Raw genomic sequence first — 57,671 nt, 5'->3', positions numbered from 1 at the left:
GGGCGTGGATGCCGCCGTTGCGCCGGGAGAAGTCCTGGCCGGCCTCGCCGGGGACGTCGGGGTCGGAGACGGGGACGCCCATGGTGGTCCAGTAGACGGTGCCCCCGTCCACGACGATCCCGTCGGGGGCCGGGCCGGCCCTCTCGACCAGGGTGCGCGCCGCGCCGTCCGACAGGTCGACCCGGAGCACCTCACCGGGTTCCACCTGGAGCGCCAGCAGTTCCTTCCACACGGTGTGGTCCTCCTCGGTCGTGGAGTGCCCCGTTCGCCCGGTCCGTTCACCGCCCCGAGGGGCCGGCGGTCGGCGGCTGAGGCCAGCCCAGCGGTTCGAGGACGGCACGGGTACGACCGTCCCGCAGGTCGGCCAGCCGCTCGTAGGCGTCCTCGCCGGTGCCGTAGGCCGACTCGACGGCGTCCAGGACCTCCTCCGTCCGAGCCGGATCCGGCTCGCCGATCTCGAACGTCATCTGGGACCCGACGTGCGTCACCAGGTGGCGCATGCCCCCGGGACCGCCGCCCAGGGTTCCGCTCTGGAAGGGTCCGATCGTCGCCCACCGGAGTCCCAGCGAGGCGCGTACCAGGTGGTCGAGGTCCGCCACGTCGATCACCCCCTGCTGGACCAGGTAGGTGCACTGGTCGTCGAAGACCTTCTGCAGACGGTTCCCGACGAACCCCGGGATCTCCTTCTTCAGCCGGACCGGGAGTTTGCCCAGCGAACGGTAGACCTCGACCGCCCGCTCGACGGTACGCGGGGATGTGCCGGGCCCGGGCACCACCTCCACGAGCGGCATCAGCTCCGGCGGGTTGAACGGATGGCCGATCACGATCCGGTCCGCCGCCGGGCTCCCCTCCGCGATGGCGGACGGGAGCAGGGAGGAGGAGGACGAGGCCAGCACCACGTCGTCACGGGTGTGTGCGGAGAGGACCGCGAACATCTGCTTCTTCACCTCGATCCGCTCCGGTCCGGCCTCCTGCACGAAGTCCGCTCCGTCGACGGCGGCCGCCAGGTCGTCGCCCAGCACGACCGGCATGCCGCCCAGGTCCCGGTCCGCCACCGCCTTCAGGTCCGGCCTGGGGTCGCTGATCCTCACCTCCCATCCCGCCGCACCGAACAGGCGGGCCCAGGAGACTCCGATCACCCCTGCGCCGATGATTGCCACCACTGCCATGACACGCCACTCCTGCCGAAGTCGAGGACAGTACGGGTACCGCCGGCCCGTGGAAGGGTCAGCGCTCCGCGGAACGCCATGCGGGTTCGTCCGCGCCCATGGGGCTGAGGACCGTGGCGAACCGCCCCTGGACCAGGGACGAGAACTCCACCTGGTCCGTCATCCCCTGGTAGACGCCGAGCGGGGTCCGCGCGGTGAACAGGTCCGGGTCGACCAGGGTGTGCTCGGGCCCGGAGCCGGCCGTGGCCTCGGCGAACTCCCGGTCGAAGACCCCCAGGGACGTCAACCACAGGCAGGTCCTCGTCAGCGAGACCCTGACCCGGTAGGAGCCGCCTTCGGCTGCGCGCCGCCGGAGCGCGGCCAGGGTGCCGATCGTTCCCAGCCAGCCGACGACGTTGTCGACGATGGGGAGCATCGGCGGCTGGCGGGGGTGATCGAGGGTTCCCTCGATCGCGAAGATCCCCGACACGCAGGCACCGATCTCGTCGAATCCGGGCCTCAACCTCCATGGGCCCGACGGGCCGTGCATCAGCACCTCGGTCTGGACCAGCCCGGGATGGCGCTCGCCCAGTTCCTCCGCCGACAGACCCTGCCGGTCCAGATAGCCGGGGTGCCGGTTGGAGAAGAACACGTCCGCGTCCGCGAGGAGCCGGTCGAGGCGCAGCCGGTCCGGGCCGGACTCGTCCAGGTACGCAGAACGCACACCGACCTGCGTGTCCCAGTAGAAGGACTCGATCTCGACGTTGTCGGGGCGCCAGATGTTCAGGACGTCCGCGCCGAAGGAGGCGAGGTCACGCCCGATCCCGGCACCTGCGATGACATGTGCCATGCCCAGGGCGCGGATTCCGTCGAGCGGTTGCCGCGCCCCGGCGCTGAAGGGTTTCGGCGCACTCTCCGCGATCTTCTCGACGTCGATCAGCGGGAGGTCGGCGAGCACCTCGGTGTACTGGGGCTCGGTGAGGAACTCCTCCAGGGACCGCACCATGCCGAGGACGATTCCCGCTTCACCTGCGGCGTCCTCCAGTTCGCGCGCATTCCACCCGGCGATCGCCGCGTTCACCGCCTCGGAGCTGTCGGGGCAGCCCAGCAGGGCCAGCGCCCTGCTCCGCAGGCCGGGGTAGATGTTCAACGGGACGACGCTCCGCCCGTCCTTCGTCCTGCGGAAGAAGGGCATGTCGATGAACGGGTTGCGCTTGTTCCACTTCTGGGCCGGAGGACGCCCGTTGACGAGTTCCCACGTGTTGTCGGCGAAGCCGGCGAAGCGGCGGAACGCCTTCCGGACGTCGACGGTGACGTCCTGCGGATCCCCTCCCCGGTCCTGCCAGACCGCCGACGCCGCGACCCCCTTCCCGGCAAGCGCCAGCGCCGCTGCGCACCCGTACCGCAGCCGGGCCGGGACCAGGGGGTCGACACCGGAGGTGATCGCCACCGACCCTCCGCAGTCGTCCGGGGACAGTCCCACCCCGCCGAGCACGTCCCCGAGGTGTGCTCCGAAATCGAAGTCGTCCGAGGAGATCGGATTGCCCACGGAATGAAGGAGCCGTGCAGTGAGGTCCACCGTCCACCCTCTTCCTAGAAGAAATCCCGACTGCTGCTGACCGGGCGGTCCGCTGCCGGACAGGTGGCATTTCGGCGATTTCTGCTCAACAGGAGGCTGTCATACGCCGTGCCCCGGCGCATGTCGAGACCGGCAAGGGCCGAGGTCCTCCACCCTCGTGCCGAGGCGCCGTGCTCCGTGGCGAGGGCGGCCTTCGGCCTCGCCCCGCCTCAGCACGGGCCTTCCCGGAACTCCTCGGGAGCAGGGGGGCCGGGGTGGCGAAGCGGCGACGCCTCCGGCCGGCGGGCTGTCCACCGGGAGCGGTCGTATCTGCAGCCGAGTGGGCTGTGGAGTCATCGGGCGACGGATCCCGCCACCGGCCGGCGGTGAGGACCGTCGGGGCCGACAGGTCGTCCGGACCCGGGCAGGTGCCGCCCGACCACGGTGATCCGCCCGCCCGCGGCGTCGACGCCGCTCGGGCTCGGCTCCGTGCCCGGGGCCGGGGGCAGGTTCTGCGCCTCCGGGCCGCCCGGCACCGACCTCAGGACGGCCGCCCTGGTCCGGTCCACGCTCCCGCCCGCCGCGACGACGCCCGTCACCGTTCGTTGCCACCGATGACGAGACGGGGCCGAAGACCGTACGGAACCACGTGAGGGTGTTCCGCAGGACGGTCCTCTGCGACATCTTGCTCGGGCGTCCTCCCCGCCGACGCGGGGGTGCTCCATGGCACGGGCCTGCTCCGGACCGTCACTCGCGGCCGCATCGAGGGGGCGGCCCCGCGGGAGAGGCAGTCTGCCGCCTCCGCCGGGCGAGCCGGTGCCCTCGGCCGGGCGGCCGCGCGCCAGGGCGTCGGGAACCCGCCACCGCCACCGTCGCGGCGCGACCCCGCGGACGCCGGGGCCCGCGGTCCGCACGGTCCCCCGCCGCGGTGCGGACAGCGGAGGGGGCCGGGCCGCCTGCCCGGCCCCCTCCGGGTCAGCCGGCGGCCGGGCGGGCAGGGCGGCTCGGGGCGGCCAGTGCCTGGAGCGCGCGCCGGTCGAGCTTGCCGGAGCCGGTGAGCGGGAGCTCGTCGACCACCTGGTAGCGGTCCGGGACCATGTAGCGCGGCAGCACGTTCACCGCGTGCCCGCGGAGCAGCGCGGCGGGCTTGGCCGGGGCGCCGTGGGCCGGCACCACGCAGGCGACGAGGAACTGCGCGCCCGCAGGGGTGGTCACCACGGTCACCGCGGCGTCCTTGACGAGGTCGTGCGTGCGCAGCGCCGCCTCCACCTCGCCCAGCTCGATCCTGAAGCCGCGCAGCTTGACCTGCTGGTCGTTGCGGCCCAGGTACTCGAAGGACCCGTCCGGAAGCCGCCGGGCGAGATCGCCGGTGCGGTAGTAGCGGTGCTGCCCGCCGGGGCCGTCCAGGGTGACGAAGCGTTCGGCGGTGAGCCCGGGGCGTCCGAGGTAGCCCACCGCGACGCCTGGCCCGGCGATCAGGAGCTCGCCCGCCTCCCCGTCGGGGAGCGGCTCCAGCCCCTCCCCGCGGACCTCCAGGGTCAGGTGCGGCAGGCCCGCGCCGATCGGGGAGCGGACCGCGCCGTCGAAGTCGGCCCCGGTCAGGATCCGGTGGGTGGCGTAGACGGTGGTCTCGGTCGGGCCGTACATGTTGACGGCGGTGGGCGCGGTGCCCGGGTACGCCTTCAGGAACGTCGACACCACGTCGAGGTCCACGCTCTCGCCCGCGAAGACGAGGTAGCGCAGGGCGAGTCCGGGGCGGCCCGCCTCCTCGTGTGCCAGCGCCAGCGCCCGGAAGACCGACGGGACCTGCCCGAGGACGGTGACGCGCTCCTCCGCGAGCAGCTCGAGGAAGGCGGCCGGGCTCTGGGCGACGCGCAGCGGCACGGTGACGGCCGTGGCGCCGGAGGCCATGGAGGCCCAGAACTCCCACACCGAGACGTCGAAGCTGAACGAGTGGAACAGCGTGAAGCGGTCCTCGGTGCCGACCTCGAACAGCGGCAGCGCGTGGCGGAGCAGCTCCAGGACGTTCCGGTGGGTGACGACGCAGCCCTTGGGGCTGCCGGTCGAACCGGACGTGTAGATGACATAGGCGGGTTCGTCGCCGCGGAGCGGACGTGCCGGCGGCCGCGCGCCGGCCTCAGCGGCCTCGGCAGTCGCGGCGGCGTCCGTCGCGGCGTCCGCCCCGTCGGCGTACGGGGCGAGCACCCGCACCTCGGCGAGTCCGCGCTCCGCAGCCTGCTCCGGGCGGCCCACCAGGGTGCGGATCCCCGCGTCGGAGACCATGTACCGCAGGCGCTCGCCGGGGTAGGCGGGGTCGAGCGGCACGTACGCGGCTCCGGCCTTCATCACGCCGAGGATGCCGACCGGGATCTCCGCCGACCGCTCCAGCAGCAGCCCGACGAGGTCGCCCGGCCCCACCCCCGCTGCGGACAGGCGGGCCGCCAGCCGGTCCGAGGCGGCGTCCAGTTCGCGGTAGCTCATGGTGGCCCCGTCGTCGCGGACGGCCGGGGCGTCCCCGCGGACGGCGGCGACGCGGCGGAACAGGTCGGCCAGGGTCCCGGCTTCGAGCAGGTGGCGGCGGAGCAGGACGGGGACGGTGGGCTGCATGGTGGCTCTCACAGTCTGTCGGGGGGGCGGAGGCGTCGCGGCGGCGACCGGTCAGCAGGTGGACAGCAGGTCGGCGAAGGTCTTGGCGAGCGCCCGGGCGGTCTCCGGGGCGACCGCCCGGGTCCTGGAGTTGAGGACGAGGCGCAGGCCGCCGTCCGGCACCGGCCAGACCTCGGCCAGGATCTCCGCGGGGATCCCGAGGTAGGGCAGGCGGTGGTGGACACTGCGGCAGCCGGGCAGGTCGAGGTCGGCCGGCCTGTTGTCCTGGTACGCGAGCAGCGTCTGGAAGAAGGGCGCCCGGCCGGAGCGCGGCGGGTTGACCGCCCGGGCCAGCTCGTCGACGCCGACCTCCTGGTGGGCGAACGCCTGACGGGCCAGCCGCGCCGCCTCCGCGGCGGCGGCCGCCGGGTCGGCGCCGACCAGCTCCGGGGTCGTCCGCAGGCAGAGCGTGCCGATGTGGCAGCCGACGAGCCCCTCCAGCCGGGAGTCGATCCGCTGGGCGACCGGCACACCGACGCCGAAGTCGGCCCGGCCCGTGGTCTCGGCGAGCGCCCGCGCGTAGGAGGCGAGCACCACGGCGAACCGGGTCGCCCCTGCGGACGCGGCCAGGCGGTCGATCCGGGCGCCGACGCCGCCGTCGAGCTCGACCTCGGTGCGGAGCACGGGGGCTGCGCCGGCCGCTGCCCTCGGCACGGGCGGCAGGGCCAGGTCCGGCACGCCCCGCAGGAGGGCGGAGAGCCGCGCGAGCTGCGCGGGCCGGTCGGCGAGGCCGCGGTGCGCCTCGCGCAGGGCGTGCACCTCGCCCGGGGAGGGAAGCGGGTCCCACTCCGGTTCCCCGCCGGCCAGGCGCGCGGTGTAGGCGGTGGCGATGTCGGCGGCGAGCACCGCCTCGGACCAGCCGTCGAAGGCGATGTGGTGGACGACGTGCCCGAACACGTGGGTGCCGTCCGCCACCGGGCCGAGTACGGCGCGCCACACCTCGCCCTCGGCCAGGTCCAGCGGGGCGGCCAGTCCGGTCCGGACCGCGGCCAGGGCGTCCTCGGCCGTCGCGGCGGAGGGCAGCACGGTGACGCGCGGCGCCGCCCCCGCGCCGGGGACGCTGTGCGGGCCTCCCCGGCCGAGGCGGTAGGCGGCCGACAGCGCGGCGTGGCGGTGGTGCACGTCCTCCAGGGCGGAGTCCAGCGCCGCCCGGTCGAGCGGCCCCTCGACCAGCCAGGCCGCCAGGCAGTGCCCGGACCGGTCCTCGGGGTCGAGCAGGTGCGCGGTGAGGAACCCGGTCTGCGCCGGTGTCAGCGGCGTCGGGTCGGGCGTCCGGAGGGGCCCGTCCCCTCCCGCGGCTGCCGGTGCGGTTGCGGGCGCCCCCTCCGCGGTGTGCCGGAGCCAGGCCGCGAGGCCGCGGACGGTCGGCCTCTGCAGCAGGGCCGAGACGGGCACCGGCCGTTCGAGCCCGGCGGCCAGCCGGGCGCAGACGCGCCCCGCGTCCAGCGAGCCGCCGCCGAGTTCCGCGAAGCCGGCGTCCAGGGGGACCCCCGGCCGGCCGAGCACGGCCGCCCAGGTCCCGGCGACCAGCGCCTCGAGCGCATCCGGACCGGCGGCGCCGGCGGTGTCCGCGGTGCTCCCGGTGCTCCCGGTGTCCCCGGCCCCGTCCCCGGCGGTGCCGTCGCCGGGTGCGTCCGCCGGGCCGGGCAGGAGGGCCAGCAGCGCGGCCTCGTCGAGCTTTCCGTTCGCCGTCAGGGGGAACTCCGCGACCGGCACCAGGTGTGACGGCAGGTGGTAGTGGACCAGGCGGGACCTCAGCTCGGCCAGTCCCCCGTCGAGGCCGTCGCCGGGACGGACCGTCCGGCAGAAGGCCGCCAGCGACCGGCAGGTCCCGGACGCGTCGCGGACGGCGACGACGGCGCACCGGCCCACCCCCGGCAGCAGCTCCTCGATCTGCCGCTCGACCTCGGCGGGCTCGATGCGGTGGCCGCGGACCTTGACCTGGCGGTCGGCCCGGCCCCGGTAGTGCAGCAGGCCCTCCTCGTCCCAGAAGGCGAGGTCGCCGGTGCGGTAGAGGCGCGTCGGCACCCCGTCCACGGACACCTCCGTGAACTTCTCCGCCGTCAGCTCCGGCCGGCCCAGGTAGCGCAGGGCCAGGCCGTGCCCGCCGATGCAGAGCTCGCCGGTCTCACCCACCCCGCACGGCCGGTCGCCGTCGAGGACGTGCACCTGGGTGTCCGGGACCGGACGGCCGATGGGGATGCCGGTGGGGCGCTCGCAGTCGGCCGCGGTGATGCGGTGGGTGGTGGTGAAGACGGTGCTCTCCACCGGGCCGTAGCAGTTGAGCAGCAGGGTGTCCGGGTACGCGGCCAGGAAGGCGCGGACGTGGGGCACCGACACGCGCTCCCCGCCGATCATCACCTGGCGCAGGCCGCGCAGGCAGCCCGGGTCCTCGTCCACGAGCATGGCGAACAGGCTGCTGGTGAGCCACACCGTGTCGACGCCGTGCCGTTCGACGCCGGACCGCAGCACCTCGGCGGAGAGGTAGGGCTCCTCGACCACCAGTGAGGTGCCGCCGTTGAGCAGCACGGACCACAGCTCCAGCGAGTAGCCGTCCCACGGCACGGGCGCGGCCTGCGGCAGCACCGTGTCTGCGGCGAACCGGGCGAAGGAGCCCGGGCGGAAGAGCCGGACGGTGGCCCGGTGCGGCGTCAGCACGCCCTTGGGCCGCCCGGTGGTGCCCGAGGTGAAGAACACGCACGCGGGATCGTCGCCCGACACCGCGACCGGGGTGAAGCCCGCCGTCCCGGCCTCCGCCACGGCGGCCGGCCCCCCGGGGGGCGGGGACCAGACCGGCACCGAGAGGCCGGACGCGGCCTCGTCGCCCCCGCCGACCAGCACCTTCGCCTCGAGCTGCGCGACGACCTCCTCGACCCGGCTGCGCGGCCAGCCGCCGTCCACGAGCGCGTAGGCGGCGCCCAGTTTGAGTACGGCGAGGACCGCCGTGACCAGTTCCGGGCCGCGCGGCAGCCGGATCGGCACCAGGTCGCCCCGGCCGATCCCGAGCGCGGCCAGCTGCACGGCGTAGGCGTCGGAGGCCCGGTCGACCAGGCCGTAGCCGAGGGGCTCGCCGCGGTGGACGAGACAGGGCGCGGCCGGACGGGCGGCGGCGAGCGCACCGAAGATCCCGTGGAGGGTCTCGCCGTCGGGGTAGGGGGCGGATGTGGCGTTCCAGCTCGGATGGGGCTGCATTCCAGCTCCTGTCCTCGGGGCCGACCGGGCGGTTGGCCGTCGACCGGGGTGTTCGGGTGGTCGGTCGCTCAGTGCACGGGCTCGGGCCGGGCCTCGGGCTGCTCCCCGGACCGGTCCGCGGTGTCCGTGCAGGCCTCCGGCGCGGACACCGCGCGGGCCTGCTCGGCGGCGCGGGCCAGCGGGGGGCAGGCGAGCCCGGCCAGCAGCACGACCAGGGCCAGCACGGCCCAGCCCAGGCGCCCCTGGCCGACGGCGAGGGCCGTCACCAGGTAGGGGCCGGCGGTCTGCTGCAGGCCGCGGCCGAGCGCGAAGACGCCCTGGTACTCGCCCTGCCTCCCGGGCGGCGGCAGGTGCAGCGAGAGCCCCCAGGAGCCGGCCGCCTGGCTGAGCTCGCCGAGGACGAGGACCGCCGTGCCGAGGAGGAGGAGCAGGACGGCCACCGTGACCGGTACTCCCTGCGTCAGCCCGAAGAGCAGGCAGCAGGCGGCGAGCAGCAGCCCTGCCCGGCGCAGCATCCGGGCCGCCCCCGGCGCGGTCTCCGCGCCCCTGCTCGCCGCGACCTGGAAGGCGATCACCAGCACCGTGTCGAGCATCAGCAGGACGGAGGTGAGGGCGCTCGGCGCGGCGGTCCGCCCGATGATCCACAGGGGCAGCGCCACGGTCAGGATCGGCTGGTAGAGCTCGAGGACCCCGCAGAGCAGCGCGAGACCCACGAACCGGACGTCGCGCAGTCCGGACCGGGGCGCGCGTCCGTCGGCCGCCGGAGCGGCCGTGCGCTCGCGCCGCGGCAGCCCCGCGGTCAGCAGCGCGCAGGCGGCGTGGGCCGCCGCGGTCGCCAGCATGGCCGTGGAGAAGGCGAGGCGGGTGCCCACCGCGAGCGCGGCGCCGGCCAGCGCGGCGCCCAGCATGAAGCCGAGGTTGAAGAGGCTGCGCGCCTGTGCGCTGACACGGACCCGCTGCTCGGGGGTGAACACCTCGTGGGTGAGGGCCATCCGCAGCGGGTGCGAGGAGGTCTCGCAGACCGAGATCAGGGAGGCCAGCAGCACGAAGCCGGGGAACCCGCGGACGAGGCACCAGCCGGCGAAGAGGACGGCCAGGCCGCCGTAGCAGCCCAGCAGCGGGAGCCGGGGGCCGAACCGGTCCGCCAGGCGGCCGACGGGCACCGTCATCACCAGGCCGGCCAGGCCCGCCACGGAGAGGCCCAGGCCCACCTGGGCCGCGCTCAGCCCGACCTCGCGCCGGAAGAAGACGGCGCTCGAGCTGAGGAAGATGCCGAACCCGACGGACTGCACCACCGTCAGCACGCACAGCCGGCGGGCCGGGCCGGGGTCCGGTATCAGCCGGCTCGCCCAGGTCTTGACGGCCGCGACGGCCTTGTTGCTGGTCACAGTCTGTGCACCTCGTGGAGTGTCCGCGTGGGGTGTGGGTCGGGTCCGCGGGTCGGACCGGGGGAGCGGGACGCCGGGCCCGGCCCGCCCGCCGGGGGAGCGGGCCCGGCGTCCCGGCCGGGCGTCTCAGCCGGGGAACGCGGCCAGCTTCTTGGCCAGCACCTCGGCGAAGGCGGGGTCGCGCAGCAGCGGCAGCGTGCCGGCGGCCTCGAAGGTGTGCGTCTCCGTGGCACCGGCGACGCGGCCCCAGTCGGCCGACTCCAGCCCGGCGTTCTCCGCCAGCTGGAACACCGTCAGCTCACCGCCGTAGGGGCGCGGCTCGTAGTGCTCCTGGGCGAAGATCCCCGCCGCCCAGACGGCCTGCCGCCAGTGCAGGTCGGCGCCGTCCACGCCGCGGTCCAGCCAGGCGATGTCGGCCATCCCGTCCATCACCCGCTGCTGGTCGCCGACCAGGTCGGCGACCTCGAACCGGCTGCGCAGCGCGGCGAGCCGGAAGTCGTAGAGCTCGCGCAGGCCCCAGGCCGGGTCCATCTCCGTGCTGCCGGGCGGCATGCTGTTGACCACCGCGAGGACGGCCACGGTCTCGCCGTCCTGCTCCAGCTGCCGGGCGATCTCGAACGCGATGCGGCCGCCGGCGCAGGGGCCGACGAAGAGGTACGGGCCGTGCGGCTGGACCTCGCGGATCTCGCGCAGGTAGCGCGCGGCCATCTCGACGATGGACAGGGACGGGCGCTCGCGGCTCCACATGCCGACCATCTCGAGCCCGTAGGCGGGACGGCCGCCCCGGAAGGAGTCGACCAGGTCGCCCATGAAGCGGACGTTGCCGGTGCCCCAGTGGAAGCAGAAGACCGGCGTGCCGGTGCCCTCCGTCACGAACGGGACCAGGGTGCGTGCGGGCTCGGTCTCCAGCGGGCTCAGGCCGGTCTCCCAGACGGAGGTGAAGTCCGGGTCCGCGCCCTGCGGGGCGGGCCCGCCGTCCGCCGCGGCGACCAGCGCGTCGGCGATCGCCGCCGGGGTGCCGTTGACCTGGAGGATCGTCGCCGGCAGCTCGAGCCCGCGCTTGCGCGCCTCGGCGACCACGTTGACCACGAGCAGGGAGTAGCCGCCCAGGTCGAAGAAGTCGTCGTCCGGCTCGACGTCGCAGGCGAGCAGGTCGGACCAGATGTCGCAGAGGATCTCCACGATCTCGTTGCGGTTGGGCGCCATGGGGGCGTCCTCTCTGTGTGCGGGGTTCGGGTGGCTTGTCGTGGGGTGGCGGCCGGGCTCAGCCGAGGGCCGGCGCCATGCCGGGGCGGCGGCTGGTGAGTCCGGTGAGGATCCCGCCCAGCCGGAGGCCCTCGGGCGAGTCCGGCGGGGTGAAGGAGTCGACCAGCTTGGCCAGGACGCTCTGCGGGCGCATCAGGTCGATGCCCGCGCGGGACATCCGCTCCAGGTCGGAGCGGTCCAGGTGGGAGTAGTAGCCGGCCAGCTCGGCCTGCTGCGGCCGGCCGGTCCACCGGCCGAGCGCCGCCGCCTCGTCGACGGCGGCCAGCAGCAGGTCCACGGCGGGGTCGACCTGGGCCCACATGTTCTCCAGCACCGACAGGCCGTAGTCGAGCGGCCGGGTGCAGGTCGCCAGGATCTCGCCCGCGTCCCAGTCCTCGTCGACGCGGTGCAGGGTGAAGCCGGCCTCGGCCTCGCCGTGCAGCATCGAGCGGGCGAAGGTCAGCACGCCGCGGTACTGCGGCAGGATGCCGGGGTGCAGGTTGGCGAAGAGGGGCTCGGCGCCCGCCTCGGGGCTGAAGTGCGCTATCAGGGGCAGCCGGAACTTCTGGTAGCAGCGCACCGAGAAGCCCACGCCCACGCCGTCGGCCGCCAGCGAGGCGACGAACTCGGGACTGTTGACGTCCTCGACCGAGCGGACCACGACCGCGCCGCGGTGGAGCCTGGCAATCCCGGCCGGCGACAGGAACGTCCCGTGGAGCGGGGCCGGCAGGCTGTCCAGGTAGGGGTAGACGCATCCGTCGAGCAGGCCGCGCTCGTAGTGGAACAGCTCGCGCAGCTCCGGTTCGGCCCGCGGGGCGGGGCGCTGCCGGGTGTAGCAGAGGTAGGGGGTGTGGCCGGCCTCCAGGATGCGGGGGAAGGCCTGGTTGACGATCAGGTGGGAGGTGACGTCGTTGCCGACGAAGAACGCTACCCTCACAGGTATCTCCAGGTAGGTGCTGGCGGGCGGATGCTCCGTCTCAGCGGTCGCCGAGCCGTGCCGACACCGCCGCGACGGCGCTGTGCGCGTTGGCGAGGTTGGTCTCGAAGGAGTTGGTGTAGAAGTGCACGCCGCGGGTGAGCGGCCCGATGGACAGCGCGCGGTCGGAGCAGGAGCCGTCGCTCCGGAGCACCCGCATGGTCTCGAAGTCCACGTCGATGCCGCCCAGCGGATGCGGGCGGATGGCGCCGCGCATCAGCATGTTCTGGATCAGCGAGGAGTCGCTGCGGTCCAGTGAGAAACCGGTCCCGGTCGCGTTGACCAGCCAGTCCACCTCACGCGCGTAGGCCTCGCCGCGCTGCCCGCCGTCGAGGCGGAAGACCTCCCGCTCCTCGTCCCACGCGACGGAGCCGAGCCCGGTGAGCACCTCGAAGGCGCCGTCCTCGGCCATCGACAGCAGCCTCCGCGCGTTGTCCAGGGGCATGCAGTGCCGGAACATCGACCAGACCGACAGGTGGTCGCGGACGAAGGTCTCCCGGGCCGAGGGCGACATGGCCCGCCAGACCTGCGGGACCACCTCGGAGGTCGCGTCCAGGATGGAGTACCACAGGGTCTGTCCGTTCTCCGCCAGCCGGACGTCCCTGGCCAGCACGCCGGCGAAGGCGGCGTCGGGCTCGGCGAGCATCCGGGGCCAGTCGACCGCCACGCCGAGGCCCTCCTCCAGCTCACGCCGGAACAGCTCGGCCACCTCGTCCAGTTCCAGGGGCCGGGTGAAGTCCTCCGTCAGCCGCCGCAGTCCGGCGACGGTCACGTGGCGCAGGGTGTGGCCGCGCCGGGGGCCCTGGACCTTGGGCAGCGAACGGCGCCGGGAGAAGCAGGAGATCGCCCCCCGGTGGCCGCTGCTGCGCAGCAGCAGCAGTGCGTCGACCGCCGTCAGGCTGGTGCCGATGATGCCGACCGACGCGTCGGGGTCGACCGCCTCCAGGCCGGTGCCCTGCCACATGGAGTGCACGTAGGACGGGACCTTGGTGAACTCCAGGTACTCGGTGGACGGCAGGTCCCCCAGGCACAGGAACGCGTAGTCGACGAGGAAGTGGTCCACGCCCGCGATCAGGTGCAGTCCGTCCCCGTCCTCGCGGCAGTCGCTGACCACGGCCTGGTGCGTGCGGACCCGGACGCCCGAGCGCCGGGCCTCGCCCAGCGCCTCGGCGAAGTACTCCTGGAGGTAGGAGGCGAAGAGCCGGCGCGGCACGTACTCGCCTCTCAGCGCCTCCTCGGGCACGTCGTCGCGGTCCGCCAGCCAGCGGACGAAGTGGTCCGGGTCGTCGGCGTGGACGCTCATCGTCCCGGCCCGCATGTTCAGCAGGTGGCAGTCGTGCGGCGTGCTGTAGGCGACCCCGGCGCCGAGGCGCTTCCCGGTCTCGAAGAGGTGGACCTCCGCGCCGTCGGCGTGGCCGCCGTCCACGAGGGAGCGCACGAGCGCGACGAACACCCCGACTCCGGTCGCACCCATGCCCACCACCGCCACGGTGGGCGGGCGGCGGCGGGCGGCTGCTGCCGGGGGTGTGGCGGCGTCACTGGCGGCTGGCATGGTGCCGTGGCCCTTCCTCTTCGTCCTCGGTGACCGTGGGCCGACGCCATGCCGGCACCACGCCTGGTCCGTGGGGCGCGGTGGCGGAACCGCTCCCCGGGTACGGTCAGCGGCCCTGCGGGCCGCGGTCGATCAGCTGGTCCCGCTCCGGTCCGACGGAGACGTACCGGACCGGGACGCCCACGAGCTCCTCGATCCGCAGGACGTAGTCCGCCGCCGCCCGCGGGAGGCCGGCGAAGTCGCGGACCCCGGTGAGGTCCTCGCTCCAGCCGGGCAGCTCCTCGTAGACGGGCCGCGCCCGCTCCAGCCGGTGGGTCAGCGGGAAGTCGGCGGTCCGCTCGCCCTCGATCTCGTAGGCGGTGCAGATCCGCAGCCCGCCCGCCCCGCTCAGCGAGTCCAGCTTGGTCAGCGCGATCTCCGTCGCCCCCTGGATCCGGGCGCCGTAGCGGGAGGCGACCGCGTCGAACGGGCCGATCCGGCGCGGACGCCCGGTGTTGACGCCGAACTCGCCCGAGCTCTGCCGCAGCCCGTCGGCCCACGCGCCGAACTCCTCGGTGACGAAGGGGCCCTCGCCGACGCAGGTGGAGAACGCCTTCATCACCCCGGTGACCCGGGTGAGCGAACCGCCGGGCAGCCCGCCGCCGACCGGCGCGTAGCCGGCCAGGGAGCTGGAGGAGGAGGTGAACGGGTAGATCCCCAGCAGGATGTCGCGGAGCGCCCCGAGCTGCGCCTCGAAGATGATGTGCCGTCCGGCCCGGTCCGCCTCGTGCAGGGTCGTCCCGACGTCGCGGATGTGCGGACGCAGCCGCAGTGCGAAGCGGTGGCCCCACTCGACCATGGCGTCCAGGGAGATCGGCGGCTTGCCGGGGTACAGGGCGCTGTTCGCCAGGTTCTTCCACGCCACGACGGGTTCCAGGCGGCGGCGCAGGTGGCCGCGGTCCAGCAGCTCGCCGAGCTGCAGCGCCTTCTTGAGGTAGCGGTCCCCGTAGACGGGCGCGATGCCGCGCCGGGTGCTGCCGAACGGCTGGTCCGCCAGCCGGTCCTCCTCCCAGGCGTCCTGGTCGCGGTGGAAGGGGAAGCAGACCGTGGCGCGCTCGGAGACGAGCAGGCCCGAGACGTCCACCCCGCGTTCCCGCAGCTCCTCCAGCTCCGCGTCGAGCGACTCCAGGTCGAGGACGGTGCCCGGGCCCACCACGTTGACGGTGCCGGGGTTGAAGATGCCCGACGGGACCAGCCGCAGCTTGAAGGTGCCCAGGGGGTTGACGACGGTGTGACCGGCGTTGTTGCCGCCCTGGTAGCGGACGACCAGGTCGGCCTCGCGGGCCAGGTAGTCGATCATCCGGCCCTTCCCCTCGTCGCCCCAGTTGATTCCGACGACCGCGTGCAGTGCCATGGGTGTGCGTGTCCTAGCGTCCTGCCGGGGCCCCGGACGGGCGTTCCGGCGTGTGGGTCTCAGATGCGGGCGACGCCGTCGCGGCGTGCGGCGGCGGCCACGGCTGCGGTGACGGCGGGGGCGACCCGCTCGTCGAAGCAGTCCGGCAGGATCCGGTCGGCGGTGACCTCGCCGGCCACCACGTCGGCGAGGGCGCGGGCGGCGGCCAGCTTCATGCCCTCGGTGATGCGGGAGGCGCGCACCCGGAGCGCGCCCGCGAAGATGCCGGGGAAGGCCAGCACGTTGTTGACCTGGTTGGGGAAGTCGGACCGGCCGGTGCCGACGACGGAGGCGTACCGGCGGGCCGCGTCCGGCAGGATCTCCGGGTCCGGGTTGGACAGCGCGAGGACGACGGCGCCGGGGGCCATGCCGGCGAAGTACTCCTCGGGGACCCGGCTGCCGGAGAGGCCGACGAACACGTCCGCGCCGCGCATCGCCTCCTCCAGGCCGCCCGTGGTCCCGGAGCGGTTGGTGACGGCGGCGAGCTCCCGCTTCTCCGGGTTCAGGTCCGTGCGGCCCCGGTGCAGTGCCCCCCGGCTGTCGCAGACCACCAGGTCGCCGATGCCGGCGCCGAGCAGGATGCGGGCGACGGCGAGACCCGAGGCGCCCGCCCCGGCGACCACCGCGCGCAGCCCGCCCAGCTCGCGTCCGCCGAGGCGGGCCGCGTTCCACAGGGCCGCCAGCACGACCACGGCGGTGCCGTGCTGGTCGTCGTGGAAGACCGGGATGTCCAGGGCCTCCTGGAGGCGGCGCTCGATCTCGAAGCAGCGCGGTGCCGAGATGTCCTCCAGGTTCACCCCGCCGAAGGAGGGCGCGAGGCGGACGACGGTGTCGACGATCTCGTCGACGTCCTTGGTGGCCAGGGCGATCGGCACCGCGTCGACGCCGCCGAACCGCTTGAACAGGATCGCCTTGCCCTCCATCACGGGCAGGGACGCCTCGGGGCCGATGTCCCCGAGGCCCAGCACGGCGGTGCCGTCCGTCACGACGGCGACGGTGGAGGCGCGCCAGGTGTAGTCGAGGGACGCCCCGGGCCGCTCGGCGATGGCCCGGCACACGTCGGCGACGCCGGGCGTGTAGGCCAGTGCGAGGTCCCTGCCGTCGCGGAGCGGCACGGTCGCGCCGACCGCCAGTTTGCCGCCCCGGTGGTACACGAGCGCCGGGTCCGCCTCCGGGTCCCCCTCCGGGGGCCGGGATGCGTGCTCCGTCTGGGTCGTCATGGTCGTCCCTCCTGGTCAGCGCTGTCGTGCCGGAGAGAACCTAGGGATCTTTGCCAAGACCTGTCAACCTTTGCCAAACCTTCCGATCTGGTCTACCGTCCAGATCGCCCCGGGCCGGCCGGCTCGGGCCGCATCGCACAGGGGAGACGAAACAGCCCATGAAGTTCCTCGCCACCGTCCTGTCGGCCACCGCCCTCGCCGCAGCAGCCGTCCTGTCGATCGCGGCATCGGCGCCGGCGCCGGAGCGGGGCGCCGACGCCGCCCACGCCTGGACGGCCGTCGCCGCCGACGCGCCGGCCGCCACGGCCGGCGTTGCCCTGATCGACTGGCCCTGAGGGGCGATCGGGACATCTGTTTGCCCCCACCTCATCCGGGTTTGCCTCGGGCAGGCAAAGGTTGTCATTCTTGACCCTTCAACCCGGACGGACGTCCCCGCCGGGAGCGGGCACAACGACGCAAGGTGGTGCGACTGGTGCTGGAGCAGCCCGAATTCGGTCGGCGCCTGCGGCAGCTGCGGCAGCAGCAAGGAAGATCCCAGGCGGACCTCACCGGCACCGGCATGTCCGCCGCCTACCTCTCCCGCCTGGAGTCGGGGGCCCGGCCGCCGACGGAGCGGGCGGTGGCCTACCTCGCCGCCCGGCTCGACCTGCCGGTCGAGGCCTTCGAGCTTCCCGCCGACTGCGACCTGGCCGACGCCCTGGCCGCCACGATGGGCCGGTCCGTCCCGGAGGGCGACCCGGAGGTCAGGGACATGCTCTCGCACGCCCTGGCGAACGCCGAGGACGCCGACCCGACCACCCGCTGGCAGGCGCTCGCCCAGCTCGCGCGGCTGCACGGCGCCCTCGGCGACCGCGGTCCCGAACGCGACACCCTGCTGGAGCTGACCGCGCTCAGCGACGAGCTGGCGCGGCCGGCCCTCCAGGTCCACGCCCGTCTGCAGCTCGCCCGCTGTGCACGCGGGCTGGGCGACCCGCGTGCCGCCCGGCGCGCCGTCCGCGAGGCCCTCGACCTCGGCGCGCGCCACCACGTGCACGTGCCTGCGGCCGAACTGACCCGCGCCCGGATGCTGCTGGTCTCGACCGAGGCGGAGCTCGGCGACCTGGCCGAGGCCGCCAGGCTGGCCGCCGAGGTCCACGCGGCCGTGGAGTGCGAGCGGGGCCCGCTGGCCGCCGAGGCCCGCTGGACGCTGGCGACGGTCCGCGCACGGCAGGGCGACCACGCGGGCGCGGCCGAGCTGATCCGGCATGCGATCGAGGGCCTGGACAGCCACGCGGACCTGACCCTCTGGATGCGACTGCGGCTGGCCGCCGCCTCGCTCGCCCTCCAGGCCATGCCGCCCGAAGCGGAACGCGCGCGGTCCTTCCTCGACACCCTCGACGCCGTACTGCCGCTGGTGGCGTCACCTCAGCACCTCGCCGAGTTCCTGCTGCTGAAGGGGCAGACGGCCTTCCTCCGCGGCGAACTGGAGCAGGCCCGGGCGGCCTGCCGTCAGGCCGCGGAGGGGCGTCAGCTCCTCTTCTACCGCGACCGGGTGCGCCTCGACGTGCTCGAAGCCCGCATCGCCGTCGCCTCGGGCGAACCGGAGGCCCTGGCCCGCCTGCGGCACCTCGCCGCGGAGGCGCAGGCGGCCGGCAACCCCGATCTCGCGGCCGAGGTCTGGCGCGCGGTGGCCGACACGCTCGCCCCGCCCCTCACCCCGGCCCCGTCCTCGGCCTGACGGCGCGCCGCGCCCTGGTCCGCACCGCTCCGTCCCGCCGGTGCGGGTGCGGACGACAGGGCGGCGCCGCCCGCGGCGATGCGGAGCAGGTGGCGGCGCGGGAGCGGGCGGGCGGTGCGGGGCACGGCGGCCGGGGCGGCGTCGGGGCGGTCTGCCTGGTCCACGGCTGCCTCACCGCGGCCCGACGGTGAACGGCGGCGGCTGCACCGAGGCCGCGCAACCGGTGTCGGGTGCCTCGGGGCGGTCGTAGAAGGAGGTGATCACGTGTGAGCCGCACGGGTTGATGAACGCGCCGTGCGCAACGCCGGCGAGCGTCACCACGGTCGACCTCGGCAGCGTCAGTGCGGCGTAGCGCCCCCAGACCGCGCCGGTCTGCGCGTCGAAGCTCCCGGAGACGGCCAGGGTCGGGACGGCGCTGCGGGTGGCCTCGCGGATGGACGGGTCCGCGGCGGGGACGCCCCAGACCCGGCACGCCTCGCGCAGGAACGCCAGCTGCGGCGCCTGGGCCAGGACCGTGGTGGGGAGGGCCGGGAAGGCCCGCAGGCCGGCGGTCAGCTGCTCGCGCGCGGTCTCGAAGGGGACCCATTCGCTGCACCACACGCTCAGGGAGAGACCGTGGGCGAAGACGCCGTCGCTGCCGGGCGGCCGGGTGGAGGCCCACTGCCCGGCGACCGCGGCCGGGTTGCCGCGGGCCAGCGCGTCCACGGCTGCGGGGAGGCCGGCGGGCGTGTGGCTGGCCCGGACGAGCCAGTTCACCAGTGCTCCGCCGTCCAGGACCACCTTCACCGGCCCCGCGCCCGGCACCGTCACCCGCGTGGTGACCGGACGGGCCTCCAACCGGTCCACCAGGCCGGTGAGGACGGAGGCGAGCTCCGGGTGGCGGCTGCGGCAGGCGGGCTGCGCCGCGCACGCACCGGTCATGGCGTCGAACGACTCCTTGGCGCTGCTCCAGGTCCAGCCGGGCGTCGCCACCGACGGCGGCACCACCCCGTCGAGCACCACCGACCGGATCCCCTGCGGGTGGCGGCGCATGTAGGTCAGCGCCAGCGCGGTCCCGTAGGAGTGGGAGAACACGTTCCACTCCCGGATGCCGAGCGCCGTCCGCAGGTCCGCCAGGTCGGCGGCGCTCTCGGTGGAGTTGTACGCCGCGAGGTCGACGCCCTCGGCGGCCAGCCGGCTGCGGCACGCGGACGCGGCCTGCACGTACAGGCGGCCGGTCGAGGGGGCGTCGTAGCGCAGCCCGATCCGCCGCCGGTAGAACCGGTCGATTTCGGGGCAGGTCAGGGCGGGTGGCGAGGAGAGCGTCCCGCGCTGCGACATGACGACGAGGTCGCGGTCCCGGTTCAGGCCGGCACCGGTGATCTCCGGAATGTCGCTGACGGCGTCCTGCCCCGGCCCCCCGGGCAGGAACACGACCGGGTCGCCGTGCGGCGCCGGGGAGCGGGAGGGGACGACCGCGACGGCCAGCCGGAGCTGCCGCCCGCCGGGAAGGGCCCGGTTCTCGGGCACCACCAGGTGTCCGCAGCGGGCCCTCGCCCCGTGCGGAAGCGTGGGCGGGCACGGGCCCGGTACGAACCGCGGCACCCGGCCCGCCCCCGCCATGGGCCCGTCGGCGACGGCTGCGCCCGGCACGGCGGGCCGGGCCGACAGGGCCGACAGGGCGGCGGCCAGCAGGCAGGCCAGGACGACCGGCTTCGCGGCCCTCATCGCGACGGTCCGGATTCGTTGCGGACGGGCGCCGCGCCGTCCCGTGCGGGCACGGCATCCGCCCGGCACGTCGTCGTCACCACGGTCATCGGGACCTCCTGGGGTTCGCCGGGAGCCGGCCGGTCAGGCGGGGGTGAGGGCGGTGGGACCACGCTGCCGGCGTCCGCACGGCCCGGCGTGCGGCAGTCGTCCGGCCTGCCTGCCACCGGACCGGCCTCGGCGTGCACCGGCTCCGCCGGCGGCCTGACCCTGCAGCCGCAGAGCGCCCCAGGGCGCCCACCCCGGCCCGGCACGCGGCCGCACTCCTCAGCACTGCGGCGCGTCCTCCGGCGGACGACATCCGAACGGGCACGGCTCTCCCCGGACAGGAGGGCGGCGCAGCAGCACCACCGCCGATCATCACGCAAGGTGCCGGTGTGCGCACTCCCGGCGAGAGTTCCGGGCGTCCGGCCCGGGCGCCGGCCGCGGAGCACGGCATGGGCGGAGGACGGCTCCCCGCTTCCCGTCGCAGTGGCCGCCGTTGATCCGACCGGGTGGCCGGAGCCGTGAATGAAGGGGCGGGGCGTCCGCGGGGCGGCTCCGCCGGGGAGGTGCGCGGTGCGCCGTCGACCGGTCACGGCCGGACGGCCGCTGCGTGCGGCACGTCCTCGGCCCGGAGCACGCGGTGCGGTCCTCCCGGCACCGGCGGGTGCGGTGGCACGGGCTCCCGCCGCGGCCGTCGGAGCCGCCGCCGGAGCCGTGGGGGCCCCGCATCCGCGCAGCCCTTCCGAAGCGGTACGGGTGCCGACTCGGCCTGTGCGGCATGTGCCGCACGAGGGCGGCGAGTCCGGCGCATTCCGGCCAGGTCGGCCGTGACGGCACGCCGAGCCGGGGGCGCAGCACTGCGTTCTCGCGGCGCAACGCGAGCAGCTCGACGTCTTCGGCGTCCTGCGAGCGGGAGAGCGGCAGGAGCAGACCGAGGAGCCGCAGGAAGAGGAGGTGGAGCACGAGCAGCGCCGTGCAGTCCGATCTCGAGGGACCGGGCGAGACTGCAGCCTGGCTATCCGGGAGCTGTGCGTGACCACTGGAGCCGGGCAGCCCCTTCGGTGTCAGGCCCTGCCCCAGGTCACCGGGAATCCGGAACGACACCGGCTGCCGGACTCCGGTGTGCCGACCTGGTCCTCCGCACTGTCGCGCGCGGGACGCCAGGTGGCTTCGAACACCACGGTCCCCCCGTCCTCACCGGCGCCGCACCCGCGCCGGCGACCCGGCTCAAGGCCCTTGTCCGCCGTTGTCGGGCCAGGTCGTGTCCTGCCGTTGCCCCAGCCGTTGGCGCTCCCCGTAGGCCGCCTGCCGCACCACCTGATCGTCCTCCAGCCCCGCACCCAGCGCGCCGCCCACCGTCCCCATGGACGTGATGAACCATGCGAGGGACAGGTAGTAGGCCGCGCCGGGTTCGTGCCCGAGCACCGGTCCCAGCGTCCCGGGTGCGAGCAGGAACAGTGCCGTGAGAGCGATGAGCACGTACAGCACGGCGTACAGGAAAGCGATCCCCAGGTAGAGGGTGACGACTGTGGCCAGGTTGTACAGCCGAGCCTGATGCCGGGCCGGTCTGCCCCGGGGCCGCTCCCACAGTTCGTGGTCGATGACGAGCCAGGCCACCACAGCGGTGACGGAGAGAAAGGTGAGCCCGCAGGCCCGGCCTGGACCGAAATGGCGGCTGACGTTCCAGACGTCGCTGCTCAGCAGGCCGAAGGAGGCAGTCGCGAAGACGACAGCGAGGACCCGGGACAAGCCGGTGAACAGCAGCCACGGGCGGTTGGCCCGGACCATTCCGGTGAGCAGGCGCAGTCTCCCGCTGCGGCCCGGCAGCACCAGATACCGCTCGGTCCCGCCCGGCCGCTGCACATCCTCCTGTGCCGACGTGGGTTCGGCCGCCGCTGCGAGGAGTTCGGAGACGGCGTAGAGCGCCGCATCCCGCGCCCTGCGGGTGACGCGGAACCATCCGAGTGACGGCAGAGACACCAGGCCGACACGCTCAGGCCGGCTCACCATCAGCACGACGGGCCGGGCGTTGGCCCGGTAGGGCAGGTCCGTGACGAACAAGGCCAGGTCCCACGTTCTGTCGTGCAGTCGTTCGGTGAGCGCCTGCACCATGCTCGGCGAGTCGCCCTGCGCGGCGAGCGCGAGGGCGCTGGAATTCACCGACACACGCCAGTCCACGTCCACCCGGACTCCGCTGAGGAGGCCGGTGAGCTCGGCCTTCAGGCGGTGCGCGATGTCGGTCGGCCACCCGGGGTCGGACACCAGGACGAGATCGAGCGTCACTCGTCCGGCCGGGTCACCCTGTTCTGGTGCGTTCATCGTTCCGGTGCGTCCATCCATCGCCGTGGACAGTCGGCGCGACTTCGGGTTCAGCCGTGCTCGGGGGGTGGGCGGGTCCTGCGGTGTTCGTCGTCTGTTCCGCCGCCCGGTGGCGCCGGACGGGTGGAGCCGTCGCCCTCCTTCCCGGGGCTCGTCGCCCGCCCTGTGTCATGCGAGCCAGGCGGACTCCTTGTGGCGTATGCGCGGGGAGACGTCCGAGCCGCCCACGGGGGCGGGCGTGCCCATGCTGCCGGGTACGGCCGAATGCCCCAGGTGCCGGTGGACGAAGTGGATGGCCATCGCGCCCTCTCCTGCCGCCGATGCCACCCGCTTCACCGAGCCGCTGCGGACGTCCCCGACCGCGAAGACCCCGGGCAGGCTGGCCTCCAGGGTCATGCAGGAGCGCCCGCGACCGTGCCACACCTCGGGGCGGGCACATGCCTCCAGGGCCTCGGGCCCGGTGAGGACGAAACCGCGGGAGTCGAGGGCGATGGTGCCGGCGAGCCACTCGGTGTGGGGGTCTGCGCCGGTGAAGACGAACAGGCCCCGTACGGCGAGCGGGCGGTGCCGGCCCGTGCGGTTGTCGACCACGTCGAGCTCCTCGAGGACCTGCCGGCCCACGACCTTGGTGACCTCGGTGTGCAGCATGACCTCCACCTGCGGATGGGCGTCGACCTGGTCGATCAGGTAGCGGGACATGTGGGCCTCAAGGCTGGGCCCTCGGACCAGCAGGTACACCTTCGGCGCGTACCCGGCGAGGAACAGCACCGCCTGGCCCGCCGAATTGCCGCCGCCGACCACGGCCACCGGGTCGGTGCGGCACTGCTGGGCCTCGTAGACGTTCGCCGAATAGTGGACGCTTGTTCCCTCCAGACGTTCGATGCCGGGCACCTGCAGCCGGCGGTAGCGGGCGCCCACAGCCAGCACGACGGCGCGGGCGGCGATCCGGCTGCCGTCGGCGAACGCCACCACGTAGTGGTCGTCGTCCTCAGGTCGGAGACCGGTCGCCTCCGCCGGGATGCTGATCCTGGCGCCGAACTTGTCGGCCTGGAGCAGGGCACGCTCGGTGAGCTCGGCGCCGGAGATCCCGGAGGGGAAGCCGAGCAGATTCTCGATGCGGGACGACGTGCCGGCCTGGCCCCCGGTGGCCAACGCCTCCACCACGGTGGTGCTCAGGCCCTCGGACGCGGCGTACACCGCGGCAGCGAGACCGGCGGGTCCGGAGCCGACGATGAGGACATCGCCGTGACAGCCTGCGGCAGGCAGTGCCGGCAGGCCGATGAGCCGGGCCAGTGCCGCGTTGCCGGGGTTGCGCAGCAGGGTGGTGTCCCGCCAGATGACCAGCGGTGTCTCCTCCGGGCCGACGCCGAAGCGGCGCAGCAGTCCCTCGGCCTCCTCATCGGTCTCCAGGTCGATCCACCGGTGCGGGAGCCGGTTGCGGATGGCGAACTCGCGCAGCCGCCTGGTGTCGGGCGAGTAGCGCGAGCCGATGATGCGGAAGCCGGCTCCCTGTCCGACGAGCAGTGCGCGACGGCCCAGACAGGCGCGCAGTACGACGTCTCCGATCGTCGCGTCCCGGGCCACCAGGCGGCGCAGCTCGTCCACGGAGACGACGAGAACCTGGCCCGGCTCCCTGGCGACAGCTGAGTAGAAGGCCACCTGCCCGTGGAGGAGGCCGAGTTCGCCCATGAAGCGGCCGGGGCCGTGCACGCGCAGCACGTGCTCCTCGGGGGTGCCGTAGTCCTCGACGACTGCGACGGAACCGCTGAGGACGACGAAGAACGTCTCGCAGCGCTCGCCCTCCTGGATCAGCACGTCGTTCGGGGCCGTGCTCCGGTGCTGCCCGCGCTCCGTCAGACGCGCTATCTGGTCCTCCGTCAGGCGAGGATAAGCCCCGTTGACATCCGGGGTCTCCCGGCATGCGGCCTCGTCCGTTCCCTCGGGCACCGGTTCTTCGCCCGGCAGCAACTGGTCGCCGGACATCAGACGAACGCCTCGTGGACGTAGCACCAGCGCCATTCCTCGCCGGGCTCGAACGACCGCACGATCGGATGGGCGTCGGCGGCGGCGTGCCTGCGCGCGTGCTTGTTGGGCGAGGAGTCGCAGCAGCCGACGTGCCCGCAGGTCAGGCAGAGCCTCAGATGGACCCACGGGGAGCCGAGCAGCAGGCACTCCTGGCACCCTTGCGGGGTCCGGGGCCGGACCGGCTTGACGAGCGCGAGGTGGGGGTCTGCGTACAGGGTCATCCGGATCACCCTTCCCGGGTCATGATCGACTGCTCCACCCACTGGCGCAGAACGGGGGCCGGTGCCGCTCCTGTCTGCCGGGCGACGGCCCTCCCCTTGTCGAGGACGAGCAGTGTCGGCACCGCCTGCACCTCGAAACGCTGCGACAGCCGCGGGCTTCTGTCGACGTCGACCTTGACGAGTTTGATTCGGCCGGCGAGGTCGGTGGCCACCTGCTCCAGCGCCGGGCTGACCGTGCGGCAGGGACCGCACCAGGTGGCCCACAGGTCGACCACGACGGGGACATCGGCCTGCTCGGCGATCTCGGTGAAGTCGTCGTCACCCGCATCCACCGTCCACGGCAGGGGCTGCTTGCAGTGTCCGCACGTGGGGCGCCCCTTCGCAGCCACGGGTGTCCGGTTCCTGCGCCCGCAGTTCGGACAGCTGACGGTCACCGCCTGGATCGTGTTCATGCCGCCCTCGCTTCCCCCGCCGCCCCGGGCTGCTCGTAGGAGAGCACCAGTTCGCCCGCCTGGGCGTCGACCCGGATCGTGGCGCCGTCCTGCACGTCGCCGCGCAGCAGGGCCCGTCCGATGAGCGTTTCCACCTCGTGGGAGATGTAGCGGCGCAGCGGTCGCGCGCCGTACACCGGGTCGTAGCCCTGCTTCGCGATGAACTCCTCCGCCATGTCGGTGAGTTCGACGGTGATGCGGCGCTCGGCGAGTCGGCGGCGCAGCTCGTCGAACTGCAGCTCCACGATCTGCTCGATCTGTGCCTCGCCGAGCGGCTTGAACAGCACGATGTCGTCGACGCGGTTGAGGAATTCCGGCCGGAAGTGGCCGCGCAGCTCGGCCATGACCAGGGCCCGCGCGTCCGGCTTGATCTCGCCCCCGGCCGTGACGCCGTCGAGGAGGTGCTCGGAGCCGATGTTGGACGTCATGATGATCACGGTGTTGCGGAAGTCGACCGTGCGGCCCTGGGAGTCGGTGATCCGGCCGTCGTCGAGGACCTGCAGCAGGGTGTTGAAGACGTCGGTGTGCGCCTTCTCGACCTCGTCGAACAGCACGACCGAGTACGGCTTGCGGCGCACGGCCTCGGTGAGCTGGCCGCCCTCCTCGTAGCCGACGTATCCGGGCGGTGCGCCGACGAGCCGGCTGACGGTGTGGCGCTCCTGGTACTCGCTCATGTCGAGGCGGACCATGCTGTCCTCGGAGTCGAACAGGGCCGCTGCGAGTGTCTTGGCGAGCTCTGTCTTCCCCACGCCGGTGGGGCCGAGGAAGATGAACGAACCGATGGGCCGGCGCGGGTCGCGGATGCCGGAACGGGCCCGGATGATCGCGTCGGCCACGAGCTTGACCGCCTCGTCCTGGCCTATGACCCGCTCGCGCAGGATCTCGTCCAGGCGCAGCAGCTTCTCCCGCTCGCCCTCCTGGAGGCGTGCGACGGGAATGCCGGTCCAGGCGGCGACGATCTCGGCGATCTCCTCCTCGGTGACGACCTCCCGCAGCAGCCGGCTCTGGCCCTGCTTCGCGGCCAGTTGCTCCTCCTCGGCCTTCAGCCGGCGTTCGAGTTCCCGGAGTCTGCCGTAGCGGAGTTCAGCGGCCCGGTTGAGGTCGTAGGTGCGCTCGGCCTCCTCCGCCTCGTGACGCACCTGCTCCAGTTCCTGGCGCAGTTCCTGCACCCGGCGGATCGCCTGGCGTTCGGCTTCCCACTGGGCGTGCTTGGCGTCGGCCTCGGCCCGCAGGTCGGCGAGTTCCTTGCGCAGTTCCTCCAGGCGGGCCATGCTGGCCGCGCCGGTCTCCTTGGACAGGGCCGCCTCCTCGATCTCCAGGCGGGTCACCCGCCGAGTGATCTCGTCGAGTTCGGCGGGCATGGAGTCGATCTCGGTCCGCAGCCGGGCGCACGCCTCGTCGACGAGGTCGATGGCCTTGTCGGGCAGGAAGCGGTCGGTGATGTAGCGGTGGGACAGCGTCGCCGCCGCGACCAGTGCCGTGTCCTGGATCTTGACACCGTGGAACACCTCCAGGCGTTCGCGCAGGCCTCGCAGGATGGAGATGGCGTCCTCGACGTCCGGCTCGTCGACCAGCACCTGCTGGAAACGGCGTTCGAGCGCGGCGTCCTTCTCGATGTGCTTGCGGTACTCGTCGAGGGTGGTCGCGCCGATCATGTGCAGTTCACCGCGGGCCAGCATGGGTTTGAGCATGTTGCCCGCGTCCATGGAGCCCTCGGCCGCCCCCGCGCCGACGACCGTGTGCAGTTCGTCGACGAAGAGCAGGATCCGGCCCTCGGCCGCCTTGACCTCGCTGAGTACGGCCCTGAGCCGTTCCTCGAACTCGCCGCGGTACTTGGCACCCGCCACCAGTGATCCCATGTCCAGAGCGAACACCGTCTTGTCGCGCAGGCCTTCGGGGACGTCACCGCGCACGATGCGCTGGGCCAGGCCCTCGACGATGGCGGTCTTCCCCACGCCGGGATCGCCGATGAGGACGGGGTTGTTCTTGGTCTTGCGGCTGAGGATCTGGGTGACGCGGCGGATCTCCGCGTCGCGGCCGATGACGGGGTCCATCCGCCCGGACCGGGCCTCGAGGACCAGGTCACGACCGTACTTCTCCAGCGCCTCGTAGGCCTGTTCGGGATGTGCGGAGGTGACCCGCTGGTTGCCGCGGACCTGGGTGAGTGCGCTGAGGAACGACTCCCGGGTCACACCGTGCTGCTTGAACAGCCGTCCGGCGGCGGTCGCCGGGCCTTCCTCCGCGAGGGCGAGCACCAGGTGCTCGACGGACACGTACTCGTCCTTGAGGCGTCTGGCCTCCCGCTCGGCCGCGTCCAGCAGGCGGGACAGCCGCTGGGTGACGAAGACCTGCCCGGGTGCCGCGCCGGGGCCGGTGACCCGGGGACGCCGGGCCAGTTCCTCCTGCACGGCGGTCCGCAGTTCCTCGGGTTCCCTGCCCGCCTGCTGCACCAGCCGCGGGACGAGGCCGTCCGCCTGGTCGAGGAGGGCGAGCAGCAGGTGCTCACCGTCGACCTCGCTGTGCCCCATGCGGACGGCCACCGTCTGGGCCTCCTGCAGGGCCTCCTGGGACTTCTGGGTGAGGCGGTTCATGTCCATGGCGGTATGTCACTCCTCGTACCGGCGCGGCGCAGTGCGGCTTCGAGCAGGCTGATGCGGTCCAGCAGGTCGAGCACCAGGCCGATGGATGCGTAGTTGAGGCACAGCCCGGTGCGCAGCCGCTGGACCCGGGCGAGGGCGGCCGGTGCCGCGGGTGCGAACACCAGCCCTCCGGAGGCGTCACGCTCGGCCTCGACCAGCCCCAGAGCGACGAACCGGCGGATGAGGTCGGGATGGACGCCGGAGCGGCGGGCAACCGTCTGCAGGGAGAGCCTGGGCACCGGTACGATCGCGTACTGGACGCGTGCCGGCGGGGCAGCGGTCAGCGAAAAGGCCTGACGCGCCTCGGCGGGTCGGTCGCTCATCGTGTCCTCCTGGGGTCGAACGAGGAGACAGCGGCGAGCTCCTCGAACAGTTCGCGCTCCCGGTCGCCGACCTCGGGCGGCACCATGACCCGGAGCTCGGCGTAGAGGTTGCCGTCGGCACCACGCGGTCCCGGCAGGCCCTCACCGCGCAGCCGCAGCCGCCGACCGCTGGAGGACCCGGCGGGCACGGCCACCTTGGCCGTCGCCCCGCTCGGCGTGGGCACAGGAACCGTCGCGCCCAGCGCGGCCTCCCAGGGGGTGACCGGAAGCTGCACGTACACATCCCGGCCGTCGACGCGGAACCGGGGGTGCGGCTGGATCCGCACCCGCAGGTACAGGTCCCCCGCGGAGCCGTCGCCGCTGCCGCGGCCGCCCTCGCCCGCCAACCGGATGCGCTGCCCGTCGACGACGCCGGGCGGTAGGTCCACCTCGTAGCGCCGCTGCCCGGAGGGCCCGGCGAGGGTGACGGTACGGCGGCCTCCGCGGTGGGCCTCCTCGACGGTGAGCGGCAGCTCGGCCTCCTGGTCGGCTCCGGGGACACGGATGCGTCCGCCGCCCCCGAAGAACGAGCCGAACAGGTCGTCGACGTCGACGCCCTCCGCGCCGAAGCCGCTGGTGGCGTATCTGCTGCGGGGGCCGCCCCCGGTGGACCGGCGGAAGCCGCTGCCGGGGCCCGCGCCGGCACCGACCCGCTCCTCCCAGTCCTCGGGGACCTTCCGGAAATCCTCGCCGAAGCGGTCGTAACGGCTCCGCTGGTCAGGGTCGGACAGGACGCTGAAGGCCTCGTTGACCTCCTTGAACCGCTCCTCCGCCGAGGGGTCCTTGTTGACGTCGGGGTGGTACTTGCGGGCCAGTGTGCGGTACGCCCGCTGGATCTCGTCCTTGTCGGCGTTGCGCGGGATCCCGAGAAGCTCATAGAAGTCGCGTGCCATGGCCCGTCACTCCCGCTTGGCGACCGTCACGGCGGCCGGCCTCAACTGCCGCTCGGCCTCGCCGTAGCCGGGGCGCAGCACCTGCGCCACGGTGTTCGGTTCGGCGTCGGGGTCCTGGACCACGCCGACGACCTCGTGCCGGGAGGGGTCGAACGGGACGCCGGTCTCCGCGTGACGCCCGTACCCGAGGCGCTCGAGGATGGACACGGCCTGGTCGCGCACGGCGCGGACCCCCTCGACGATCGCCCCGGGGTCGGAGGCCGCGTGGTCCAGTGCCAGTTCGAGGTTGTCGATGACGGGAAGAAGGGCCGCGGCCGTGCGGGCGCGTTCGGCCGCGCGCTCCCGGTCCAGTTCCCTGACGTGCCGCTTGCGCAGGTTGTCGAGGTCGGCGAGCGCACGCCGCCAGCGGTCCTCGACCGCCTTCAGCGCGGCCGCGTACTCGTCCTCGGCCCCGGCCGGACCGGTGGCCGTATCGGGCCCCGGCTCGGCCTCCGTGGCCGGCGGGGCGGGCTCGGGCAGATCGCCCTGCGGCGGTGGTACCGCGCCGGCGGGCGGCCGGTCGGGTGCTCGGTCCTCGGGAGGGATCGGCATGGCGCTTACCTCAGCCCTTGTCGAACTCGGCGTCGATCACGTCTTCGTCGGCGCCGGCCTCACCCGGCCCGGAGCCGTCCGGCCCGGCGGTGCCCGACGGACCACTCGCCGCCGTGGTTTCAGCCCGGTGGGCGGCGAGCCCGGCATGGACCTGCTGGAGTTCGGAGATCAGCGGCCTGACCTTGTCCACTCCGGCCTCGTCCTTGACCGCGTCGCGGGCCTCGGCCACCAGCATCTCGGCACGGGCCTTCTCGTGCGCGGGCGCGGCGTCGCCCAGTTCGTGCAGGCGCTTCTCGACCTGGTAGGCGGTCGCGTCCAGTTCGTTGCGGGCGTCGACGGCCTCCCGCAGCGCATGGTCCTGGTTCCGGTTGCGCTCGGCCTCCCCGACCATGCGCTCGACCTCGCTCCGGTCGAGGTTCGAGCTCTCGCTGATGGTGATGCCCTGTTCCTTGCCGGTGTCCTTGTCGCGGGCGCTGACATTGAGGATGCCGTTGGCGTCGATGTCGAAGGTGACCTCGACCTGGGGTTCGCCCCGCGGCGCCGGCCGGATGTCAGTGAGCTGGAACCGGCCGAGGACCCGGTTGTCGGCGGCCCGTTCACGCTCGCCCTGGAGCACGACGACATCCACCGCCGGCTGGTCGTCCGTGGCGGTGGAGAAGGTCTCACTGCGGCGCACCGGGATGGTGGTGTTCCGCTCGATGACCTTCGTCATCACGCCGCCCCGGGTCTCGACGCCCAGCGACAGCGGGGTGACGTCGAGCAGCAGGACGTCCTTGACCTCACCTTTGAGGACCCCGGCCTGGATCGCGGCGCCCATCGCCACGACCTCGTCGGGGTTGACGCTCATGTTGGGGTCCTTGCCGCCGGTCAGCCGGCGCACCAGCGCCTGGACGGCGGGGATGCGGGTGGAGCCGCCGACGAGAATGACCTCGTCGATGTCGTTGTCGCTGACCTTGGCGTCGCTCATGGCCTGCTCGACCGGACCGAGGCAGCGCTCCAGCAGGTCCGCGGTGATCTGCTCGAAGGTGGACCGCATGATCGTCGTGGTCAGGTGCTTGGGGCCCGAGGCGTCAGCGGTGACGAACGGCAGGCTGACATGCGTCTGGGCCACGGAGCTGAGTTCGGTCTTCGCCTTCTCTGCCGCTTCGAACAGGCGTTGCAACGCCTGGGGATCCCTGCGAAGGTCGATGCCGTTGTCCTTCTGGAAGCCGTCCGCGAGGTGGTCGACCAGCCGCCGGTCGAAGTCGTCTCCGCCCAGATGGCTGTCACCCGCTGTGGAACGCACCTCGACCACGCCGTCACCGACGTCGAGGATGCTCACATCGAACGTGCCGCCGCCCAGGTCGAAGACGAGTACCGTCTCATGCTGCTTCTTGTCCAGTCCGTAGGCGAGGGCGGCCGCGGTCGGCTCGTTGACGATCCGCAGCACTTCCAGGCCCGCGATCCGGCCGGCGTCACGGGTCGCGGTGCGCTGGGCGTCGTTGAAGTAGGCGGGCACGGTGACGACTGCCTCCGTGACCCGCTCCCCCAGCTGCTTGGAGGCGTCGTCGGCGAGCTTGCGCAGCACCAGGGCGCTGATCTCCTCGGGCGCGTACAGCTTGTCGCGGACCTTGAAGCGGGCCTCGCCGTTGTCTCCGGGGACGACGTCGTAAGCGACGGCCTTCGCCTCGTCGGGGACCTCGTCGAAGTGCCGGCCGACGAACCGCTTGGCCGAGTAGATGGTGCCCTTGGGGTTGAGGATGGCCTGGCGCCGGGCCAGCTGGCCCACCAGACGCTCACCGGTGTCGGTGAAGGCCACCACGGACGGCGTCGTCCGGTGGCCCTCGCTGTTGGGCACGACGGTCGGCTCGCCGCCCTCCCAGACGGCGATCACCGAGTTGGTGGTGCCCAGGTCGATTCCGACTGCCTTGGCCATGAGGAACTCCTTCCACGGCGGTCGACGTCCGTCGGCGGCCGTTCACCCTCCGGGCCCTGTTCGCCCGGCTTCGACGCTTCGGCGCTCACGCAGTCGGCGGCGGGCCCCTCCGGGGCGGCAGCCCTTCGGGGAGGCGCTCCCCGGACTCCGGCCGGCCCTCCTCCCCGGCCCGGCGACCGGCCGCACGGCCTCTTCGGCGACGTCCTCGTCCGCCATGGGGCCGCACCCGCCGGACCGCATCGGGTGCACGGAGGTGAAAGCCGGCGGGCGCCTCGGGCCCCGTGCGGCAGCACGCCGGCCGGACGTCGGCGGCCGCGCCGGTGATCAGCCTGTTCAGGACGAGGAACCGAAGGGGGACGACCGGGCTCAGCCGGTCCGGCAGCCCCGAGGATCCAGCAGGCAGGCGTGCCGGGCTGCGCTCCGGTGGCCGCGCCGTGCAGCGCGGCCTCGTCGTGCCCCGTGCGAGCGATCACCGGCTCTGCCGGGCCTTCATCCCTGCCGGTGATCACCGCTTCCTTCACGGGAAAGCCCTGGTCGGCGAGGCGATCGACGGTACGTTCGGCTGCCTGGCCCACCGGGGGCGGGGCAGCGATCGCACGGGCCTGCTCGTTCATGGCCAGTCCTTTCCCGCGGTGACCGCCGAGCGGTCCCCGCAGGTCCCAGCATGGCTGTTCACACGTTCGCCGGACCTGCGCACGGCGGGTCGAAAAGTGGCACCGGCGGTCGGTCTGCGAGGACAGGAGGCGGGACGGACGATTCGGGTCGGCGACGCGCAGCGGGGGACCCGGAATCCGGCCTAGCATGAGATGGGGAGAACGGAGTGATCCCATGGCCGACCGTACGAGGCAAGGACTGTCTCCGCGCCGGGACGCTCGGGAGACGGACGTCGTGGACTCCGCCGTGACCGCGGACGAGCAGCGGCACCTCCCCGGCCGAGGGGCCGCTCCGGCTCGGAGCGCAACGGACCCGTACGGGCTGCTGGCACTCTCGCGCACCCTGTTCGACAGCACGGACGCGCGCGAGATCCTCGGTCTTGCCCTGACGCACGTCGCTGTCCTCGGGCCGTTCCGCGCCGAGCTCGGCCTTCTGTCGAACGGCGACGAGCCGGTCGGCGCCGCCGGATCCGCGGATGCGGTCGAGGCCCGGGCGCAACTGCGGAGGCTGGCCCGGACGGACGGCCCCCTGACGCTTCCCGGGCGGCCCTGGTGCTGGGCGTTCGGCCTGCGAGGCCCCGAGGGCGTACTCGGCCACCTGGCGGTGTCGTCACGGTTCCCCCCTCGAGAGCAGGACCGCTTCCTCCTCTCGATGCTCGTGCGGCTCACCGCGGCCGCCCTGTCCCTGGCGATCGCACGACGCCGGCAGAGCGACGACGCCCGGGAGCTGAGCAGGCTGCGCAGCCAGCAGGCCGGCGTCCTCGGGCAGCTGGACGCCCTGCGGACGGAAATCCGGCAGCAGCGGACCGTCCACGAGACGCTCGACCGGGTCGCGGCCCTGGGGAGCGGAGAGGACGGCCTCACCCGGGCGCTGTACGAACTCACCGGTCTGCCGGCACTCGTCGAGGACCGCTTCGGCAACCTGCGTTCCTGGGCGGGCCCGGGCCCCCCCACCCCCTACCCGGTGCCGGTCACCGCCCGCCGGGAGGAGATGCTGCGCGAGGTGGCCCTCCGAGCGGAACCGGTCCGGGTCAAGGACCGGCTGGTCGCCCTGGCCCGGCCACGCGGCGAGGTGCTGGGCGTGCTGGCCCTGATGGACCCCGACGGGACGGCGGACGCCCTCACCGTGTTCGCACTGGGCCAAGCCGTGCGGTCGCTCTCCCTGGAGCTGATGCATCTGCGCAACCTGGCGGAGGCAGAGCTGCGACTGCACCGCGAGCTGGTCGAGGACCTGCTGGAGGGCACGGACGAGAAGAGCGCGTATGCCAGATCCGACGCCGTCGGCCACGACCTGCACCGGCCGCACTACGTGGTGGTGGTGCACTGCATCGGCAGGATGACGGACGAACGCCTGACGCGCCCCGTCGAGCGGGCGGCGGCGGCGCTGGGCCTGCGGCCGCTGACCATGCGCCGCGGCGACTGCATGGTCCTGCTGACCGGGACGAGGCCCGACGAGGCCACGCTGGACGAGGCGCTCGACCGGGAGTTCGGCACGCACAGCTGGTCGGCCGGGGTCAGCGCCCGCTGCGACTGCCCCGGCAGCATCCCCCGCTGCTACCAGGAGGCGCTGCGGGCCCTGGAGGTGCGGCAGCGCTCCCGTGAACGGGACGGATCGACGTTCTTCGACGACCTGGGGCTCTACCGGATCCTGGGGCCCGGGAACGACCTCCACGAGCTGGAGGCGTTCGTCCGCGAGTGGCTCGGGTCCCTCATCGACTACGACAAGCGGCACGGCACGGACATGGTGCAGACGCTCTCCGAGTACTTCGACTGCGGTGGCAACTACGACGAGACCGCCACCGCTCTGGCCGTTCACCGCAGCACCCTGCGCTACCGCCTCCAGCGCATCCGCGAGATCGGCGGCTGCGACCTCGCGGACGTGGACACCCGGCTCAATCTCCAGGTGGCAACGCGCGTGCGGAAGATCATGCTCGGCGGACAGGGCTGACCGCGGTCCTGCAGGGCGGGCACGACCTGCAGCGGAGGCGGCCACCACGTCGGCGCGCGGCATCGTGCGCCCTGCGGTAGCGGGGCAGTGCTGTGGTGGAGCCCTGCCCATCCTGCTCGCACTGCTTCTCGACACTCGGCCGTGTGTGCGGGCGGCCCGCCCCCCGCAGGGGGGCGAGGCGCACGCGGCAGGGGTGGCGGGCCGGCGGGTCCGGCGGTGTTCCGATGCGACCGGACGGGCTCCGGCGCCGCCGGGGTCACGCGCCGGGGTCGGCCTGCGGTGGGATCGTCCAGTCGGCGAGGGGCAGGCGTGCGCCGGAGGACTCCGGGCCGCGGCAGCTGCGCCGGTGCCGGCGGGCGATGTGGTCCGGGCGCAGGGTGCGGTGGAAGGCGGGCAGCAGGTGCAGCCGCCGCGCGTGGGCCCACAGGCGCGGGTGGTCGGCGATGCGCCGGACGGCGTCCTCGTCGAGGTGGAGCCGGTGCACCAGGTCCAGTTGGACGAGCGTCGCCCACAGGTGCACGTCGGCGGCGGTCAGGTGCGGTCCGGCGACGAAGTGCCGGTCCGTCAGGCGGTGCTCCAGCGCCGCGAGGGAGGACAGGATCGTCCGCAGGGCTTCGCCGTCGCGCCTGCCGGCCGGGGCGCGGCCCGCGCGCTGGGCGGCCTCGCCGATCCCCTCGTCGAGGAGGAGCGCGAGCTCCTCGAGGTCCGCGTCGGCGTGCGGGGGGTAGAGGCCGGTCGCGTCCGCCGCCGGTCCGCCGGGGAGGCGGGTGGCGAGGTCCCGCATGATGTCGGGCGCGTGGTTGCTGACCAGCCGTCCGCTCCACCGGTCGCACAGCGCGGGGACGGTCACGGGCCCGTCGTACCGGTGGCGGCTGGCCTCGTAGGCCCGTCGCAGGTCCCGCAGTCCCTGCGCGGCGCCGTCCCGCGCCCGGCCGCCCGGTGCGGCGGGCGCGTCGAGGTCCTCGGCCACCGGGTCCAGCACGGTGACGGACACCTGGCCCTCCAGCCCGGCGAGGGAGAGGGTCACGGCGGTGCGCAGGGACAGGGGACACGCGAGCGACAGGTACAGGTGGTAGCGGTGCAGCGCGGGGTAGTAGCCGCTGCGTGCGTCGCTGCCGATGCGGCCGCGGAAGCGCTGGACGGGCCCCTCCGCTCCGGACAGCTGCGGCAGCCGGTCCGGGCGCGGGCGGAGAGCGTGGCCGGCGGTGGTCCTCGGGGCGGTCTCGGACATGGTGTCCCCCTGGGGTCGGACGGGTCGTCGGTGCGGAAGCGGGGAGGCAGGGAGGTGGGGGAGTGTGCACGCACGCCGTGCGGCCGGCGGCGTCGGCCGCGACGGCGGAACGGCGGACGGTGCCGGACCGCCGGATGAGGGCGGCTCGCGTCGTGTGCCCCCGGGCGCGGTCGGTACCGCAGCTGCCTCGGCGGCGGGCGGGTTCCCTCCGGGCGGGGGAGAGACCTCAGCGGGTGCGACAGCCCGCGCTGCACACGCGCAGCAGGTCGATGTGGCGGCGTACGGTCAGCGCCGGGCGGCGTGGGGGCGTGCACAGGTCCCCGGACGAGGCACGTGCGGGAGCGGGGTGTCCACCGGGGCCGTGCGCCTCCGTGCCGGCCATCGCCGTCCCCCGCCCGTCCGTGACCGGACCGGCGGCAGGGCCGCGGTCCGGTACCGCACTTGCCCCGGCGGTTGCGCGGGGCCTGGTCCTCACCCGGAGCACCCCGTCGCGGTGGAGGGGTTGCCTGTCGGCGAGCCGGGGCTGACGACCCGCTGGTCCGGGAGGTCCCGGGACGGCGGGCGCCGACAATCTTGACCGTCCCGGCCATTCTCGGCGGATCCTTGAGGGAGCGTCAAGGCGTGAGCGCAGCACGGGGGAGCTGCGCGACCGGCCCGCGCCCCTCTGCGCCCCCCGCACCACCGGTGTTCCCCGCGTCGACGGCGGCCGGACGAGGTGAGGGCGGCCTCGTCCGGGCACGTGCGACCGCTGGGGACCCGGACGCCGTGCCGTCCTGTCCGCCCTCCTGCGGGCGTGGGGACGCCTGACGACCCGGCCCGCTCCTCCCGCTCCCCGCCGTGGACCGGGAGGAGCCGGCCGGACCCCCACCCCCACCCCCACCCCCGGGCGTACGCCCGAGGGGCGAGGGGGCAGGGCCGGTCCGTGGGGTGCCGGGCGGGGAGTCCGGGAGCAGCTGCGCGGGAGGCGCGCCGCTCAGGTGCCTCCGGGGGGAGCCACCGGCAGGAGCGGCTGCTCCGAGGACCGGCGCGCCGGGGGCGACACCGTCGCGGCCGACTCCGGGACCGGCGGTGCGGCGGCCCGGGGCAGCAGCTTCTCGAAGGGCAGGGGGCCGATGGTCTCGGGGTCGGCGGCGAGGTCGAACAGCGGTGTGTACCCGGTCGCCAGGTACAGGCCGCGGGCCTCCGGCTGCCGGGGTCCGGTGGTGAGGAGGACGCGCCGGTAGCCGCGGTCGGAGGCCTCCCGCTCCAGGGCGGCCACCACCCGTCGGGCCAGGCCGCGCCGCCGGTGGGCGGAGTGGGTCCAGATGCGCTTGAACTCGGCGGTGCCGGGGTCCTCGTGCCGCCGGAACGCCCCGCCGGCCACGGGGCGTCCGGAGGCGAGCAGCAGCAGGAGCGCGCCGTGGGGCGGCGCGAACTCCTCGGCCGGGTACCGGGACATCTCCTGCTCGGCCCCGGGACCGTACCGGGAGGTGTACTCGCGGGTCAGCTCGTCCACCAGCGGCCGCACCCGGGGGTCGTCCGCGTCCACCGCCGCCACCCTCAGCCCGCGGAGCGCCGCGGGCCCGGCCGCAGGGGCGGTCATGCGGCCACCGCCGTGCGTCGGCCGCGGGGCGTGCGCGTCCCGTCCCCGGCGGCGGGCGCGGGGGACGGGGTCGTGCGGTGTGCGGGGGAGGGGGCCGAGCGGTCGGCGGCCGGGGCATGCGGCATCCCCGGGCCGTGGACGGGCAGGACGCGCCCCCGGGTGCGGACGGTGCAGGCCCGGCACGGCACGGGACGGCGGGGGGTGTCGGGCGGGCCGGTGCGCGAGGTCGTGTCCGACCTGTCGGCGGCGGTCGGGGACTCCACGGGCATGAGGGCGGCTCCTCGGGAGGGCGCGCCGTACTGCGCCCGGGCGCGCCGTGGCGGCCCGGTGGCGCAGGCCTGCGCGGCGGGAGGGTGGTGTCGGGGGAGGGGAACGTCGGGGGAGGGGAGCGTCGGCGGAGGGGAACGTCAGGGGAAGGGGTGCCGGGGACAGGGACGGGGCGGGGTGCGCCGGCGAGGGCGCAGGATGCGTGGGTGACGGCACGTCAGGCCGGTTGCGGCGGACGTGCGGAAGGGGGCAGCGGCGTGCGCCTCGACGCCCGGACCCGGCCTGCGGCGGCCGGGGGCACGGGTGGACCCGGCCCGGCGAGGGGTGGTGTCCGAGGGAGGTGAGGGGCCGGTCAGGCGGCCCGCTGCCGAGTCAGGCGCGACAGGCCGCGGACCACACCCGACCGAAGTCGATGTGGCCGCGGATGACCAGGGGCTGCTCGGCGTTCACGTGCCCAGTTGAACAGCGCGGTCTCCGCCCCGTCAACTGCCGTCCGCCAGCCGGTCGTCCCTTGACACCTGCGATCCGGGCGTGCGTACGATCGTCCGCGGACCGGTGGCGACCGGTCCGGCCGTGTTGAGGGACACGGCGGTGACGGCATCGACGCCCCGTACCGGGGCCCGTCCACCTGCCCGTACCGCCCCTCCCGGAGAGCCCGTGATGGCCTCGACGCCGCACCTCCTTCCCTCCCGTCCCCGGCCGGTCCCCGCGGACCTTCCCCTCGCCGTGTGCGCCGCCGCCTCCTCCCGCCCCGCCGGTCCGTCCCGGCCCCGGACCGCCGCGCACGGCCCGGCGTCCGCATCCCGTACCGCGCCCATGTCCCGTACCGCGTCCGCGTCCCGTACCGCGTCCGCGTCCGGCGGTGGCCGGTGAGGCCCGCCGTCCTCGTCGTCGTCGGCGCCGGCCCCCGCGCCACCGGGCTGCTGGAGCGCCTCGCCGCCAACGCCCCCGTCCTCCCCGCCGGACGTCCCCTCCACGTGCACCTCGTCGACCCGCACCCGCCCGGCGCCGGGCGGGTGTGGCGCCACGACCAGTCCCCGCTGCTGCGGATGAACTCCATGGCCGAGGACGTCACCCTGTTCACCGACGAGCGCTCCACCCTGGACGGGCCGGTGCGCCCGGGCCCGTCCCTCGCCGAGTGGGCCGCCGACCCGGCCGCCCATCCGCCGTACGCGCCGCCCGCCGACCCGGCCGTCGCCGCGGAGCTCGCGGCGCTGCGCCCCACCGGCTTCCCCACCCGCCGCGCCCAGAGCGCCTACCTGGACTGGTGCTTCCGCCGCGCCCTCGCCGACCTGCCGTCGGGCACCGTCGTCACCGTCCACCGCGACACCGCCACCGCCGTCACCGGCCCGTCCGACGGACCGCAGCGGGTGCGGCTCGCGGGCGGCGCCGTCCTCACCGCCGACGCCGTCGTCCTCACCCTCGGCCACCTGGACGCGCGGCCCGACGGGCCGCACCGGGAGCTGTCCCGCTTCGCCGCCCGGCACGGCCGCTTCCACCTGCCGCCCGCCTTCTCCGCCGACGCCGACCTCGACCCGGTCCGGCCCGGCGAGCACGTGGTGCTGCGCGGCATGGGCCTGGCCTGCGTCGACCTGGTGGCCCTGCTCACCTCCGGGCGCGGCGGCCGCTTCCGCACCGAGGCGGACGGCACCCTCGCCTACCTGCCCTCCGGCCGCGAGCCCGTCCTGCACCTCGGCTCCCGGCGCGGCGTGCCGTACCACTCCAAGACCGGTTACCGGCTCCAGGGCCCGCCCGCCCCGCTGCCCCGCCACTTCGACGACGCCGCCGTGGACGCCCTGCTCGCGCCGGGCCGGCCGCTGGACTTCCGCCGCGACCTGTGGCCGCTGATGGCGAAGGAGATCGGCTTCGGCCACTACCACGAGCTCTTCCACGCCCACCCCGGCCGCACCGCCGTGCCCTGGGAGCGGTTCCTCGCCGCCTACGACCGCGTCGGCTGGTACACGCCCGAACGTGAGCGACTGGTCGCCGAGGCCGTGCCCGACCCCGCCGACCGCCTGGACCCCGACACCCTGGACCGCCCCCTCGCCGGCCTCTCCTTCGCCTCCTCCGGCGAACTCCAGGAGCACGTGCGCCGCCACGTCGCCGCCGACGTCGCCCGCCGGACCGACCCCGCGCACAGCGCCGACCTCGGCGCCTTCCTCGCGCTGCTCTCGCTGTACGGGCGGCTGCCCCGCGCGCTCGCCTCCGGCCTGCTCACCGCCCGCTCCCTCGCCGAGGACCTCGACGGGTGGTGGACCGGCTTCTTCAACTTCCTGGCCTCGGGACCGCCCCCGTTCCGCCTGCAGGAACTGCTGGCGCTCTCCCGCGCCGGCGTCGTCCGCTTCCTCGGCGCCGACGTGCGGGTCGTCGCCGACGAGGACGCCGGCGTCTTCACCGCCTCCAGCCCCTCGCTGCCCGGCCACACGGTCACCGCCACCGCCCTCGTCGAGGCCTACCTGCCCCGGCCCACCCTGCGGCGGACCGGCGACCCGCTGCTGCGGAGCCTCCACCGGGCCGGCGCCGTCACCGAGGAGGTCCGTGCCGACGCCACCGGGACCCACCGGCCGGGACTGCTGGCCACCGCCCCCGACGGCCGGGTGCTCGACCCGGAGGCGGGCGGACCCCACCCGCGCCGCTTCGCGCTCGGCGCCCCGACCGACGCCCGGTCGGTCGCCGCCTTCGCCCGGCCCCGCACCGACTCCCCGGGCTTCCGGCAGAACGACACCGCCGCCCGGGCCCTCCTGCGCCTGCTCGCCGCGGTTCCCGACACCCCCCTGCCCGACACCCCCCTGCCCGACACCGCCACGGCCGCCTCCACCGCCCCCGTCGTCGTCCCCCACGGCGCTGCGGACCCCGCCGGCCCTCGGCCTGCATCCGGGGTACACGCCGGGGCGGCAGTGCTGCGCTGACCACGGCCCCGGCCCGCTCCATCCCCGCACACCCCGTACCGGAAGGACCCCGACACGATGACCGCCGCTCCCGACCTCGCACCCGCCTGGGCGCCCCCGTCCGAGCTGCTGCGCCGCACCCTGCGCCGCCACGCCTCCGGTGTGACCGTGGTGACCGTCCCCGGACCGGCGGGCTTCACCGCCACCTCCTTCACCTCCGTCTCCCTGGAGCCGGCCCTGGTCTCCTTCTGCCTCTCCTCGACCGCCTCGACCGCCCCGGCCGTCCGCACGGCCGAGGTCTTCGCCGTGCACGTGCTGGGAGCCGGTCAGGAGGACCTCGCCCGCGCCTTCGCCCGCAGCGGGGCGGACCGGTTCGCCGGGGTGGACTGGACGCCCGCCGCGGGCGGCGTCCCGCTGCTCGCCGGGGTGCCGGCCTGGCTCACCGCCCGGCCGGAGCTGATCCGGGAGGTCGGCGACCACCTCCTCGTGGTCGGCCGGGTCCTGGACGCGGGCGGACCGGCCGACGCCGCCCCGCTCATCCACCACGACGGCGGTTTCGGCACCTTCGCCGCCCTGCCGGACCGGGAGGGGTGAGGCCCGCGCCGTGCCCCGGCCGCCTGGAGGACGACCGCGCCCGCCGGATCGCGGGGGAGCGCGGGGGCGCGTTGACGCCCCCCGGCGGGGCTGCCACCCTTCTCCCGTGAGCCAGTCCGAGGACCTCGCCGCGCGCCTGCACGTCGACCTGTGCCGTCAGGCCGGCGCGCTCTGTCCCTGCGCTCGCTGACCGGTACGGCGGCCCCGGCGGCCGCCGGGAGCCGCGGCCGACACCGTTGCTGACGGCCGGTCACCGGTGCCGTTCCGTGCCCCGTGCTCCGCGTCCCGTCCGTGCGAGCGTTGCCCGGCGCCGGTGCCGGTGCCGGTCCCGCCCGCCGCGCCCGCGCCGCCCACCGCGCCTGCACCGCCCGCCGTGTCCGCCGCGTCCGGTCGGCCGTTCCGTGCCGCGATGCCTCCCCCCACTTCCCAGGAGACCTCCCTGTGACCTCGCTCCTCGTTCTGTCGGGCAGCCGACCGGCCGCCGTGCCGACCGCGCTGGTCGCCGAGCACATCGCCGTGCGCCTGTCGCTCACCGGCTTCGACGTCGAGCACCTCGACCTCCGCCGGCTGCCGCCCGACCAGCTGCTCGGCGCGGAGGGGCCTGCGCTGGAGGAGGCGACGGCCCGCGTCGCCGCCGCCCGCGGACTCATCATCGCCAGCGCCGTGCACGCCTCGTCCTACACCGGGCTCCTCAAGGCGTTCCTGGACGTCCTGCCCCTGGGCGCCCTCGCGGGCAAGACGGTCCTGCCGCTGGCGACCGGTGCCGGGCCGGAGGACTCCCTCGCCCTGGACTACGCGCTCCGCCCCGTCCTGGCCGCCCTGGGCGCCCGCCACGTCGTCGCCGGCTGCTTCCTGCCCGACGGCGCCGTCGGGCCCGCCGGCGCGGAGGGCGCGGCGCTCCTCGAGCCCGGGGCGGAGCTGCGTCTCTTCCAGGCCGTGGACGAGTTCATCCAGTCCCTCCCGGTGAGTCCGCTCGCCGCCTGGGCCGAATGACCGGACGCGGCTCTCCTCCGGGTTCCCGGCCGCTCCCGACGTCCCGGTGGGGCCGCGCTGCCGTTTCCTCCCGCACGCCCCGCCGCGGTCCGGCCCTGTCCGACGCAGCCCGGCCCCGGTGCGGGCCGTGGGTCCCGTCCTCCCGTTCCAGGAAGGCAGAGTGACGTCCGGTCGGCCACCCGTCCCACATGTCGATCACGCGTTCACCCGCGACCTGATCGTGTGTATAGTCCCGGCCCATGGGACACCCCGTCGCGCTTGTCAGGCGCCCGCACGTCGACCTGCTCCGGGTCGCAGCGGCGCTCTGTAGCTGACCCCGCGGCACGACTCCGCGTCCCCTCCGCGCGTCTCCTTCCCCGCGCGTCTCCTTCTGCCGGCGCCCCGCCAGGGACCGGCCCCCCGCACCCTCCGCCGCCCCGCCGCACGCAGCCCCGGCACGCCCACCGCCGTGCCCGGCCCGCCGCGCGCGCCGCCACGGCGCCCCCCTCCAGGATTGCGAGCCCCCATGGCCGTGCGCCTGCACTGGTTCCTGCCCACCACCGGCGACGACCGCTCCGTCGTCGGCGTCACCTCCCGCGACTCCCTCCAGTCGCGCACCACCTCCCGTCCGCCGAGCCTCGACTACCTCACCCAGGTCGCCCTGGCCGCCGAGTCCGCCGGGTTCGAGGCCGTGCTCACCCCCACCGGCAGCGACTGCGAGGACGCCTGGCTCACCACCGCCGCCCTCGCCTCCCGCACGACCCGGCTGAAGTTCCTCATCGCCTTCCGGCCCGGGACCGTCGCGCCGCCGCTGGCCGCGCAGATGGCCGCGACCCACCAGCGGCTGTCCGGGGGCCGTCTGCTGCTGAACGTCGTCACCGGCAGCGACGCCGACGAGCAGCGCGCCTACGGCGACTGGCTCGACCACGACGCCCGCTACGCCCGCACCGACGAGTTCCTCACCCTCCTGCGCCGGGCCTGGACCGGCGAGCCCTACGACTTCGACGGCGCGCACTACCGGGTCGCGGCGGGCCGCCTGCGCCGGCCGCCGGCCGAGGCACCGCCGGTGTTCTTCGGCGGCTCCTCCGCCGCCGCCCTGCCCGTCGCGGCCCGCCACGCCGACACCTACCTCACCTGGGGGGAGCCGCCCGCCGCCGTGGCCGCGAAGATCTCGGCCGTCCGGGAGGCGGCGGCCCGCCTGGGCCGCTCCCCGTCCTTCGGGATCCGCCTGCACGTCATCACCCGCGACACCGCCGACGAGGCGTGGGCCGAGGCCGACCGGCTGCTCGCCGCGCTGGACCCCGCCGACATCGCCGCCGCCCACGCCCGCTTCCGCTCCTCGGAGTCCGCCGGCCAGCGCGCCATGGCCGCCCTGAGCGGCGGCAGCACCGACCGGCTGGAGGTCCACCCGAACCTGTGGGCCGGGTTCGGCCTGGTCCGGCCCGGGGCCGGGACGGCGCTCGTCGGCAGCCACGAGCAGGTCGCCGACCGCATCGCGGAGTACGCGGCCCTGGGCATCGAGCACGTCATCCTCTCCGGTCAGCCGCACCTGGAGGAGGCCGTCCGCTTCGGCGAGTGCGTCCGCCCGGTCCTGGCGGCCCGCGGCCTGCTCGCCGACGTCCCCGCCCACGCCACCGCCTGACCCGCGGCCCCTCCGCCCCTCCTCCGCCGCTCCTCCGCCGCGGCCCCGCCGGACCGCCCCGGGCACCCGGCGCGGTTCCGCACGCCCGCATCCGCGGCCCTGCCCCAGCCTCCGACCCCGCCCGATCCCCGCCCCTCCGTGAAAGGACCCACACCACCATGAACGCCCTCGACCGCAGGTCCGCCCTGCGCCTGCTCGCCGGCACCGGACTCGCTCTCACCGCCGCGGCCTGCGCCGGACCCGGCGGCGGACCGGACGCCCCGCGCGCAGCCGACCCCTCCTCCGGCCCCGCCACCTCCGGCCCGGTGAAGGGCACCGTCTCCTTCGCCCACTGGCGCGCCGAGGACAAGGCGGTCCTCGCCCGCCTCACCGCGGCCTTCTCCCGCCTCCACCCCGGCACGGACGTCCGCCAGGACGTCACGCCCTCCGCCGACTACCAGTCCACCGCCCTGCGGCGCATCCGCGGCGCCCGCTCCGGCGACCTCTTCACCGCCTTCCGCGGCGCCCAGTTCCAGCAGCTGGTGAAGGCGGGCGTGTACGCCCCGCTGACCGGCACCCCCGTCCTGCGCCGCTACCAGGACGCCCTGACCGCGCCCGGCGCCCAGGGCGGGGTGCAGTACGGGCTGCCCTACCAGCTGGTCTTCAACACCCCGCTCGCCAACACCGACGCCCTCGACCGGGCCGGGCACACCGCCGCGCCGCGCGACTGGGACGGGTTCCTCCAGCTCCTCGACGACCTGAAGGCCAAGGGGTACACCCCGCTGGCCTGGCCCGGCGGCGACGCCGCGAACGCCGGACAGCTCCTCAACACCATGGTGATGAACAACCTGCCCGAGCCGGACGCCTTCGCCGGCATCGAGACCGGCCGTCACCGCGTCACCGACGACTGGTTCCTCACCACCCTGCGCCAGTACGCGCAGCTGCGCCCCTACCTCCAGCCCCGGGCCGCCGCCTCCGACGCCGACGCCACCCTGAGGCTGTTCGCCCAGGGCCGGGCCGGGCTGCTGGCCACCGGCTCCTTCCAGACAGCAGCGGCGCGGGCCCTCGGCGCCCGCTTCCCGGTCGACCTGGTCGCGCCGATCACCACCGCCGCCGGCCGGGCCCGGTACGAGGGCGTGTTCAACGCCACCTTCATCCTGGGCGTCAACAACGCCTCCTCCGTGCAGCCCGCCGCCTACGCCCTCCTGGAGTTCCTCAGCGAGCCGCGCAACGCCGCCGCCTACGCGGACGGCACCGGCCAGCACGTCACCGTCGCCGGCGTCGAGTACACCAACCCCGACCTGAAGGCGCTCGCCCCCTGGCTCACCCGCCGGACCCTCCTGGCGCCCCGCTTCCAGTTCCTCGACCTGGACATCCGCAGCGCCGTGGAGAACGCCACGGTGGCGGTGGTCCGCGGCACCGACCCCCACCAGGCGGCGGAGGAGGCCCAGCGTGTCATCGACCAGAAGCGGGCGTGACCGGCGCCGGCCGGGGCTGGTCTGGCTCTTCCCGCTGCCGGCCCTCGCCCTGTCCGGGTTCCTCTTCCTGTACCCGGTGCTCCAGTCCTTCCGGTACGCGCTCACCGACTGGGACGGCTACAGCGCCTCCTACCGCGACATCGGCCCGGCGAACCTCGTCCGTCTCGCCACCGGCGACGACCTCTTCCACCACGCGGCCGCCAACACCTTCCGGCTGACCGCGGCCGTGGTGCTCGTCCAGACCGCGCTGGCGCTGCTGCTGGCGCTGCTGCTGGTCCGCACCACCCCGATGTCGGTGCTGCTGAGGGCCCTGTTCTTCCTGCCCGCCGTGCTGTCCTCGGTCTCCGTCGCCTTCGTGTGGCGCTTCGTGTACGAGCCCGGCGGCGGCCTGCTGGACACGGCGCTGCGCGCAGTCGGCCTGGGCGGCGTGCAGCCGCTGTACCTCGGCGACCCCGGGCACGCGGTCTACTGGCTCGCCCTCACCCAGGTGTGGTTCCACGCGGGCCAGATGACGGTCGTCTTCGTCGCCGGCCTCCAGGCGATCCCGCGCGAGTACCACGAGGCGGCGGCCCTGGACGGCGCCGGCCGCCTGGCCCGCTTCCGCCACGTCACCTGGCCCCTGCTGGCGCCCGCGGCGGCGATCGTCGCCGCCTACACCACCGTCCAGTCCTTCAAGGCCTTCGACCTGGTGCTCGGCCTCGGCGGCAACCCGCCGGGCCCCGGCCTCGACCTGCTCTCCACCCGCATCTACACCACCTTCTCCGACGACCGCTTCGGGTACGCGGCCGCCGAGTCCCTGGTCTTCATGGCCTTCGTCCTGCTGCTGACGTGGGTTCAGCGCCGCGCGCTGGGAGGGGGACAGCCGTGACGTCCCGGGCCCTGCGCGCCGCCTGCCTCGCCGCCGCCGCGGCCGCCGTCGTGCTGCCGCTGCTCGTGGTGGGCTTCGGCGCCCTCAAGACCCTGCCGCAGCTCTTCGCGCACCCGCTCGCCCCACCGCTCCACCCGACGCTGGACAACTACCGCCGGGCGGTGGGGGAGGGCGGCCTCGGACCCGCCTTCGCCCACAGCCTGGCCGTCACCGGGGGAGCGGTGCTGCTCACCCTCGCACTCGCCGTCCCCGCCGCGTTCTTCTGCGCGCGGGTCCCCGGCCGCGCCTCCTGGGCGGTCTTCGCGGTCCTCGTGGCCGGCCTCGCCGTGCCCGCGCAGGCGGCGGTCGTCCCCCAGTACGTCCTCTTCGACCGGCTGGGGCTCACCGACAGCCTCACGGGCCTCGTCCTGGCCGACACCGTGGCGACGCTGCCCACGGCCGTGTTCCTCCTGGGCGGCTTCCTGCGCGGCGTCCCCGGGGAGCTGTACGAGGCCGCCGCGCTGGACGGGGCGGGACCGGTGCGGTCGCTGGTCTCCGTGGCCCTGCCCCTGTCGCGTCCCGCGCTCGCCACGACGGCGGTCTTCCTGTGCGTCATGGACTGGAACGACCTGCTGTATCCGCTGCTGTTCGTCCGCACGCCGGGGGCGCGCACGCTCCCGCTGGCGCTGCTGGACTTCCAGGGGGAGTTCCTCACCGACTACCCGGTGCTCTTCGCCGGCGTGGCCGTGTCCTCCCTGCCCGTCGTGGCGGCGTACGTCCTCCTCCAGCGGCACTTCGTCGCGGGGCTCACCGCCGGGGCGGTGCGCGGGTGACCGGCCGCCCTGCGGCCTCCGGCGACCGCGTACCCGACGGCCCGTCACCGCGCCTGCCGTCCGGTTGCGCCGCCGGGCCGCGGCGCGGGGGCGGCGGATGCACCGAACCGCTGGTACCGGAACCGCGGCTGTGGTTCCCTGGGACCATGACGCCCCTCGTGACCCGCCGCCACGTGGACTACGGCCGCGTCACCAGCACGGGCTGTCCCGCCGCCCGCTGACCTCGGCGCCCCGCCCCTGACCGCCCGCCACGGCGGCCGGGCCGCGCATCCCGCACCCCGTCTCCGCCGCGCCCGTCCGGCGCGCGCCCCGCCGTGCCCGCCTGCCCGTGGCGTACGCGGCGCACGCCCCCGTACCCCCGTACGCGGCCGCCCCTCCGCGCCGTGCCGCGCCCACCGTCCCGGAGAGAGCCATGAGCCAGACCCCCGACACCGCTGCCGACACCACCGCTGCCGCCGCTCCGGACACCGCCGCCCCGGACACCGCCGAGACCCCCCGCGCGGCCGACGCCGCCCCCGGCTGGTCCTTCGAGACCCGGCAGGTCCACGCCGGCGCCGCCCCCGACCCGGCGACCGGCGCACGGGCCGTCCCGATCTACCAGACGACGTCGTTCGTCTTCCGCGACACCCGCCACGCCGCCGACCTCTTCTCCCTCGCCGAGCCCGGCAACATCTACACCCGCATCCACAACCCCACCCAGGACGTCCTCGAGCAGCGCATCGCCTCCCTGGAGGGCGGCGTCGCCGCGGTGGCACTCGCCTCCGGCCAGGCCGCGGAGACCCTCGCCCTCCTAAACCTGGCCCGCGCGGGCGACCACGTCGTCTCCAGCGCCTCCCTGTACGGCGGCACGTACAACCTCCTGCGCCACACGCTCCCCAGGTTCGGCATCGAGGTGTCCTTCGTCGAGGACCCCGACGACCTCGACGCCTGGCGGGCCGCCGTCCGCCCCCGCACCAAGGCCCTGTTCGCCGAGACGCTGGGCAACCCCCGCGGCAACGTCCTGGACGTGCGGGGCGTGGCCGACGTCGCCCACGCCGCCGGCGTCCCGCTCGTCGTCGACAACACCGTGCCCACGCCCTACCTGCTGCGGCCGGCCGAGCACGGCGCCGACGTCGTCGTCCACTCGGCGACGAAGTTCCTCGGCGGCCACGGCACCACCATCGGCGGCGTCGTGGTCGACGCCGGCACCTTCGACTTCGGCGCCCACCCCGACCGCTTCCCCGACTTCAGCGAGCCCGACCCCAGCTACCACGGCCTGCGGTACTGGCCCGCCCTCGGCCCCGGCGCCTACGCCGCCAAGCTGCGGGTGCAGCTGCTGCGCGACCTCGGCCCCGCCATCGCCCCCCACTCCGCCTTCCTGCTGCTCCAGGGCGTCGATACGCTCAGCCTGCGCCTGGAGCGCCACACGGCCAACGCCCAGGCGCTCGCCGAGTGGCTGGAGCAGCGCGACGAGGTCGCCGCGGTCCACTACCCGGGCCTGCCCTCCAGCCGCTGGTACGGGGCGGCCCGCCGCTACCTGCCGCGCGGCGCCGGCGCGGTGCTCTCCTTCGAGCTGCGCGACGGCGTCGAGGCGGGCCGGCGGTTCGTGGACGCCGTGGAGCTCTTCAGCCACCTCGCCAACATCGGCGACGTGCGCAGCCTCATCATCCACCCGGCGTCCACCACCCACAGCCAGCTCGACGCCGAGCAGCTGGCCGCGACCGGCACCGCGCCCGGACTGGTGCGCCTGTCCGTCGGCATCGAGAACCTCGCCGACCTCAGGGCCGACCTGGAGGCCGGCTTCCGCGCGGCGAAGGGCGCGTCCTGAACGCCGCCCCCGCCGCCGCGCCCGGCGCGCTCCGCCCCCTCCCGCCGGCCTCCGGGGCCTGGCAGGAGGGGGACCCGCCGGGCCGCCGGCGGTGGTACGTGCGGGAGCGGCCGCTCGCCCTGGAGTGCGGCGACGCGCTGCCCGGCGTGCGGCTCGCCTACGAGACCTGGGGGCGGCCGGCCCCCGACCGGTCCAACGCGGTCCTCCTGCTGCACGCCCTCACCGGCGACAGCCACGCCGCCGGCGCGGCCGGCCCCGGCCACCCCACCCCCGGCTGGTGGGACGGGCTGGTCGGGCCCGGCCTCCCCCTCGACACCGACCGGTGGTTCGTGGTGGCGCCCAACGTGGTCGGCGGCTGCCAGGGCAGCACCGGTCCCGCCTCCCGCCGCCCCGACGGGCGGCGGTGGGGCGGGTCCTTCCCCCGGCTCACGCAGCGCGACCAGGTGGCGGCCGAGGCCGGGCTCGCCGACGCCCTCGGCGTCGACCGCTGGGCCCTGGTCGCCGGCGGCTCCATGGGCGGGATGCGCGCCCTGGAGTGGGCCGTGTCCCGGCCGGAGCGCGTCCGGCGGCTGCTGCTCCTCGCCTCCACGGCGGCCTCCGGCGCCGAGCAGGTCGCCTGGGCCGGCGTGCAGCTGCGGGCCGTCCGCTCCGACCCCGGCTGGCGCGGCGGCGACTACCACGACGCGCCGCCCGGGCAGGGCCCGCACGCCGGACTGGGCCTCGCACGCCGGATCGCCCAGCTCACCTACCGCAGCGCACCCGAACTGGAGGCCCGGTTCGGCCGGCACCCCCAGGACGGCGAGGACCCCCGCGACGGCGGCCGGTACCGGGTGGAGTCGTACCTCGACCACCACGCCGACAAGCTCGTCCGGCGCTTCGACGCCGGCAGCTACGTGGCGCTGACCGAGGCGATGAACGGCCACGACGTCGGCCGCGGCCGCGGCGGCGCGGCGGCCGCGCTGCGCCGGATCCGCGCCGACACGCTCGTGGCGGGGGTCTCCACCGACCGCCTGTACCCGCTGGAGCAGCAGGCCCGGCTCGCGGCCGGCATCGCGGGGGCCGACGCGGTGCGCGTCGTCGACTCCCCCCACGGGCACGACGGCTTCCTGGTCGAGACCGGGCAGGTCGGCGCGCTCGTGCGCGAGCTCCTGGGCGGGGGGGTGCCTCTATGTCTTTCGTCAAGCGAGGCGTGGGGTTCTGGGCTGGTAGAAGGTGCCGTCGCGGAGCATCGCGAACAGCACGCTGATGCGGTGGCGGGCCAGGCGGAGGAGGGCCTGGGTGTGGGTCTTGCCGCGGGCCCGGCATCGGTCGTAGTAGGTGCGGGAGGCGGGGTCGTGCAAGGCGGCGAACGCGGACAGGAACATGGCCCGTTTGAGCTGCCGGTTGCCGCCTCTGGGTGCGTGTTCGCCGTGGATCGAGGTCCCCGACGACTTGGTCGTCGGGGCGAGGCCGGCGTAGGAGGCGAGGTGGGCGGCGGTGGGGAAGCTGGTGCCGTCGCCGACGGTGACCAGCAAGGTGGCGGCGGTCCTGACCGCGACCCCCGGAATCGAGGTCAGGACCGCGGAAAGAGGGTGGGCCTCGAGCAGCTGTCCGATCTGTGCTTCCAGGGCCCGGCGCTGTTCGTGGACGGCGGCGAGCGAACGGGCCAGGGACGGGATCACGACGTCGAGGGTGCCGGTGCCCGGGACCACGACGGTCTGCTCGTCGAGGGCGTCGAAGACCTCGTCGATCAGCCGGGCGGCCATGCGCGGGGCCTTGGGCCTGATCGCTTCGATGAGTCTGCGGCGACCGGCCTTTCGCAGTGCAGCGGGGGAGCCGTAGCGCTCCAGCAGCCAGGTCACGGCCTGGTGGTCCAGGCGCGGCCCGAGGACGCGCTCCAGGCTGGGGTGGAACTGGGTGAGCAGGCCGCGGATCCGGTTGGAGGTGCGGGTGGCCTCGGCCGCCAGGTCCTGGTCGAAGCCGACCAGCACGGTCAGCTCGGCGGTGATCTCGTCGGTCACCTCCAGCGAGCGCAGGGTGTGCGGCATCGTGCGAGCCGCGTCCGCGATCACCGCGGCGTCCTTCGCGTCGGTCTTCGCCTCGCCCGGGTAGAGGTCGGCGATCCGCCGCATGGACAGGCCGGGCAGGTAGGCGACCTTGCAGCCGGCGTCCCGGGCGACCGTCAGGGGGAGGGCGCCGATCGAGGCGGGCTGGTCCACGATCACCAGCACGGTGCCGAACTTCGTGGCCAGCTTGTCGAAGACGGCCCGCAGCTTCGGCTCGCTGTTGGGCAGCTGCTTGTCGAAGACCTTCTTGCCGGCCGGGGTGAGCCCGTGCCCGTGGTGGGCGCTCTTGCCGACGTCCAGGCCGAGGAAGACGCCCACGTCGTCGATGTCGTACAACCCATCCTCCCGAACCGGGTTCGTGTGGTGCTGGCCAGGGCGTTGGCGTCGTATGCGCGCATCCACGTTATGCAGACCTGCCGCCCGGGTGCGGCCGGGCATTGCGCCTGGCCGGGCGGTGGTCAGACCTCTCATCAGCGTCTCCAACGACGCCTCTCGGGCCCGGTGACACCACCCCCCAGGTCATCCGATCGACAGGGGGGAACAGTCATGCCGGGCCCGGAGGCCAGCGGTCCCCTTGCGGGACCGCGAAGAAGATAACGGGGGGTGACCGCCGTGCCGCGGCGCCGGGGCCCGCCGGCCGGGCCCGGCCTGCTCCGGCCGCCCCCTGGCCGCTCCGTCCGGGCCGGGGAGGCCGCACGCCCCGCCCCACGCGGTGCCGCCCTCCCTCCGCGCCCTCCGTCCCCCCGCGGCCCCACGCGCCCCCCCGCGGCCCCACGCTGCCGCGGGGGCCTCAGCCGTGTCCGGAAACGGCGTCAGAACGCTCTCCCACCAGCGGTTTCCGTCCGTTCCGGCATGCGGGACGCGGGGTTGACACGCCGGAGAGCCGCTCCCTAACGTACGGCCCACAACGGTCATGAGCGTCAGCGACAAGCCCTGGCTCGCTGGCCGGCAACCCTCCACCGCGGCGGGGTGCCCCAGGTGATGACCCGACCGACGGCTCGGTAAGCGCGACGCCCTTGCGGCAGAACGGTGACGGTGGCAGCGATGGACGCAGGACCGGGGACGGCCGCCCGGCGGCGCCACGGCCGCGTCGACGCCTACCTGGACCGCTGCGTCGACCTGCTGCGCGTGTGCAGCGCCCTCTGTAGCACCGTCTCCTAGCGCCTCCCGCGCCGCCGCCGGGCCCCCGGCCCGCCGGGTGCGCCCGGCCAGGGCCGGCACCCGTCCTGCGGTACGGGCCGCCGTACCGGCGGGCGCGCCGTGCGCCCGCACCCGGCGGCGCCCCCTTCCTCCCCACCGGTGCACCCCCTCCCGGGTGCGCCCCCGCCCCGCGCCCTGCGCGCGGCCCCCGATGCTGACGGACCGTCCCCACGGAGTCCCCCCATGAGCGAATCCCTCGGCACCGTCGTGCCCCCCGGCACGGCGCCGCCGCCCCCGCCGCCCCCTCCCGCCCCCGCCGCGCGGCGCGTCGTCCCGCTGCGGCACCCCCGGCGGTGGGCGGCCACCGCCGCCGTCCTCGTCGTCGCCGCCCAGGCCGCACACGGCCTGGCCACCAACCCCTTCTACCAGTGGGACCGCTTCGGGTACTGGTTCGCCCGGCCGGTCGTCCTCCAGGGGCTGGGCGTCACCCTGGAGGTCACCGCCTGGAGCGCCGTCCTGGGCCTGCTCGGCGGGGTCCTGCTCGCCCTGGGCAGGCTCTCCGCGAGCCCGGTGCTGCGGGCGGTCAGCTGGAGCTACATCTGGCTGTTCCGCTCCGTCCCGCTGATCGTGGTGCTGCTGTTCCTCTACAACTTCAGCGCGCTGTACCCCGTGCTGAGCGTGGGCGTGCCGTTCGGCCCCGCCTTCGCCACCTTCGACGAGTCGAGGCTGGCCGGCGACATGGCGGTCGCCGTCGTCGGCCTCAGCCTCAACGAGGCCGCGTACGCGGCGGAGGTGGTCCGCGCGGGCGTCCTCTCCGTCGACCAGGGCCAGCACGAGGCCGCCGCCGCGCTCGGCCTGCCGGCCTCCTACCGCTTCACCCGCATCGTCCTCCCGCAGGCCCTGCGCGCCGTCGTCCCGTCCTACGTCAACCAGCTGATCGGCCTCGTGAAGAGCACCTCGCTCGTCTTCTACGTCTCGCTGCTCGACGTCTTCGGCACGGTGCAGAGCCTCGGCAGCACCTACTCCGGCGACATCGTGCCCCTGCTGCTGGTCGCCACCGCCTGGTACGTGATCCTGACCAGCGCCGTCTCCGTCGTCCAGTACTACGTGGAGCGCCACTACGCGCGCGGCGCCGTGCGCTCCCTGCCGCCGACGCCGCTGCAGCGGCTGCGGGCCGGGTTCGCCGCCGCGGGTGCCCGGCTCCGGAAGGAGGCGGCGGCATGACCGGCACGGCAGCGGCAGCCCCCGTGCGGCCGGCGGCGGTAGAGGTGCACGACGTGCACAAATCCTACGGCTCCCGGCGGGTGCTGGACGGTGTGAGCCTCACGGTGCGGCCCGGGGAGGTGACCGTCGTCCTCGGCCCCTCCGGCTCGGGAAAGTCCACCCTGCTCCGGGTCGTCAACCACCTGGAGCGGCCGGAGTCCGGGTACGTCAGCCTCAACGGCGAGCCGATCGGTGTGCGCCCGCACCGCGGGCACTTCAAGGAGCTGAGCGAGCGGGCCATCCTCGAGCAGCGCCGCCGCATCGGCTTCGTCTTCCAGAACTTCAACCTCTTCCCCCACCTGACCGCGCTCGAGAACGTCGCCGCGGCCCCCGCCGCCACCGGGCAGCTGGACCGGGACGGCGCGCGGGAGCTCGCCCGCGGCCTGCTCGCCCGGGTCGGCCTCGCCGACCACGCCGACGCGTACCCGCGCCGGCTCTCCGGCGGCCAGCAGCAGCGCGTCGCCATCGCCCGGGCGCTCGCCCTCCGGCCCGGCCTCATCCTCTTCGACGAGCCCACCTCGGCGCTCGACCCCGAACTGGTCGGCGAGGTGCTGTCGGTCATCAGGGACCTGGCCGCGGACGGCACCACCCTCGTCATCGTCACCCACGAGATCGGCTTCGCCCGCGAGGTCGCCGACCGCGTCGTCTTCCTCGACGAGGGCCGGATCCTCGAGGAGGGCCCGCCCGCCGAGGTCCTCGACCACCCGAGGCACCCGCGCACCCGCGCGTTCCTGAGCAAGGTCCTCTGACCCGGACCCGCTCCACCGACGGCCTCCCGCCGAACGCCCCCTTTCCCGCCCGACCCCTTCACAGAGGACAAGGACAGCCATGCCCAGACCCGGTCTCCGCACCCGCCCGCTCCGCGCCCGGATCCTCCGCGGCCTCGCCACCGCCACCGCGGCGGCCTCCCTCGCGACGGGCCTCGCCGCCTGCGGCGGCGGCGACTCCGTGACCGCCGCGTCCGACGGCGCCGCGTCCGACGGCACCGTGACGGTCGGCGCCCTCTCCAACGGCGCCGGCAAGGAGACCGTCCTCACGGTCGCCGCCGTGCCGTCGATCCGCGCGGAGCTGCCGAAGAAGGTGCGCGACAGCGGCCGCCTCGCCATCGGCGTCGGCGCGCTCCCGGCGGGCTTCCCGCCGCTGGCGTTCGTCGGCACCGACCAGCGGACCCTCACCGGCTCCGAGCCCGACCTCGGGCGACTGGTCGCCGCGGTCCTCGGCCTCAAGCCGGTGCTGTCCAACGCCACCTGGGAGAACATGTTCGTCGGCCTCGACAGCGGCCGGACCGACGTCGCCTTCGCCAACGTCACCGACACCGAGCAGCGCAAGCTGAAGTACGACTTCGCCTCCTACCGCAAGGACAACCTGGGGTTCGAGGTCCTCCGCAGCAGCACCTGGGACTTCCGCGGCGACTACCGCGCCCTCGCCGGCCGGACCGTCGCCGTCGGCCGCGGCACCAACCAGGAGAAGATCCTCCTCACCTGGCAGGAGAAGCTCAGGGCCGAGGGCAGGCAGCTGACCGTCAAGTACTTCCCCGACAACAACAGCACCTGGCTCGCGCTGGACGGCGGGAAGATCGACGCCTACTTCGGTCCCAACCCCGACATCGCCTACCACATCCGCCAGGACGCCGGCACCGCCCACCCCACGCGGAACGCCGGCACCTTCTCCGGGGCCGGCGCGACCCTCCAGGGCCTCATCGCCGCCACCACGAAGAAGGACAGCGGGCTCGCCAGGCCGATCGCGGACGCGATCGACCACCTCATCAAGAACGGCCAGTACGCGCAGTGGCTGTCCGCCTGGAACCTCTCCAACGAGGGCGTCGACCGGTCCCTGGTCAACCCGCCCGGGCTACCGCTCGACAACTCCTGACATTTCGTCACGTATTTTCAGGGAAGTCGGCGGAGCGGCGGGCCCGGGCCCGCCCCGGGCCCGCCGCTCCCGCCCCGGACCCCTCCCTCCCGCCCCGTCCTCGCCGCCCCCGCCCGCCCCCGCTGCCGTTCCCCGACCCGGGGACGGCGGCCCCCGCCGATCAGGAAGGCCCCTCCCGTGTCCGCTCCCTCCCCCCTCCACCTGGCCGCCGCGCTGGACGGGGCCGGATGGCACCCGGCCGCCTGGCGCGAGCCCGCCTCCCGGCCCCGGGAGCTGTTCACCGCACGCTACTGGGCCGACCTCGTGGCCGAGGCCGAGCACGGACTGCTCGACTTCGTGACCTTCGAGGACGCCCTGGCCCCGCAGTCCTCCCGCCCCGACGGACCGGACGGGCGCACCGACCGGGTCCACGGACGCCTCGACGCGGTGCTGACCGCCGCCCGCGTCGCCCCGCTGACCCGGCACATCGGCCTGGTGCCCACCGTCACCGCGACCCACACCGAGCCGTTCCACCTCTCCAAGGCGGTCGCGACCCTCGACCACGTGAGCAACGGCCGCGCCGGCGTGCGCATCCGCGTCACCGCGAGGCCGGACGAGGCCGCGCACTTCGGACGCCGCACCTTCCCCGCCCCCGGCACCTCCGCCCCCACGGACAGCCCCGCCGCCGTGGCCGAGGAGCTGTGGGAGGAGGCCGCCGACTACGTCGAGGTGCTGCGCCGCCTCTGGGACAGCTGGGAGGACGACGCGGAGATCCGCGACGCCGCCACCGGCCGCTTCGTCGACCGCGACAAGCTGCACCACATCGACTTCGAGGGCCGCTTCTTCCGGGTGCGCGGCCCCTCGATCACCCCGCGTCCGCCGCAGGGCCTGCCCCCTGTCGCCGTGCCGCTCGACGGGCCCGCGTCCCTCCGGACGGCCGCCCGCTCCGCCGACCTGGTCCACGTCCCCGCCGACGACGCCGACCGGGTCCGCGACGCCGTCGCACGCCTGCGCGGCCTGCGGGACGCCGACGGGCCCCTGCACGTCCTCGGCGACCTCGCCGTCCTCCTGGACGAGACCGCCGCCGCGGCCGCGGACCGGCGCGCCCGCCTCGACGACCTGGACGGGCCACCCGTCGCCGACGGCATCCCCGTCTTCGCCGGCACCCCGGCCGGACTCGCCGACCTGCTGCTGGACCTGCGCGCCGCCGGACTGACCGGCTTCCGGCTGCACCCCGCGGTGCTCGGGCACGACCTGCCCGCCGTCACCCGCGGCCTGGTGCCCGAGCTCCAGTCGCGCGGCGCCTTCCGCACGGCGTACGGGGTCGGCACCCTGCGCGGACTGCTCGGCCTGCCCCGTCCCGCCAACCGCTACGCGGCCGCGGCCGCCCGATCCTGAGGGAGAGCCCGACCATGAGCAGGCCCGTGAAGCAGATCCACCTCGCCGCCCACTTCCCCGGCGTGAACAACACCACCGTGTGGAGCGACCCCAGGGCCGGCAGCCACATCGCGTTCGACTCCTTCGTCCACTTCGCCCGCACCGCGGAGCGCGCCAAGTTCGACTTCCTCTTCCTCGCGGAGGGACTGCGGCTGCGCGAGCAGAACGGGAGGATCTACGACCTCGACGTGGTGGGCCGCCCGGACACCTTCACCGTGCTGGCCGCCCTCGCCGCCGTCACCGACCGCCTCGGTCTGACCGGCACCATCAACTCCACCTTCAACGAGCCCTACGAGGTCGCCCGCCAGTTCGCCGCCCTCGACCACCTCTCTGCCGGGCGCTCCGCCTGGAACGTCGTCACCTCCTGGGACGCCTTCACCGGCGAGAACTTCCGCCGCGGCGGCTTCCTCCCGCAGGAGCAGCGCTACTCCCGCGCCAGGGAGTTCCTGGCCACCGCCAACGAGCTCTTCGACTCCTGGCGCGACGACGACCTCGCCGCCGACCCGGTGTCCGGGACCTTCCTGCGCGACGCCCGCGCCGGGGCGTTCGTCCACCGGGGCGAGCAGTTCGACATCCACGGGCGGTTCGACACCCCCCGCAGCCCCCAGGGCCGCCCGGTCGTCTTCCAGGCCGGCGACTCCGACGAGGGCCGGGAGTTCGCCGCGGCCGGCGCGGACGCCATCTTCAGCCGCTACGGCACCCTCGAGGAGGGGCGGGCGTTCTACGCCGACGTCAAGGGCCGCCTCGCCCGGTACGGACGCCGCCCCGACCAGCTGCTCATCCTGCCCGCCGCCACCTTCGTCCTCGGCGACACCGACGCCGAGGCCCAGGAGGCCGCCCGGGAGGTGCGCCGCCGGCAGGTCAGCGGCGCCACCGCCCTGCGCCACCTGGAGTTCGTCTGGAACCGCGACCTGTCCGCCTACGACCCCGACGGCCCCCTCCCCGACATCGACCCCGACCCGGGCGAGCACACCGTCGCCCAGGGCCGCGCCCAGGTGCGGATGTACCGCGACCGGCTGGCCACCGCCCGCGAGTGGCGGGAGCTCGCCGCGCAGAAGAACTGGTCCATCCGGGACCTGGTCATCGAGGCGGGCAACCGCCAGACCTTCGTCGGCTCCCCGGCGACGGTGGCCGCGTCGATCGACGCGCTGGTGCAGGCGGACGCCGCCGACGGCTTCATCCTCGTCCCGCACCTCACCCCCGGCGGCCTGGACGGGTTCGCCGACACCGTCGTCCCCCTGCTCCAGGAGCGCGGGGTCTTCCGCCACGACTACACCGGCTCCACCCTCCGCGACCACCTCGGCATCGACCGCCCCGCCGAACCCGGGGAGCGGCCGACGCCCTGACGGCCCGCCCCCGGCCTTCGGCAGGCCCCGCCGGGCGGCGACGAACAGGAGGCCGCCGAGAACCGCGATGCAGACCGTCACGGTCCGGGAGGGAGCTCACGGGCCCCCCGTGCCGGTGGGCGGCCGACCGGCCTGTTCCGGGCACCATGGCGTCCTCGGCGACGGCACAGCGGGGTACCGCGGGGTACGTCGAGTGACATCGGGGGACATCGGGGAGGCGGCGGACACCGCGCCGGGCCTGCGGCGACGCCCCCGGGCCTGGAGCCTCTCCCCTTCGGCCACTGCCGAAGGGGAGAGATCCTGGCCCAGGAGATCATGGCCGTCGGCCTCGACCTGCCTGACGGCACCGACCCGGCCCATGAGGCTGTACGACTGCGGATCACTCCCAGGAGCGCCCGATCGCCCGCTGTGGACACCGCGGCCGACGCCACACTGCTGCCGGTGCCGGACAGCTACGACGACAAGGGGTGCCAACAGGGCCTAGGCCGTGTCTGATAATTGATCTTGTGGTGGGTCGTGGTGAGTTGACGGATGCGGCGTGGGAGCGGATCGCGCCGCTGCTGCCGGGTGCCGACGGGCGGGGTCGTCCGTGGCGGGATCACCGGCA

Annotated in this window: 43 protein-coding genes, 1 pseudogene and 2 riboswitches (1 of these 46 running past the window's edge); of the genes and pseudogenes, 20 read left to right on the top strand and 24 right to left on the bottom strand. The window is 74.8% G+C overall.

The features are described from left to right. The 11 genes from LO771_RS24905 to LO771_RS24855 form a co-directional block, all read right to left on the bottom strand. Positions 1-232, bottom strand: the 5' end (the start) of a protein-coding gene (locus LO771_RS24905) for a hypothetical protein (RefSeq protein WP_230746701.1). 674 nt of this gene lie to the left of the window's left edge; only the first 232 of its 906 coding nucleotides appear in the window; the start codon lies at positions 230-232; its stop codon lies beyond the left edge, outside the window. Positions 233-278: 46 nt separating this feature from the next. Beyond that, positions 279-1,169: a 3-hydroxyacyl-CoA dehydrogenase NAD-binding domain-containing protein gene (locus tag LO771_RS24900; RefSeq protein WP_230746700.1), complete on the bottom strand. Its 891-nt coding sequence runs from the start codon at positions 1,167-1,169 to the stop codon at positions 279-281. A 58-nt stretch (positions 1,170-1,227) separates the two neighbouring features. Beyond that, complete coding sequence (locus LO771_RS31475) at positions 1,228-2,697, bottom strand: CoA transferase (protein WP_230746699.1); 1,470 nt, start codon at positions 2,695-2,697, stop codon at positions 1,228-1,230. 984 nt (positions 2,698-3,681) lie between these two features. Then, positions 3,682-5,313, bottom strand: a complete 1,632-nt coding sequence (locus LO771_RS24890; protein ID WP_230746698.1) for an amino acid adenylation domain-containing protein — start codon at positions 5,311-5,313, stop codon at positions 3,682-3,684. Between the two features lie 51 nt (positions 5,314-5,364). Next, a complete protein-coding gene (locus tag LO771_RS24885) occupies positions 5,365-8,544 on the bottom strand; it encodes a non-ribosomal peptide synthetase (RefSeq protein WP_230746696.1) in 3,180 nt (1,059 codons plus the stop codon). A gap of 68 nt (positions 8,545-8,612) precedes the next feature. Beyond that, the gene (locus LO771_RS24880) at positions 8,613-9,932 is read right to left on the bottom strand and encodes an MFS transporter (RefSeq protein ID WP_230746695.1); all 1,320 of its coding nucleotides are present in this window, start codon (positions 9,930-9,932) and stop codon (positions 8,613-8,615) included. Positions 9,933-10,058: 126 nt separating this feature from the next. Continuing rightward, positions 10,059-11,138: a thioesterase domain-containing protein gene (locus tag LO771_RS24875; protein WP_230746694.1), complete on the bottom strand. Its 1,080-nt coding sequence runs from the start codon at positions 11,136-11,138 to the stop codon at positions 10,059-10,061. 58 nt (positions 11,139-11,196) lie between these two features. Then, a complete protein-coding gene (locus tag LO771_RS31470; protein WP_230746693.1) occupies positions 11,197-12,114 on the bottom strand; it encodes a formyltransferase family protein in 918 nt (305 codons plus the stop codon). A gap of 40 nt (positions 12,115-12,154) precedes the next feature. Continuing rightward, complete coding sequence (locus LO771_RS24865) at positions 12,155-13,705, bottom strand: FAD/NAD(P)-binding protein (RefSeq protein WP_230746692.1); 1,551 nt, start codon at positions 13,703-13,705, stop codon at positions 12,155-12,157. 106 nt (positions 13,706-13,811) lie between these two features. Next, positions 13,812-15,098, bottom strand: a complete 1,287-nt coding sequence (locus LO771_RS24860; RefSeq protein ID WP_230746691.1) for an adenylosuccinate synthase — start codon at positions 15,096-15,098, stop codon at positions 13,812-13,814. A 59-nt stretch (positions 15,099-15,157) separates the two neighbouring features. Then, positions 15,158-16,357 carry an NADP-dependent malic enzyme gene (locus LO771_RS24855; RefSeq protein WP_230746690.1) on the bottom strand — a complete coding sequence of 400 codons (1,200 nt, stop codon included), beginning with the start codon at positions 16,355-16,357 and terminating at the stop codon, positions 15,158-15,160. A 158-nt stretch (positions 16,358-16,515) separates the two neighbouring features. Here LO771_RS24855 and LO771_RS24850 point away from each other — a divergent pair, with 158 nt between their 5' ends. Together LO771_RS24850 and LO771_RS24845 are read left to right on the top strand one after the other, a co-directional pair. After that, positions 16,516-16,692 carry a hypothetical protein gene (locus LO771_RS24850; RefSeq protein WP_230746689.1) on the top strand — a complete coding sequence of 59 codons (177 nt, stop codon included), beginning with the start codon at positions 16,516-16,518 and terminating at the stop codon, positions 16,690-16,692. A gap of 125 nt (positions 16,693-16,817) precedes the next feature. After that, complete coding sequence (locus LO771_RS24845) at positions 16,818-18,074, top strand: helix-turn-helix transcriptional regulator (RefSeq protein ID WP_230746688.1); 1,257 nt, start codon at positions 16,818-16,820, stop codon at positions 18,072-18,074. Positions 18,075-18,245: 171 nt separating this feature from the next. Here LO771_RS24845 and LO771_RS24840 read toward each other — a convergent pair whose 3' ends face one another. From LO771_RS24840 to dnaK, 10 genes are all read right to left on the bottom strand, one after another. After that, positions 18,246-19,781: an alpha/beta fold hydrolase gene (locus tag LO771_RS24840; protein WP_230746686.1), complete on the bottom strand. Its 1,536-nt coding sequence runs from the start codon at positions 19,779-19,781 to the stop codon at positions 18,246-18,248. A gap of 1,251 nt (positions 19,782-21,032) precedes the next feature. Next, positions 21,033-22,145 carry a hypothetical protein gene (locus LO771_RS24835; protein WP_230746685.1) on the bottom strand — a complete coding sequence of 371 codons (1,113 nt, stop codon included), beginning with the start codon at positions 22,143-22,145 and terminating at the stop codon, positions 21,033-21,035. 147 nt (positions 22,146-22,292) lie between these two features. Then, positions 22,293-24,107, bottom strand: a complete 1,815-nt coding sequence (locus LO771_RS24830) for an FAD-dependent oxidoreductase (RefSeq protein WP_230746722.1) — start codon at positions 24,105-24,107, stop codon at positions 22,293-22,295. Then, the gene (locus tag LO771_RS24825) at positions 24,107-24,370 is read right to left on the bottom strand and encodes a UBP-type zinc finger domain-containing protein (RefSeq protein ID WP_230746684.1); all 264 of its coding nucleotides are present in this window, start codon (positions 24,368-24,370) and stop codon (positions 24,107-24,109) included. The genes LO771_RS24830 and LO771_RS24825 overlap by 1 nt, the downstream gene beginning before the upstream one ends. Before the next feature lie 5 nt (positions 24,371-24,375). Further along, positions 24,376-24,822 (bottom strand): thioredoxin, encoded by a 447-nt coding sequence (gene trxA / locus LO771_RS24820; protein ID WP_230746683.1) that lies wholly within the window; start codon positions 24,820-24,822, stop codon positions 24,376-24,378. Beyond that, the gene (clpB, locus tag LO771_RS24815) at positions 24,819-27,458 is read right to left on the bottom strand and encodes an ATP-dependent chaperone ClpB (RefSeq protein ID WP_230746682.1); all 2,640 of its coding nucleotides are present in this window, start codon (positions 27,456-27,458) and stop codon (positions 24,819-24,821) included. The genes trxA and clpB overlap by 4 nt, the downstream gene beginning before the upstream one ends. Further along, a complete protein-coding gene (locus LO771_RS24810; RefSeq protein ID WP_230746681.1) occupies positions 27,449-27,823 on the bottom strand; it encodes a chaperone modulator CbpM in 375 nt (124 codons plus the stop codon). The genes clpB and LO771_RS24810 overlap by 10 nt, the downstream gene beginning before the upstream one ends. Continuing rightward, positions 27,820-28,755, bottom strand: a complete 936-nt coding sequence (locus LO771_RS24805; RefSeq protein WP_230746680.1) for a DnaJ C-terminal domain-containing protein — start codon at positions 28,753-28,755, stop codon at positions 27,820-27,822. Before LO771_RS24805 ends, LO771_RS24810 begins: the two co-directional genes overlap by 4 nt. 6 nt (positions 28,756-28,761) lie before the next feature. Continuing rightward, positions 28,762-29,346 (bottom strand): nucleotide exchange factor GrpE, encoded by a 585-nt coding sequence (grpE, locus tag LO771_RS24800; RefSeq protein WP_230746679.1) that lies wholly within the window; start codon positions 29,344-29,346, stop codon positions 28,762-28,764. Between the two features lie 10 nt (positions 29,347-29,356). After that, positions 29,357-31,261, bottom strand: coding sequence for a molecular chaperone DnaK (gene dnaK / locus LO771_RS24795; protein WP_230746677.1), 1,905 nt, complete (start codon positions 31,259-31,261; stop codon positions 29,357-29,359). Between the two features lie 888 nt (positions 31,262-32,149). Here dnaK and LO771_RS24790 point away from each other — a divergent pair. Then, the gene (locus tag LO771_RS24790; protein ID WP_230746676.1) at positions 32,150-33,862 is read left to right on the top strand and encodes a CdaR family transcriptional regulator; all 1,713 of its coding nucleotides are present in this window, start codon (positions 32,150-32,152) and stop codon (positions 33,860-33,862) included. Positions 33,863-34,118: 256 nt separating this feature from the next. Here the strand turns inward: LO771_RS24790 and LO771_RS24785 are convergent, their stop codons facing one another. After that, a complete protein-coding gene (locus LO771_RS24785; protein WP_230746675.1) occupies positions 34,119-35,093 on the bottom strand; it encodes a glutathione S-transferase C-terminal domain-containing protein in 975 nt (324 codons plus the stop codon). 432 nt (positions 35,094-35,525) lie between these two features. After that, a riboswitch (SAM riboswitch) is annotated at positions 35,526-35,672 on the bottom strand. 394 nt (positions 35,673-36,066) lie between these two features. After that, a complete protein-coding gene (locus LO771_RS24780; RefSeq protein WP_230746674.1) occupies positions 36,067-36,675 on the bottom strand; it encodes a GNAT family N-acetyltransferase in 609 nt (202 codons plus the stop codon). A gap of 1,136 nt (positions 36,676-37,811) precedes the next feature. Here LO771_RS24780 and LO771_RS24775 point away from each other — a divergent pair. The 11 genes and pseudogenes from LO771_RS24775 to LO771_RS24735 all read left to right on the top strand — a co-directional run. Next, entirely contained in the window at positions 37,812-39,851 is a 2,040-nt protein-coding gene (locus LO771_RS24775; protein ID WP_230746673.1) for an FAD/NAD(P)-binding domain-containing protein, read from the top strand. A gap of 57 nt (positions 39,852-39,908) precedes the next feature. Continuing rightward, positions 39,909-40,424, top strand: a complete 516-nt coding sequence (locus LO771_RS24770; protein WP_230746672.1) for a flavin reductase family protein — start codon at positions 39,909-39,911, stop codon at positions 40,422-40,424. A 10-nt stretch (positions 40,425-40,434) separates the two neighbouring features. Continuing rightward, complete coding sequence (locus LO771_RS31715) at positions 40,435-40,614, top strand: putative leader peptide (protein WP_374228233.1); 180 nt, start codon at positions 40,435-40,437, stop codon at positions 40,612-40,614. Positions 40,615-40,865: 251 nt separating this feature from the next. Further along, on the top strand, positions 40,866-41,417 hold the full coding sequence (locus tag LO771_RS24765) for an NAD(P)H-dependent oxidoreductase (RefSeq protein ID WP_230746671.1): 552 nt from the start codon (positions 40,866-40,868) through the stop codon (positions 41,415-41,417). 239 nt (positions 41,418-41,656) lie between these two features. Then, complete coding sequence (locus LO771_RS31710; RefSeq protein WP_374228236.1) at positions 41,657-41,731, top strand: putative leader peptide; 75 nt, start codon at positions 41,657-41,659, stop codon at positions 41,729-41,731. 191 nt (positions 41,732-41,922) lie between these two features. Further along, positions 41,923-43,038, top strand: a complete 1,116-nt coding sequence (locus LO771_RS24760; RefSeq protein WP_230746669.1) for an LLM class flavin-dependent oxidoreductase — start codon at positions 41,923-41,925, stop codon at positions 43,036-43,038. Between the two features lie 158 nt (positions 43,039-43,196). Then, entirely contained in the window at positions 43,197-44,495 is a 1,299-nt protein-coding gene (locus LO771_RS24755; protein WP_230746667.1) for an ABC transporter substrate-binding protein, read from the top strand. Beyond that, entirely contained in the window at positions 44,470-45,363 is an 894-nt protein-coding gene (locus tag LO771_RS24750; RefSeq protein ID WP_230746666.1) for a carbohydrate ABC transporter permease, read from the top strand. The genes LO771_RS24755 and LO771_RS24750 overlap by 26 nt, the downstream gene beginning before the upstream one ends. Continuing rightward, positions 45,360-46,175 carry a carbohydrate ABC transporter permease gene (locus LO771_RS24745; RefSeq protein WP_230746665.1) on the top strand — a complete coding sequence of 272 codons (816 nt, stop codon included), beginning with the start codon at positions 45,360-45,362 and terminating at the stop codon, positions 46,173-46,175. Before LO771_RS24750 ends, LO771_RS24745 begins: the two co-directional genes overlap by 4 nt. A 412-nt stretch (positions 46,176-46,587) precedes the next feature. Continuing rightward, on the top strand, positions 46,588-47,982 hold the full coding sequence (locus LO771_RS24740) for a bifunctional o-acetylhomoserine/o-acetylserine sulfhydrylase (RefSeq protein ID WP_230746664.1): 1,395 nt from the start codon (positions 46,588-46,590) through the stop codon (positions 47,980-47,982). Further along, a pseudogene (locus tag LO771_RS24735) lies at positions 47,979-49,133 on the top strand (homoserine O-acetyltransferase); the annotation flags it as partial. The gene LO771_RS24740 and the pseudogene LO771_RS24735, both read left to right, overlap by 4 nt. A 27-nt stretch (positions 49,134-49,160) precedes the next feature. On the opposite strand, the gene LO771_RS24730 reads toward LO771_RS24735, so the two are convergent. Then, positions 49,161-50,363 carry an IS110 family transposase gene (locus LO771_RS24730; protein ID WP_230746663.1) on the bottom strand — a complete coding sequence of 401 codons (1,203 nt, stop codon included), beginning with the start codon at positions 50,361-50,363 and terminating at the stop codon, positions 49,161-49,163. Between the two features lie 573 nt (positions 50,364-50,936). Next, positions 50,937-51,041, top strand: a riboswitch (SAM riboswitch). 369 nt (positions 51,042-51,410) lie between these two features. Here LO771_RS24730 and LO771_RS24725 point away from each other — a divergent pair. The 6 genes from LO771_RS24725 to LO771_RS31465 all read left to right on the top strand — a co-directional run. Further along, complete coding sequence (locus LO771_RS24725; protein WP_230746662.1) at positions 51,411-52,391, top strand: amino acid ABC transporter permease; 981 nt, start codon at positions 51,411-51,413, stop codon at positions 52,389-52,391. Then, on the top strand, positions 52,388-53,179 hold the full coding sequence (locus tag LO771_RS24720) for an amino acid ABC transporter ATP-binding protein (RefSeq protein WP_230746661.1): 792 nt from the start codon (positions 52,388-52,390) through the stop codon (positions 53,177-53,179). The genes LO771_RS24725 and LO771_RS24720 overlap by 4 nt, the downstream gene beginning before the upstream one ends. A 79-nt stretch (positions 53,180-53,258) precedes the next feature. Continuing rightward, the gene (locus tag LO771_RS24715; protein WP_230746660.1) at positions 53,259-54,302 is read left to right on the top strand and encodes a transporter substrate-binding domain-containing protein; all 1,044 of its coding nucleotides are present in this window, start codon (positions 53,259-53,261) and stop codon (positions 54,300-54,302) included. Positions 54,303-54,479: 177 nt separating this feature from the next. Beyond that, positions 54,480-55,679 (top strand): LLM class flavin-dependent oxidoreductase, encoded by a 1,200-nt coding sequence (locus LO771_RS24710; protein WP_230746658.1) that lies wholly within the window; start codon positions 54,480-54,482, stop codon positions 55,677-55,679. Positions 55,680-55,693: 14 nt separating this feature from the next. Further along, complete coding sequence (locus LO771_RS24705; RefSeq protein ID WP_230746656.1) at positions 55,694-57,064, top strand: NtaA/DmoA family FMN-dependent monooxygenase; 1,371 nt, start codon at positions 55,694-55,696, stop codon at positions 57,062-57,064. Positions 57,065-57,570: 506 nt separating this feature from the next. After that, on the top strand, positions 57,571-57,671 hold a 101-nt coding region (locus LO771_RS31465; RefSeq protein ID WP_374228235.1), incomplete at its 3' end, for a transposase.

The sequence above is a fragment of the Streptacidiphilus sp. ASG 303 genome (genome assembly GCF_020991365.1).
Classification (GTDB): domain Bacteria; phylum Actinomycetota; class Actinomycetes; order Streptomycetales; family Streptomycetaceae; genus Peterkaempfera.
This window is presented reverse-complemented; position numbering and strand designations above follow the sequence as displayed.

Bases quoted from the DNA above. Each gene is read 5' to 3' on its own strand.
- LO771_RS24900 (WP_230746700.1), bottom strand. From the start codon at position 1,169: ATGGCAGTGGTGGCAATCATCGGCGCAGGGGTGATCGGAGTCTCCTGG.
- LO771_RS24890 (WP_230746698.1), bottom strand. From the start codon at position 5,313: ATGCAGCCCACCGTCCCCGTCCTGCTCCGCCGCCACCTGCTCGAAGCC.
- LO771_RS24885 (WP_230746696.1), bottom strand. From the start codon at position 8,544: ATGCAGCCCCATCCGAGCTGGAACGCCACATCCGCCCCCTACCCCGAC.
- LO771_RS24875 (WP_230746694.1), bottom strand. From the start codon at position 11,138: ATGGCGCCCAACCGCAACGAGATCGTGGAGATCCTCTGCGACATCTGG.
- LO771_RS24865 (WP_230746692.1), bottom strand. From the start codon at position 13,705: ATGCCAGCCGCCAGTGACGCCGCCACACCCCCGGCAGCAGCCGCCCGC.
- LO771_RS24860 (WP_230746691.1), bottom strand. From the start codon at position 15,098: ATGGCACTGCACGCGGTCGTCGGAATCAACTGGGGCGACGAGGGGAAG.
- LO771_RS24855 (WP_230746690.1), bottom strand. From the start codon at position 16,357: ATGACGACCCAGACGGAGCACGCATCCCGGCCCCCGGAGGGGGACCCG.
- LO771_RS24850 (WP_230746689.1), top strand. From the start codon at position 16,516: ATGAAGTTCCTCGCCACCGTCCTGTCGGCCACCGCCCTCGCCGCAGCA.
- LO771_RS24840 (WP_230746686.1), bottom strand. From the start codon at position 19,781: ATGAGGGCCGCGAAGCCGGTCGTCCTGGCCTGCCTGCTGGCCGCCGCC.
- LO771_RS24835 (WP_230746685.1), bottom strand. From the start codon at position 22,145: ATGGATGGACGCACCGGAACGATGAACGCACCAGAACAGGGTGACCCG.
- LO771_RS24830 (WP_230746722.1), bottom strand. From the start codon at position 24,107: ATGTCCGGCGACCAGTTGCTGCCGGGCGAAGAACCGGTGCCCGAGGGA.
- LO771_RS24825 (WP_230746684.1), bottom strand. From the start codon at position 24,370: ATGACCCTGTACGCAGACCCCCACCTCGCGCTCGTCAAGCCGGTCCGG.
- trxA (WP_230746683.1), bottom strand. From the start codon at position 24,822: ATGAACACGATCCAGGCGGTGACCGTCAGCTGTCCGAACTGCGGGCGC.
- clpB (WP_230746682.1), bottom strand. From the start codon at position 27,458: ATGGACATGAACCGCCTCACCCAGAAGTCCCAGGAGGCCCTGCAGGAG.
- LO771_RS24810 (WP_230746681.1), bottom strand. From the start codon at position 27,823: ATGAGCGACCGACCCGCCGAGGCGCGTCAGGCCTTTTCGCTGACCGCT.
- LO771_RS24805 (WP_230746680.1), bottom strand. From the start codon at position 28,755: ATGGCACGCGACTTCTATGAGCTTCTCGGGATCCCGCGCAACGCCGAC.
- grpE (WP_230746679.1), bottom strand. From the start codon at position 29,346: ATGCCGATCCCTCCCGAGGACCGAGCACCCGACCGGCCGCCCGCCGGC.
- dnaK (WP_230746677.1), bottom strand. From the start codon at position 31,261: ATGGCCAAGGCAGTCGGAATCGACCTGGGCACCACCAACTCGGTGATC.
- LO771_RS24785 (WP_230746675.1), bottom strand. From the start codon at position 35,093: ATGTCCGAGACCGCCCCGAGGACCACCGCCGGCCACGCTCTCCGCCCG.
- LO771_RS24780 (WP_230746674.1), bottom strand. From the start codon at position 36,675: ATGACCGCCCCTGCGGCCGGGCCCGCGGCGCTCCGCGGGCTGAGGGTG.
- LO771_RS24770 (WP_230746672.1), top strand. From the start codon at position 39,909: ATGACCGCCGCTCCCGACCTCGCACCCGCCTGGGCGCCCCCGTCCGAG.
- LO771_RS24760 (WP_230746669.1), top strand. From the start codon at position 41,923: ATGGCCGTGCGCCTGCACTGGTTCCTGCCCACCACCGGCGACGACCGC.
- LO771_RS24755 (WP_230746667.1), top strand. From the start codon at position 43,197: ATGAACGCCCTCGACCGCAGGTCCGCCCTGCGCCTGCTCGCCGGCACC.
- LO771_RS24740 (WP_230746664.1), top strand. From the start codon at position 46,588: ATGAGCCAGACCCCCGACACCGCTGCCGACACCACCGCTGCCGCCGCT.
- LO771_RS24725 (WP_230746662.1), top strand. From the start codon at position 51,411: ATGAGCGAATCCCTCGGCACCGTCGTGCCCCCCGGCACGGCGCCGCCG.
- LO771_RS24720 (WP_230746661.1), top strand. From the start codon at position 52,388: ATGACCGGCACGGCAGCGGCAGCCCCCGTGCGGCCGGCGGCGGTAGAG.
- LO771_RS24715 (WP_230746660.1), top strand. From the start codon at position 53,259: ATGCCCAGACCCGGTCTCCGCACCCGCCCGCTCCGCGCCCGGATCCTC.
- LO771_RS24705 (WP_230746656.1), top strand. From the start codon at position 55,694: ATGAGCAGGCCCGTGAAGCAGATCCACCTCGCCGCCCACTTCCCCGGC.